Source organism: Clostridium sp. JS66 (genome assembly GCF_033561535.1).
Lineage (GTDB): Bacteria > Bacillota > Clostridia > Clostridiales > Clostridiaceae > Clostridium_AM > Clostridium_AM carboxidivorans.
In genome coordinates this window covers 5536467-5594137 of sequence record NZ_CP131467.1, presented here as the reverse complement: position 1 = coordinate 5594137, position 57671 = coordinate 5536467, and the positions used below count along the sequence as shown (strand labels likewise).

Sequence of the window (57671 nt, the reverse complement as noted above, 5' to 3'; positions counted from 1 at the left end):
CTTCAGTAGCAGCATTAAAAGGATATCCAGTTATATTGTCTGATGTATATGAATTGCCTTCAGAAGCACAAGAAACTTTAAAAAAGGTAAAGCCTTCTAAGGTTTATATAATAGGAGGAGATACAATAATATCAGATAACGTAAAGGATAAAGTGAAAAGAGTATGTGGATTGTCCGAAGATGATATTATTAGAATATGGGGACAGGATAGATATACTACATCTATAAACATAGCAAAATATTTTAACATCAATGGAGAGAATATTACTTTAGCTTCTGGAGAAAATTTTTCAGATGCACTTTCAGCAAGTGTTCTTGCAGCAAAGCTTAATGCACCACTGCTTCTTTTGGGTGATAATAATAATGAGCAAAAGAGATTTATAGATTCAAATAAGTATGTTAATGAAATATTAATTGGGGGAACTTCCTCAATATCTGATAAAACTAAAACTGATCTAGCAAGATAATATAAACATATTGCGGAGCATTATATTTGCTTCGCAATATGTCTAAATTGTGAAAAATTAGTTATAATTATATTGTAAATGCATGTTATATCTGATATATTATATACTTGTAGATGAATAATTGTAGGAGGTTATCATGCAGATTGAAAGTATAAAGATAGATTTAGAAAAAGATATAAAATCAAAGAAATTACATTTTTTCGTGAAGAGATTGAGCGATATAATATTATCTGCTATAGGAATACTTATATTATCACCAGTATTTATAATACTAGCTGTATGGATTAAAATGGATTCAAAAGGACCAGCTGTTTTTAAACAAGTTAGAGTAGGAAAAGATGGAAAAGATTTTACCATATATAAGTTTAGAACTATGGTTGTAAATGCAGAGAAGAAAAGAGAATTAGACATAGATCCAGGTAATCTAGAAAACTTTGTTTTTCAAAGTAAAACTGATAACAGAATTACGAAGTCAGGGGCTTTCTTAAGAAAAACAAGCTTAGATGAAATTCCGCAATTGTTTAATGTATTCATAGGTAATATGAGTTTAGTTGGACCTAGACCAGAAATACCAGATGTAGTTAAGCTTTATCCAGAAGAATACAGACAAAGATTGCTAGTACAACAAGGTATAACTGGTTTAGCACAAATAAGTGGAAGAGGAGAAATTGAATTAGGAAAAACAATTTTTTATGATCTAACTTATATAAAACGATTCTCAGTGTGGACGGATATAAAGATATTATTTGGAACTGTATTTTCAGTATTCAAAAAAGAAGGAGCTTTTTAAGGCATTGCAACTTAAATATTTTGTTTTATAATTTATAGAAACTCAAGGAATAATTTTATGTTAAATTTTCCTTGAGTTTCTGTGGATTTAGGTTATGAAGATAGATGATTTGGAGGAATAGTATGTTTACTAGAATATTAGAATATAATGTTTTTAATGGAAATCTAAAAGAACTTATGAATTACATAGAAAAATTTAATAAGGTAAATATAATATCAGGAAATCCAGAGGTTTTATATAATGGACTTAATAATCCTCTATTGTTCAATAATTTTACTGGGGATAATTCTATAATAATTCCAGATGGTGTTGGAACTGTAATGGCTTCTAAAGTTGTTAAAAATCCTGTAAAGGAAAAAATTGCAGGCATAGAGCTTATGGAGGAAATAGTAAAAAAATGTGAAAGAGAAGGTGAAAGTATATATTTAATTGGTGCTAAACAAGAAATATTGGATGCATGTGTGGAAAAACTTCAAAGTAAGTACACTAAACTAAATATAAGTGGTAGTCATAATGGATATTTTGATTTAAATAATTGTAGTGATTTAATAGATGATATTAAAACTAAAAAGCCATATGCATTATTTATAGCTATGGGATCACCAAGACAAGATGTATTCATTATAAAAAATATGAAGGAATTGCCTTGTAAGGTTTTTATGGGTGTTGGTGGAAGCTTTGATGTATTTGCAGGTAAAGTAAAAAGAGCACCTAACTGGATGATAAAGTTAGGATTAGAATGGTTATATAGGGTAGCTAAGGAACCTTTTAGAGTTAAAAGGCTTGGTTCAATACCTAAATTTTTATTGGAAGTTATTAAACATAAAAGCAAATAGTTAGCATACATTAGCAGATGAAGCAATCCACTAAATGTAAGTAATAACCTATGAATAATGTATATGTTATTTACACAAACTACATTTAAAGGAGTGTGGAGTTTATGCAATTTTATGATGTTATAAAAAATAGAACTAGTATAAAAGAATTTAAAAATACTAATATAGACAGAGATAAAATAGATAGAATGATTAATGCAGCAATGATGTCTCCTTCGTGGAAGAATTCTTCATGCTATAAATTTATTATTGTAGAAGATAAGGATAAAAAGGACATTATAGCTAATGCTGTAAGAAATGAAACTGATGAAGCTGGAAAAGCTATTAAAGAAGCACCAATAGCAGCAGTAGTAGTAGCTGATCCTGATAAGTCAGGTGAAGTGGATGGAAAGCAATATTATCTAGTAGATGGAGCCATTGCTATGGAACATTTTATTCTTGCAGCTACTGAGGAAGGCTATGGAACTTGCTGGATAGCAGCCTTAGATGAAGATATGGTAAGACGTGCACTAAGTATACCTGAAAAATATAGAATTGTTGGAATTACACCTGTAGGAGAAATAGAGCAAGAAAAAAGTCATTATGCTGCAAAAAGTGCTGGAGAGTATGTATTTCAGGATTCTTGGAATGAAGCTTATGTAGGAAATAGCAAAGTTTTGCATTAAATAAGATGAAAGTTACATGATTTATAATATAGTAATAGTTATAAAAAAATTAGAACAGCCTTTGCTGTTCTAATTTTTTGGATATCATATAAAACATTTTATTAAAATGAAGGATAACTATTATTGTGTACTTTAACAAGTTCTTTTAAATTTAATTGCTTTTCATAATTAGGGGATGTTACCTTTAAAAATTTCTTTAAATAAGCTTCAAAATTTTCAAGGATATCTTTAGCTTTTTGGCTATTAGTAAATTGATAATGCTCATTTATAAGATCCTTTAACTTATCTATATCTCTAGAGCCATTAAGTGGTGTTGCTTCTACGGTTTTTCCATTACATTTGTCTATAAAGTCGCCTTTCTCATCTAAAACGTAGGCTATTCCTCCACTCATTCCAGCTCCAAAGTTTCTTCCTGTAGGTCCTAGAATAACTACAGTTCCACCAGTCATATACTCACATCCATGATTACCAATACCTTCTACTACAGCTTCAGCTCCACTATTTCTCACACAAAATCTTTGACCTACTTTTCCATGAATAAATGCTTTACCAGAGGTTGCTCCATAAAGTATGGTATTACCTGCAATAGCATTTTCCTTAGGATCAAAAGAAGAATTTGCATGAGGAATTAATACAATTTTTCCACCAGAGAGACCTTTTCCAACGTAATCATTGGCATCTCCATTGAGAATTAAAGTGACACCTTTAACAAGAAAGGCACCAAAGCTTTGGCCTGCAGAACCTTGCAAATTAATTACAATGGTGTTATCAGGTAGGCCTTTATTGCCATATTTTCTTGCAATTTCTCCACTTAGCATAGCTCCAACAGTTCTATCTGTGTTTTTAATATTGAAAGCATGCACAATCTTAATACCATTTTCTAAAGCTGGTTTTGACATTTCAATTAACTTTTTGTCTAGTACCTGTTTTATTTTATGATCCTGAGCAATTACATGTTTTCCTATAATGCTTGATGGAAGTTCAGGTTTATATAATATTTGAGTTAAATCTAAATTTTTTAGTTTGCCTTCAAGTTGTTTTTCTACATCAAGAACATCTACTCTTCCAATCATTTCACTTAGTGATTTAAAGCCTAATTTAGCCATTAATTCTCTTGCCTCTTGTGCAATAAAAGTCAAATAGTTAATTAAATGTTCAGGAGTACCCTTAAATTTTTTACGAAGTTCAGGATCTTGAGTAGCAATTCCAGCAGGACATCTATTTAAATTACACTGTTTGCACATTATACATCCAAGAGATATAAGAGCAGTTGTAGCAAAACCATACTCTTCTGCTCCAAGTAAGGCAGCAATAACAACATCACGACCTGATTTTAATTTTCCATCTACTTGAACAGTAACTCTACTTCTTAAATTATTTAACAATAAAGTTTGTTGAACTTCTGCAAGACCTAATTCCCATGGAAGTCCTACATATTTCATAGAACTTATAGGAGAAGCACCTGTACCACCATCATGACCACTGACCATAATTACGTCAGCATGTCCTTTAGCTACTCCAGCAGCAACAGTTCCAATACCAATTTCAGATACCAATTTTACCCCAATTCGTGCAGTTGGATTTACATTTTTTAAATCAAATATTAATTGGGCTAAATCTTCTATAGAGTATATATCATGATGAGGTGGAGGAGATATTAAATCTATACCCGGAATAGAGTGACGAACTCTAGCAATTTCATCTGTTACTTTACTTCCAGGTAAATGGCCTCCTTCACCAGGTTTTGCACCTTGTGCCATTTTAATTTGAAGTTCACTGCAATTTACAAGGTAGTTGGTAGTCACTCCAAACCTTGCTGAAGCAACCTGTTTTACTGCACTCTTAGCATCATCACCATTAGATCTTAATTTGTATCTATCAGAATTTTCTCCACCTTCTCCTGAGTTGCTAGTAGCCCCAATTTTATTCATAGCAATAGCTATAGTTTCATGAGCCTCTTTGCTTAAAGAACCAAAAGACATACCAGAGACTGTAAAATGTTTTAGAATATTTTCTACAGATTCTACCTCTTCTAAAGGTATACTTTTTCTGTTTTTAAATTTTAGCAATCCTCTTATAGTCATTGCTTCATCTATTTTTTCATTTACATCTTCACAATAATCCTTATAGAGAGTATAATCTTTATTTTCAGATAATTTTCTGAGCTTTTTTACCACTATAGGATTTAAAATATGATGTGTCTTTTTCTCTAAATCGGAGTCATTTTCGTATGGAGAAGAGTGTCTTTGTATAACATCATTTGAAATATCCTCTAATTCAATGCCTGAAATTCTTGTAGGAGTATGAGGAAAATACTTATTTATTACATTTTCACTTAATCCTATGCATTGGAATATTTGAGCACCATTATAACTTTGCAATGTAGAAATACCTACTCTTGAAATAATTTTTAATAAACCTGAAGAAATTGCATTGCAGTAGTTTTTAAAACCTTCTTCTATGCTGCCTATATTTTTTATATATTTTTTGTTTTCTATCATGTTAGAAATAGTGTAATATACCATGTAAGGATTAATAGCTTTTGCTCCATAACCTATTAGAAGAGCCATATGCATTACATCTCGAGCATCTCCAGCTTCAACTATTAAGTCAGCTGAAGTTCTTAATTTCTTTTCTATAAGATAAGCATTAACAGCACTTAGAGCTAATAAACTTGGAATTGGAGCATAGTATAAATTAATATTTCTGTCACTTAATATTAAAATGTTATAGCCTTTTAAAATACTTTCTTCAGCACGCTTACATAGATAATTAAGAGCTTCTTCTAAGCCATCTTTACGGTCTGTTTCAAAGATAATTGGAAGTGTAATTGCTTTTAAGTCGTCATCATCAAGATGTTTAATATCTTCAAGTTGACTATTAGAAAGTATAGGATGTTTAAGTTCAATATACTTTTTATCTGTTTCTGTTTCAACTTCGTCAACAATTCTTCCGTGTGTTCCAATATATTGAGTTAAAGACATTACCATAGATTCTCTTATAGGATCTATAGGTGGATTAGTAACTTGAGCAAAGGCTTGTTTAAAGTAATTAAATATAAGCTGTGGTCTATTAGACAATACAGCAAGAGGAATGTCCATTCCCATGGATCCAATAGGCTCTTTGCCATTATCAATCATACAAGTGATTACTTTTCTTAACTCTTCTTCAGTATAGCCAAATACCTTTTGCTTTAATAATAGAGTTTCTGTTCTTATGGATTTAGCTTCACAATTTTGTTTTATATCATCAAGTGTTAGTTTGTTGCGTTTAATCCATTCAGTAAAAGGTTTTGATTTATATGCTGACTGTTTAATTTCTTCATCAGAAATAATTTTTTTCTTAGACGTATCAATTAAAAATATTTTACCTGGCTCTACGAGACCTTTTTCTTTTACAGAGCCATAATTAATATCTACTACACCAGTTTCAGATGACATAATAACTAAGTCATCCGTTGTTATTATATAACGAGCTGGTCTCAATCCATTTCTATCTAGTATTACACCTAATTTGATGCCATCAGTAAAAGCAATAGTTGCAGGACCATCCCAAGGTTCCATTAATCTAGCATGATATTCATAAAAAGATCTCTTATCTTCATCCATTGAAAAGTCTTTTTGCCATGCTTCAGGAATAAGCATCATAAGTGAATACTCTAAAGAATATCCATTTTCAATAAATAATTCTAAAGCATTGTCCAGAGATGCAGAATCACTTCCACCAGGTTCAATAACAGGTAAAGTTTTTTTGAAATTCTCACCAAAGCTTTTAGAGTACATAACTCCTTCTCTAGCATTCATCTTATTAATATTTCCACGTATAGTATTGATTTCACCATTATGAGCTATATACCTAAAAGGTTGTGCAAGTTGCCATGATGGAAAAGTATTAGTACTATATCTTTCATGTACTATGGCAATTGCAGTTTTTACATTGCTATTTTGTAAATCTAAATAAAAATCTTCTAATCTATAGCCTAAGATTAATCCTTTATATACTATTGTTCTATGTGATAAACTGCAAATATAAAAGCTTTCTACATTTGCTCTTTTAGAATTGTCAATTAAATTTTGTACTTGTTTCCTTATTATTAAAAGTTGTTGTCGAAACACTTTCTCAGGTTGATTATTTCTATCTATAAATACCTGCATAATGACAGGTCTAGTAGCTTTGGCAGATTCTCCACAAGCATCTTCATTTATAGGAACCTCTCTCCATCCTAATAATTTTTGATTTTCAGTTCTTAATACTTTTTCAAAAATTCCTTGACAAAAAAGCCTTACATTTGGTTCTCTAGGTAAGAAAATCATTCCAACAGCATAATCTTCTGATGTAGGAAGTTGAATTTTAGATTTTTTAACCTCTTCTTTAAAAAATTCGTGAGGTATTTGAATAGTAATACCTGAACCGTCCCCAGTATTGGCGTCGGCCCCAACGGCGCCTCTATGCTTTAGGTTCTTTAGTATTTGAAGACCTTGTTTAAGTATAGAATGTGATTTGATGCCTTTTATATGTGTTATAAAGCCAACACCGCAGCTATCTTTTTCCATAGCAGCATCATATAATCCTTGTTTTTCTGGAAAATTATTCTTATTCATAGTAAATAAATGCCCCCTTGTAATATTAGTGTATAGGTAGTACACACAATTGAATAATTTTGTTTTTCTAAATTCATTTTTCAGACTAAATGAGTGTTGGTAACTATTTTATCACAGATGAATATTCATTGCAATATATAGATTAAAAGTAAAAGCTGTGATTTTTATGAATTGTTAAAGTGAATAAATGTAAATGTATACATGCAAAAATAGTTAAATTATTATTCCATGTTTTCAGTTTTTACATTATTTGAAATAATGTAGAAATTAACGGTGATTAGTGAAAGAAAAGAATTTTCAAATGGCATATGTTTCAATATTCAACTTTGAAATTTAAATACATTGTGATATAACTTTTTAGGTGGAGTAACTATTGTAATTTTAATATGAAAAATTACTTGTAATACATTAGAATATAGATCTCAATAAAAAAGCATGGCTTTTATAATACTTATTATTTGCCTTAATTTTTAAGCGTTATAAGGTATTGATAAATATAATTTTCAATTACTAAAATAACTTATAACAATTTAATTATATGTGTACACTTGAAGTTACTAGTTTGAATTTTAACTTTTATGCAGTGATATGTGATAAGAGTGCCATCACATTAGCTAAATTGTTTTAGTATTATTCTTAGCTCGAAGTTTTTGAAAGTCTTAGAACTTTAGTTCTGTTTGAGGGAACCGAGTTTGACAAAGTTCTTAGACTTTCAAAAACTTCGAGCTTTAGAATAATTAAAACATTTAGCCGTGATAGCACTCTTATCATATATCACGGAGTAAAAGTTAAAATTCAAACTTTCACTGCATTCTTGTGTTGTATAATTATTTATTTTGTTAAGTCTTCAACGAATTTTGGTAATACAAAGCAAGCTTTGTGAAGTTTTTTAGTATAGTATTTTGTATCTATATCTATAGAATTTGATAAATCAACGGTTTCTGGGTCATGCTTTTTAGAACCTACAGTAAAGCTCCAAAATCCACTTGGATAAGTAGGTATACCTGCCATAAATAATTTAGTTATAGGAAATACGGCATTTGCATCGTTATAAACACGTTGTACTACTTCAGGTAAGTAAAAAGGTGTTTCAGTTTGAGCTATAAATATACCATCCTCAGTTAAGCAATCATATATTTCTTTGTAAAAGCTTCCCCCAAATAATCCTTCAGCAGCACCAAATGGATCAGTAGAATCCACTATTATTACATCAAATTCATTTTTATGCTCATGAACATATTTGATTCCATCACCTACAAAGATTTCACATCTTGCATCATCTAATGCACAACTTATTTCAGGAAGAAATCTTTTACATTCATTAATAACTTCTTTATCTATTTCACATAGAACAGCTTTTTCTACTGAAGGGTGTTTTAAAACTTCTCTTATAGCACCCCCATCTCCTCCACCAACTACAAGTACCTTTTTAGGATTTGGATGAGTAAATAGAGGAATGTGAGCAATCATTTCATGATATACATATTCATCTTTTATAGTAGTTTGAACTATACCATCTAGCAAAAGCATTCTTCCAAAACTATATGTATCAACTATAGCTAAATCCTGGTATTCAGTTTTTTTTCTAACAAGGGTTTCCTTTATTTTGTAGGTCATAGCTGCATTTTCTATTTGACCTTCTTTTAACCACATATCCATAATACATACCTCCAAATTTAAAATATCATTTGCAAATCCAGCAAATAATATTATAACAGTGATTCTGTAAAATGACAATTGATATGTATAAAAATGTATAATGTGGTAAAAATAAATAATAAAAATATAAGAAAACTAGGAGGAAAATAATTCCAAGTAGAGAATATTAATTAGGTGTGTGATATAATTTTTAAAGTTATTCCAAAGAAAATTAAGAAAGAGAAGGGGGGTAAGAATGTCTTGCTCAGACTATGCAAGTATGCATATACTGTAAATTTGTTCTAAAATACAATTTGCAGTCATACTGTAAATTGCCATAAAAGCAGTATGGTAAATTAAAGTTAAAGGAAAGCCTTTAACGCTAAGATTACTTTGGCAAGTAGATATTATTTAAATTAATCTTAGTAGAGCGAAGATAATATGTATTTGGAATTTGAAAGTAAGGATGATAAACTTATAGTTCATATGTCTGGAGAATTGGATCATCATAGTGCAGAGGAAGTAAGAAATAAAATAGACGATAGACTAGACAGAGATAATATTGGAAAGTTAGTAATGGATTTTTCAGATGTTAATTTTATGGACAGCTCAGGAATTGGTGTAGTTATAGGCAGATATAAAAAATTGATGGCTAAGAAAGGAAATATATGTATTACAAAAGCTGATGGATCAGTAAAAAGGGTATTTGAGTTATCTGGAATATTTAAAATAATTAAGTTTTACAAAAATATTGAAGAAGCAGTTGAAAATATATAACGGGGGGATTAAAAAATGTATGATAACATGATGAAAATAGAATTTGTAAGTAAATCAGAAAATGAAAGTTTTGCAAGAGTCGCAGTAGCAGCTTTTGCATCACAGCTTGATCCTACCATAGAAGAGATAGCAGATGTAAAAACTTCAATATCAGAAGCAGTAACTAATTCTATTATTCATGGTTATGAAAAAGGAGAAGGTATAGTAAAAATTGAGGCGTATATTAAGGACAAAGAATTTACAGTAATAGTTGAGGATGAAGGAGCAGGTATAGAAAATATAGAGCTTGCTATGCAGCCATTGTATACATCAAGACCGGATTTAGAGAGGTCTGGTATGGGTTTTACAGTAATGGAAACATTTATGGATAGCTTAGAAGTGCATTCTGAGAAAAATAAAGGGACAAGATTAATAATGAAGAAAGTTTTTAAATCTTTAAGTTAGGTGAATAATATGGGTGAAGAAGCATTAAAAAAAGCAAATTATAATTATGAGAACAATCTGGAACTCATAAAGTATGCTAAAAATGGAAATAAAGATGCATTAAATAAGTTAATAGAAGTTAACTTGCCTTTAGTTTCTGCTATTAGTAAAAAGTTTCTAAATAGGGGATATGAATATGAAGATATATTCCAAATAGGATGCATGGGTTTGGTTAAAGCTGTTAATAACTTTGATGAGAAATATAACGTAAAATTTTCTACTTATGCAGTACCTATGATTTTAGGAGAAATAAAAAGATTCTTAAGAGATGATGGTATGATAAAGGTAAGTAGAAGTGTGAAAAACACTGCGAAAAAACTTCATTATGCAAAGGAAGCTTTAACAAAACAGCTTAGTAGAGAGCCAACTATTGAAGAGTTATCTGAGTATTCAGGGATAGGTGTAGAAGACATTATATTTGCTATGGAATCCTCTAATAGTCTTCAATATTTATATGATACTATACATCAAGATGACGGTGCACCTGTTCTACTTATTGACAAATTAAGTGAAAGTAGTGATAGAGATAGTGAAATAGTGGACAGAATAGCACTGAAGGAAGCCTTGAAAAATTTAGATGTGAAATCAAGACAGATTATTATGCTTAGATATTTTAAGGATAAAACTCAAATACAAGTAGCAAAAATGCTTGGAATAAGTCAGGTACAAGTTTCAAGAATTGAAAAAAAAGTTCTGAAAGTAATGAGGGAAAATTTAAGCGGATAGGATACAATTTGTATCCTATTTTTTATTTAAATAGGCACTGAAAATTTGATATTTTGAAATGATTGCTTGCTCATAAGAAGAACGGAAGGAAGAAAGTTTCGTTTAAAAAAATTAAAAGCGAATTACTCGCTTTTAATTTATTATAGTAGGTTTTTTAGGATTTATAACATTATGTCCATTGTTATTGGTGTCTGTGTTGGTATTAGGTGTATTAGTATTTTCATTATTAGTTTGAGTACCATTATTAATGTTGTTAGTGTTAGTATTATCATTAGTATTACTGTTATTATTTTTATTGGTATCGGCAGACTTATTATTAGTATTGTTTTTATCTTTACTATCATCACGGTTGAAAAAAGGATTGTTTCTAAAACCAGAGTGTGAATAATTACAGTACTGTGAAGGCTCTGTACCTTGTATAAAGAACTCATTATAAGTTTTATTTCCTGTAGGATCACCATAACATGAAGATGTAGCTAATTTACCTGAATCTTCACAAATGTTTGCGGTAGTAACTCCAGATGGCATTTGTATATCAGTTGTAGATAGATTTTCATGTATTGGCTGCATTATAGCACTCCATATAGCAGCAGCTTTGTTACTTGAACCATTCTCACAAACAGAGGCATCATCATTGCCTATCCATACTGCAGCTGAATAGTAAGGAGTAAGGCCACAGAACCAAAAGTTTTTATTATCTCCAGAAGTACCAGTTTTACCCCTTACAGGCATGCTTCCGAAACTAGCACTTGTACCTGTTCCTCCAGGACTTACTGGTCCCTTTAATAAGTCATACATTACATATGCACTTTCGGGTGAAAGCACTTTTCTTGTTGAAGTTTTATTTTCTAAAATTGATTTACCATTCCTATCCAAAACCTTAGTATAAAGCTTTGGAGCGGTATAATTACCATTGTTTCCAAAAACGCCATAAGCTGCAGACATAGTTAATGGATTGGTACCATGATGTAATTCTCCTAAAGACAAAGCAGCTATACTTGACTTATCATGAGCATCTAATGTTAAACCAAATTTTTCAGCATATTCAATACCTGTTTTTAGACCAATTAAGTCCTCTAGCTTTACAGCTACCAAGTTTCTTGATTTAGCTATTGCAGTTCTTATAGTCATATTACCCATAAACGATTGATCCTCATCTTGTGGGTAGTAAGGAGTTCCATTAGAACCATACTTTTGAGCAAGATCATTTGATAATGCAGAGTCATCTATAACAGTAGCTGCTGTGCTCTGCTTTGAATCAATACTAGGAGAATATACTGTTAAAGGTTTTATACTGGATCCAGAAGGTCTTAAATAGTTATCAGAAGCAGCCCTATTAAAGGATCTAGGAGGTTGATCACCTCTTCCTCCAACAATTGCTTTTACTTCTCCAGAATGATAATCCATAACTACTGCTGCAGCTTGAGGTTGTGTTATACCATTTTTATCTGAAGAAGCACCAATTATGCTGTCTGAATTTATAGCACTTACAGTATTTGCTTGTATATCTCTATCCATTGAGGTATATATTTTTAATCCACCATACATAAGAAGATGTTGAACTTCAGTATCAGTATAATGATACTGCTTTTTTAAATCTTTTTTAATTTGATCTATGGCTGGAAGAGTGTACCACTCAAAATTAAGTTTATTGCTAATTTGAGTTTGAGGTTGGAAAGCAAGCTTTTTATTGTTTAAATCATTTATAGCAGCATTATATTGTTCTTCATTTATATATCCGTTTTCATACATTTTTTTTAATACAGTTCCAGTTCTATTTAAGTAAACTGAAGGGTTTTTTTTCGCAGAAGTAGAAAAAGGGTAATATACAGAAGGACTTTGCGGCATTCCTGCAATAAAAGCACATTCAACTAAACTTAAATCCTTTGACTTTTTATTAAAATATTGTTCGGAAGCTGCTTCTACGCCATATGCTCTTCCACCTAAATATATTGTGTTCATATAGGCTTCAAGTATTTGATCTTTACTTAATTCTTTTTCAAGTTGTACTGATAAATACATCTCTTGAACTTTCCTCTTAAAGGTTACTTCAGAGGATAAAAGAGTGTTTTTAAGTAATTGCTGAGTTATAGTAGAAGCTCCTTGTACTCCAGGTTGCCTTTTAATTTTATTTTTTACATCTATAAGTGCTACCCCTGCTATTCTTTTTAAATCTATACCACCATGTTTATAGAATCTTTCATCTTCTATACTTACAAAGGCATTTTTCAAATTTTGAGGTATGTCTTTATTTTTTATAACAGTTCTTTGTTCATTTGTTACAACTACATCCATGAACTGATTTTTGTTGTCATATAAAATAGATGGCTCATTTAAAGTTAAAATTTGCTTTACATCTAATGGAGGAGCATTTTGTATTATAGCTAAAACTACTCCAAAACAGGCAACAGATGCTAATATAAATAAACTTAATATAGTAATCAGCGTAGTCTTAAAAGCATTTTTCGAATGGGGTTTTTTCGAAACAGCTTTTTTCCGCCTTTTGCTCATAATTGTCCTCCTTAATTCTTAGTTTTGAAATTAATAATTTTAAATTATTATAACATAAATTAAAATATTAATGAAATATAACTTTAATTTAGAAAAAAAATCCAATAATCGCTTTAAAAATGATTATAGCAATATAAATTTTTAAAGCAAATAAATTTTTCATATAATGTAGAATATAATTTTAAAATATAGATATTAAAAAACGTTTAATTCTAAAAATAAAACTATGCAAGTTATATATTATACTTTTTTTAATAATTATACTAGATATTATATCAATATATTGTTAACAAATTGATAACACAAATATATTAATATGTGAAAGGATAACGTTGGTGATATTTTTATGATAAAAGCAGATGTGTTAAAAAAGAAGTACCTACCCCGGAGATAATAATAGTTTACGAGATTCTAGGTACTATTACAAATTTGTGATTAGATAGTGTAAGTTTTAAATCTATAAAAAGTGAATGGATATGATATAAACATAACTTTCTTAATTATTTAGTTAAGAGTTAAGAAAACTTTCATTTATGATAAAATAAAAATAAAATTCACGTTAGCGAATTTTTGTTCATTATCTTTAAAATTATTAAAAATAAATAATTTGATTTATTAATTCTTAACTCTTAATTAAAAAAGAAAATTGAAATCTTAAATTATGAAATCTTTATTCCCAATTGAATACATATGGAATATTTCTATAATAGTCTCCATAGTTTAGTCCATAACCAGCTACAAATACATCAGGAATTTCAAAACAGCAAAAGTCAGGCTTTAATTCTAATTTTCTTCTTTCAGGTTTATCTAAAAGAACACAGCATTTAACACTGGCAGCACCTAAAGCTTTTATATGACCTATTACGAAGTCCATTGTTATACCTGTATCTATTATATCATCTACAATAAGGACATCGCAGCCTTTAATATCATCTTGGATGTCATTTACAACTTTTACACATCCAGAAGAAACTTCAGAATGGCCATAACTTGAAGTTGTCATAAAGCCTATTTTTGTAGGAAGATCTATTTCTCTTACTATATCTGCAGCGAATATAAAACTTCCTCTTAAAAGTGATAAAACATAAAGATTTTTATCTTTATATTCTTTAGTTATATCTTTACCTAATTCATGTATCCTATCAGCTATCTTTTCTTTACTGATTAGTATTTTTTTTACTTTGTCTTCCATTATGATCCTCCAACTTTATACATATTTACAACGTTGATTTTATAGTATAAAATTATATAAAAGTTGTCAAGTATACACTTATATTGTTAGAAAATTACTTAAATTAAGTAAAAGGATTGTAATTATATATAAATGATAAGCAGGGATAAGTTTATAATTTATAGAAATAATAAGATTATGGAGTGATGAAGATGGTATATGGAAATATAGAAGGTATTAAAAGTTCTATATTAGCAAGATTAGAAAAAGTTTATGAAATGAAAATGCCTAAGGATAGCATTTGCACTGAAGAATTAATAGAGTTATTATGTGATGTTACAACATATCTTAATAGAGAAGTTAGTGTAGGGATAAACAGAAAAGGAACAGTTATAAGTGTAGCTATAGGTGATAGCAGTACTGTAGAAATTCCTGAAATAGATATAAAAGAAAGAAAGTTATCACAGGTTAGAATAATACACACCCATCCCAATGGTAATTCAAGACTTTCAGCCATAGATGTATCTGCTCTTATAAAGCTTAAATTGGATTGTATTGCTGCTATTGGAGTTGAAGATAGTAGATATACAGATATGACTTTAGGATTTTGTGGTATAGAAAATGATTTATTTGTAGCAGAATCAACAAAGCCTCTTAGCATAGATGCTGGGATTAAGTTTAATATATTAGATAGAATAAAATATATTGAAGATATAATAAAAGATGAAAATATAATTGATGATGATAGTGAAAGAGCCATTTTGGTTGGAGTGGAAAGTGAAGAAAGTATAGATGAACTTGAAGAACTTGCTAAAGCATGTAATGTAAAAGTTGTGCATAAAGTTCTACAAAAAAGAAGCATAATTGATAGTGCCTTTTATGTAGGTAAAGGAAAGGTTGATGAAATAGCACTTTTAAGGCAGGGATATTCTGCTAATGTTATCATTTTTGATGATGAACTTTCAGCTTCCCAAGTAAGAAATTTAGAAGAAAATATAGGAGCAAAGGTCATAGATAGAACAACATTGATACTTGAAATTTTTGCAACTAGAGCAAGAAGTAGGGAATCAAAAATACAAGTAGAACTTGCACAATTGAAGTATAGATTACCAAGGTTATCTGGTCTTGGAACAGTGCTTTCTAGAACAGGTGGCGGTATAGGAACTAAAGGTCCAGGAGAGAAAAAGCTTGAGACAGATAAAAGACATATAAGAGAAAAAATTTATGATTTGATTAAGGAATTAAAGAAAATAAAGCAAGTAAGGGAAACACAAAGAGAAAGAAGAAATGAACTACCAAAGGTTTCTTTGGTTGGATACACAAATGCAGGAAAATCTACTTTAAGAAACAAGCTGTGTGAGATTGCCATGCCTAAGGAGGCTATTCGTAAAGAAAAGGTTTTTGAAGCTGATATGCTTTTTGCAACATTAGATATAACTACAAGAGCTATAGAACTTTCAGATAGTAGAATAATTACTGTAACAGATACAGTTGGGTTTATCAGAAAGCTTCCTCATGATTTGGTAGAAGCTTTTAAATCTACACTTGAAGAGGTTATTTATTCTGACTTGCTTTTACATGTAGTAGACATATCTTCAGATTATGTAGAAGAACAAATAGATGCAGTAAATAACGTCCTTGAGCAACTAGGAGTAAATAACAAGCCTATGATGTTAGTGCTAAATAAGATTGATAAAGCACCTAAAGAGAAAATAGAAGAAATCAAAGAGAAATATGGCAAAATAGAAATTGTATGTATTTCTGCAAAGCAAGAGCATAATTTGGATTTATTGCTTCAGGAAGTAAGTAAGCTTTTGCCATATACTTTAAAAGAGACAGAATATCTTATACCTTACACAGACCAATCTATGGTAGCATTTTTGCATAGAAATTCAAAGGTAAAGAATGAAGAATATAGAGAAGATGGAACGTATATCTGTGCTTTAACAGATGATGAAGTTTATAATAGATGTGAAAAATATATGATTTAAATAAAAATATATTAAATGGAGAGTGAAAGCTATTGGAGAAGGTATGTCCTATATGTAATGGATTAAGTGTAATAAATTTACCATGTGAAAAATGTAAGGGTACTATGAAGGATATGGGAAGAGTACAAGATTATACAGATTCTTATGCATGCCAATTGGACATAAATGATGCAATTAATTATTGTGTGCATTTATTTAAATGTACAGAATGCAATAGTATAAAAAGAATAAAAATTTCTAAAATTAATCTATAAATACTGAAAGAAATTATTCAGAAACGTTTTCTGGTATTGTAATTATACTGAAATTTATTATATAATAAGAAAAAAATTAAATTTTTATTAAATTCTCATTTAATTAACTTTTTTGATTTTACTAATTTTTTGAAGGGGTGTCAGATAGCAAATGGAAAAGAGTATTTTACAATATCAGAAAGCGTTTAATAATATAATTGAGAGATTAAAATCAAATGATTCAGTACTTGCAGTTATGGTATTTGGAAGTATGGTTACTGGTGACTTATGGGATGAATCTGATATAGATCTTTTTGTTATATTAGACAAGAAACATCCGGATATAGAAAATATATATACAGAAGAAAAAGAAGTTCCGGTGCATATCAAATTAATGAGTAAGAGTAAGTTTCTGCAAATATATGAAGAGGATTTGAAGGGTGGATTTATACACAGAATACTTGCCTCATCCAGACTTGTATTTTCTAAAGATATACAAATTACTACTAAATACGACAATGGTAGATACTATCCTGATTTGGATAGAGAAATATGGAATATGGTGTATTTAGGAAACTTGTTAAAAAGCTTAGGTGTATGCAAAAAGTATTTGCACAATGATAGTATATATACATCATATATTGCCGCAGTGCGCTGCGTTGAGGAATATGCAAAACTTTATGTCAATTTTTCAGGATATATGATAAGCAAAGATGCAGTTACTATGGCTATTAACTTAAATGATGATTTTAAGAAATGCGTGGATCAGTTATTCTTTAATAAAGCTAATAAGGAAGAAACTATAAATCATATTTTAGACTATCTACAAAAAAATGTGGATGGATCTTTAAGAAACTTAAGCAATGTATTAATAAATTACATGCGAGAAAAAGACAGTTTCTTAAGTGCTGAAAACATAAAAAATGATAAACTGTTTTATAATTATGACATAAATATGGAAGAAATATTAGATAAGCTTTGGAGAAAAAATTTAATAAAAAGAGAAAATAGAGATTACAAAAGTGAAAAAGGAGAAATTTTATTTAAGGAGAATGTATACTTTATATAAAATTTTATTAGTAGGGAATGCATAAACGAACTTAAGTTTTAGGTAAAGAGAAATTTAAGTTCGTTTATTTTTAATTATATGAAATTATAAGGAAGTGCCATTATGGATAAGTATTTTGTAAGCATGCAGGGTGAAGTTCCCAAATACATAACTATTACAAGACATATAAAAAGATTAATTGATATAAATAAAGTTGAAGATGGAGAAAAACTGCCTTCAATAAGGTCCTTATCAGAATTTCTAAATGTTAATAATGTAACAATAGTAAATGCATACAAAAGGCTTCAAAATGAAGGATATGCTGTACAGAAAATGGGAAGTGGAACTTATGCTAAAAAGAAAGATATAACTAAAAATTTTAAAAAGGAATATTCAGAAGCTTTAAAAAAAATATCTGGAAAAATGGTAAAGGAATATGTAGATTTTACTGGTGAAACCCCAAGTAATGATTTTTTTCCAGTACAATCCTTTAAGGATGTATTAAATGAAGTATTGGATAGGGATGGTGCTGAAGCACTTATATATCAAGAAGCACTGGGATATGAAGGATTGAGAAAAAGTATAAGTGAAGTTTTCTGGAATAAAAAAATTAAAAGTGATGATATACTTATAGTATCAGGAGCTCAACAGGGCATAGATATAGTATCTAAGGCTCTTATAAACACCAATGATAATGTTATAGTTGAAAAGCCTACATATAGTGGAGCTTTATCTGTTTTTAAGTGGAGAAGAGCCAATATATATGAAGTTCCTATAGGAAAAGATGGCATAGATGTAGATAAATTTGAAAAAATATTGAAGAAGAATAATATAAAGTGTTTTTACACTATGAGTTATTTTCAAAATCCTACAGGAATGAGCTATAGTATAGAAAAAAAGCAACAAATTTTAAATTTAGCAGAGATTTATGACTTTTACATTATAGAAGATGATTACTTGGCAGAATTAATTTATGACCATAGTATAAAATATAAAAGCTTTAAAAGTTTGGATAAAAATGATAGGGTAATATATATAAAAAGTTTTTCAAAAATATTTTTACCGGGTATAAGAATAGGATATTTGATACCTCCTATGAAATTTAAAGAGAGTATTGAAAACTCAAAAATAAATACAGATATATCCACATCTAGTCTTATGCAAAGAGCTTTAGATTTATATATAAAAAAGGGATTGTGGAAAGATTATATGAATAATTTAAATCACATATATAAAAATAGATATTTATTGATGGAAGAGTGTATAAAATCACACTTGGAAAATAAAGTGGATTTTATAAGTCCAGGGGGAGGTCTTAACTTCTATTTGAAAATAAAAGATTCTATATATGTTGATTCTATTGAATTATTTAGAAAGACTAAAGATAGAAAGGTGTTAATTACCCCAGGTACTTTGTTTTATAAAAGTCCTTCAGAAGGTAAAAAATATTTTAGAATTAGTTTCTCACAAACAGATGAGGAAGCTATGAAAAAAGGTTTAAGCATAATAAATGAATTGCTGGAATAACAAAGGAGAGTATCATCATGAAAAGAGGTATGATTAATATAGAGTGGTCTAAAATTAACTCATATACAGAAGAGGATATAACTTACTTTTTGTTTTTAGAAGGTAAATCCATTGAATGTTTATGCAAAATAAGAAGCTTATCCAAAGAAACCGTTCAAAAACACATATTAGATGGTAAAATTAAATATGGAATACTAGCTAAAAGTGATAATGAGAAGGAGCTTTTTAAAACTATATCATCATCTGGAAAGTTGGATAAAATAGAAGTTTTAAAAGGATTAAGTGAAGAAAATAAAAGTAAAATTATAGATTATATAAGATGTGATTATGCAGATATGAAGACTAAGGATAAGGAAAATGCTGTTTGGATTCTTGGAGAAATAGGAGATAATAAAGTATTAGATATTTTAATTAAAGCTTCTGTTCATAATCATGTAAATGTAAGAAGAATGGCAGTTTCTGCTGTAGGTAAGATAGGTGATAAGGCGGGTGAAAATATACTAATACGAAAATTAGAAGATGAAAATCCACAAGTAGTTATGTATGCCATAAAATCATTAATTAAAATTAAAAGTGAAAAGGCATTAGGTAAAATTAAAGAAATTTATAAAAGTGCAGAAAAAGATTATATAAAAAGGGTGTCGGAAGAGTATCTTAAAACATTGGAAGAAGCGGATTTACAAGTTAAGGAGTGATTGGGATTGGGTTATTTTACTATAAAGGATGAAATAAGTACGCAGTTCGAGGAAAAAAAGTCTCTTTTTATAGGCCATATAAAAAGAGTATATGAAGAGGAAGAAGCAAAAAAATTTATAGATAAAATAAGAAGTGAACAGAAAGAAGCACGACATAATGTATATGCTTATGTTATTGGAGAAAACATGGGTATACAAAGATATAGTGATGATGGAGAACCTCAGGGAACAGGAGGAATTCCAGTTTTAGAAGTTATAAAGAAAAATGGAATAACAGATGTAGTTATAGTGGTTACTAGATATTTTGGTGGTATACTTTTAGGAAAGGGAGGACTTGTAAGAGCGTATTCAAAGGCTGCTGCTATGGCAGTAGATGAAGGTAGTATAGTTGAAAAGGTTAAAGGATCTGTATTGGAGATATTTATAGAATATGATATGCTTGGAAAAGTTCAATACTTATTTGAACAGAATTTATGGCATATAGAAAATGTAGAGTATACAGATAAGGTTAAAATTATAATGTATTGTGATGTTTCCAAATTAAAAATAGTGGAATCATCTGTAATAGAAGTTACTAATGGCAAGTGTGAAGTTGTAATAGGGGATGAAAGCTACTACTTTAAGAAAGAAAATAGATTATTTGAAGAACAAGATATTTAGTATAATTATTGTTGTAAAGTGAAGAAAAATGATATTTTAAGTTTGAATTTATAAGTCTTTGTATGATATAATGTTTTAGGTATTTTATAAATCAGACTTAAAATCTTTATTATGTGATTTTTAGTAATAATTTAAAATAATATATAACCAGTTAGGGGGAAATAAATATGTCAGGACATTCAAAATGGCATAATATACAGGCTAAAAAAGGTAAAGCAGATGCCAAAAGAGGTAAAATCTTTACTAAGTTAGGAAAAGAAATTGCTATTGCATCTAAAATGGGAGGATCAAATCTTGATGCTAACAGTAAGTTAAGAGATGTTGTAGCAAAAGCAAAAGCTGCTAATATGCCTATGGATACAATAACAAGGGCAATAAAAAAAGGTGCTGGAGAAATGGAAGGAGTAAATTACGAATCTGTAGTTTATGAAGGTTATGGTCCAGCAGGAACTGCTGTTATAGTAAATGCATTGACAGATAATAAGAATAGAACAGCTGCTAATGTAAGACATGCATTTACAAAAAATGGTGGAAACATGGGCTCAACAGGATGCGTTTCTTTTATGTTCCAAGAAAAGGGTCAGATTGTTATAGAAAAAACAGATGACAAAGACGAAGATGAATTAATGATGATGGCTTTAGATGCTGGTGCAGAAGATTTTGCAGCAGAAGATGAAGTTTTTGTAGTAACAACTACACCTGGAGATTTTGGAACAGTAAGAGAAGCTTTAGAAGCTAATGGACTTGAGTTCTTAGAAGCTGAAGTAAAAATGATTCCAGATACATATACTGCAATTGATGAAGAAACAGTAGTTAAGTTCGAAAAAATGATTGATGCTTTAGAAGATGACGAAGACGTTCAGGACGTTTACCACAATGCTGAATTTCCTGAAGGATGGGAAGAATAAACAGCTAAGAAGATTTTTGGTAAAGCTAAAATTGATGGATTACGATATATGTTTAAATTTTAGATCTTGCATTATAGATGTGCGATTCGAACACCTTTTTATATTGGTGTATGCCAATATAAAAAGGTGTTCTTGTGTTATTAATTTGATTAATGAAAAAAGTGTATTTAGTAGTGAATATATATGATTTATATAGTTTCTATTTGTCGAATGAAAATAATTAAAATATACTGAAAATTCTTTATAATATTAATAAGTAAAAGTATTTATTAACTAATAATGCTATATAGTAATTTACTTTTATATAGGTTTTAAATATATGATTCTAAGTAATACCCCCCTTTTGAGGTACAATTAATTTTGTACCTCCTTTTTGGATAATTTTAAATATATAATTAATTTTTTTGTAAGTAAAGTATTCACATATTTATTTTATTTGAGTAAAAAATATAGTATAAAATATATTTGGTATCTATAATTTTATAATCCAAGATATCTTATGTTTTTATAATCTTATTATGTAATTTTTTTAATTCCCAAATACTATAAATATAATATATTATGATATTTATGATTTTTTATTATATTTTAAGGGGGTAGTTTAGTGAAAAAAGTTATAACTCTATTTACTATGATATCTATATTTATAGTTGCAGGAAGCTTAGTGCATGCTAAAACTAACTACACGGTAAATAGAATAGATGGAGCAACTAGGTATGAAACTTCAATGAATATAACTAATAACTATAATAGCGATAAGCTAGAAAGTGTTATTATTGCAAGCGGAGATGATTTTCCAGATGCATTAGTTGGTTGTATGCTTTCGAAAAATGTAGATGCACCTATTTTACTAATAAGTAAAGACAATAGTTCCAATGAAGGTACTATTAACTTTATAAAAAGTAAGTTAAAAATTGATGGAAGTATCTATATATTAGGTGGAGAAGCATCAGTAAGTGCAAAATTTGAAAATTATCTCAATTCAATAGGTTATGACAATATTAAAAGATTAGGTGGGATTGATAGGTTTGATACAAATCGTATAATTGTGAATTTCTTAAATATAAAAAAGAATACACCAGTAGTTATTGTCAATGGCTTTGGATTTTCAGATGCTTTAAGTGTGTCTAGTATTGCTGCATCAAAAGGTTACCCAATTATAATGAGTGATTCATCAAAATTATCTGAGCAAGCAAGGGAAATGTTGAAAGATATAGAGCCATCTAAAGCATTTATTATTGGTGGCGAAGGTTCTATAAATAACAATGTGTTTAACCAATTAAAAGAAGTTGTTACATCCTTAAATGATAATAATATAATAAGAATAGCTGGAATGAATAGATATGAAACATCCTTAGATGTGTGTAGATATTTTAATTTATCTTCAGATACCGCAGTTATTGCCAGTGGAGAAAATTTTCCTGATGCTTTATCTGGCAGTGCTTTAGCAGCAAAGAAAAATGCTCCTATAATATTAACAGATGGGGTTAATATATCATCTCAAAAACAATACTTAGATCAATGTAATTATAGCAAATTAATTTTACTTGGTGGTACAGGAAGTATAAGTAACGATGTTGAATATACTTTGGAAAATAAGGTTGTTATTTCTGATGATTCCATCAAAAACTTGTTGTTTACTGGAGATGAAGCTTTTAAAAATATGTTAAAGATTAATGTGGATGGCAGTTCGTATATTAACATATCAGGAATAAGCTACGCTAAGATAACAGAGGATTTTAGCAAATACAGTTCTATATATGAATATTTGAATAAAAATTATGGATTAAACAATTATTATACAGATGATTTTATAAAGTATATGGTGAGTTTTGTATTCACTAATGTAAATGGTAAATGTTATATGAGATATGGCAATCTAGAACCTAGACTTATCGTACAAGATTCTCAAATCGCATATAAAAAGTATGATGGTAATAAAGTATATGTTTCTTTAAAAGGATATTATTTTGGCAAGCAGGATGTATCCTATTCAAATGCTATCTTAAGCTTTAAAGGTAATAAATGGCTAATAGATAAATTTGATAACTGGGGAGTAGAATAATAATATATAGAGAAGAAAAAAATCAGTTTTCTGAATAATACCTTTGCAATGTGTCCATAATATCTTGTAGGAGGGATATTATGGATTTTATTAATAATAATAGAAAAAAGATAAGGACTATTTTACTTGTAATTTTAACTATTTCAATTTTTAGTTTGAGCTATTATTTGTGTATAAATAAGTTGAAAAGTACAAACTTAAAGGAAGACAAATATAAAGTACAAAATGAAGGTAAGGATATAGATAAAACTATGACCGTAGACTCTAATATGAACACTTCACTTTCGCCAAATGCAAAGGTAATATTCGAGAAAAAGTATATTAAAAGTGGTGAAGTTATAACTGAAAAAGAAGAGAGTGCTGGTAATTTAGCAGGTAAGAAAAAAAGTGAATTAAATCAAGTGTACAAAGGACAAGGATATAGTTTAGAAAGTATGAAATCTTCAGAAGTAGTGTTTGTGAAAGAATTTGATAGATATGCTCCAAATAAGTATGTAGTTGGTATAAAAGATGGATTTATTGCTATATATAAAACTGATAAAGATGGAAATATGTTTATAGAAGATGAAAAAAGAGATGTAACAGACATAAAAACTGATAGATTAAAAAAAGCAGACATAGAACTTTTAACAAAAGGGGATAAGTATTTCCAGTGTAATACAAGGGAAGATGCAGAGGCACGCCTTGAAGACTATGAGTAATAGTCTTTAAGGCGTTTTCTAGTGGATAATATTCTTTGTTTCTTGAATTAAATTAAGTATAATGGTAAAGTAATATATGTTAAGTTTACACTAAAGTTTTGATTTAAAATTTAAGAAATTGGAGGACGTCTTTGATGTATGAGTATATACGGGGAACCTATGCAGGAATGAATAAAGATTACATAGTAGTTGAAAATAATGGCATTGGCTATAAAATATATACTTCAGGAAGTACTCTGGCTAAAATTCCTAAAATAAATGAAGAAACAATGCTTTATCTTCAGCAAATAGTTAGGGAAGATTTTATAGGTCTTTATGGTTTTTTGACAAAAGAAGAATTGAGTATGTTTAATTTGCTTTTGTCTATAAATGGTGTAGGTGCAAAGGCTGCATTATCACTTTTATCTATAAGCAGCGTTAATAATTTAAAGTATGCAATTTTATCTGGCGATGAAAAACTTATTACTAGAGCACCAGGTATAGGAAAGAAAATGTCGCAAAGAATTATACTTGAGCTTAAGGATAAAGTGAAACCAGAAGATGTTGATATGGCACAAGGAGATATTATTGAAATAGATGAAACTGCAGGGAATAGTTCAGAAGCATTGGAAGCACTTGTAGCATTAGGATATTCTGAAAAAGAAGCCAACAAAGCTATTAATACTATAGACAAAAAGGATTCTGTAGAGAATATAATAAGAAATGCATTAAAATTTTTAATGGGTTAGGAAGGTGATAATTTTATGAATGAAGAAGATAGAATTGTTACACCTTTAAATATAGTTGGAGACACAGAAAATGAATATAGTTTAAGGCCCAAAAGAATTAATGAATATATTGGACAAAAAAAAGTAAAAGAAAAATTAAAAATTTTTATAGAAGCGGCAAAGAAAAGAAAAGAAGCTTTAGACCATGTATTGTTATATGGTCCTCCAGGATTAGGTAAAACCACGTTGGCTAACATAATAGCAACGGAAATGGGAGGCAACTTAAAGGTCACATCGGGTCCTGCTATAGAAAGAGCTGGTGATTTAGCTGCAATACTTACAAGTCTCAATGATTATGATGTGTTATTTATAGATGAAATTCACAGATTAAGTAGAAATGTAGAAGAAATACTTTATCCAGCAATGGAAGACTATGCTTTGGATATAGTGATAGGAAAAGGTGCTGCTGCTAAGTCTATTAGATTGGATTTGCCTAAATTTACTTTGATAGGAGCTACTACTAGGGTTGGTCTTTTGACTTCTCCTCTAAGAGATAGATTTGGGGTAATGTGTCCAATGGAGTTTTATGAGAATGATGAATTAAAAGAAATTATAGTAAGATCTGCCCAAATACTTGGTGTGAAAATAGAAGAAAATGCAGCACTGGAAATAGGAAGTAGATCAAGAGGAACTCCTAGAATAGCTAACAGACTTTTAAAAAGAGTTAGGGACTACTCAGATGTTAAAGGAAATGGACTAGTAGATTTGGAAGTTACTAAAGCTGCCTTAGAACTTTTAGATGTAGATGAAGAAGGCTTTGATAGTATAGATAATAAAATATTAACAGCCATAATAGATAATTTTAAAGGTGGTCCAGTAGGTTTAGAAACTTTGGCGTATTTTATAGGAGAAGAGCTTGATACTATTCAAGATGTTTATGAGCCTTATCTTCTTCAAAAGGGATTTATAATAAGAACACCTAGGGGAAGAGTTGCATCAGATAGCGCATATAAGCATTTGAATAGAAGTAAAAAATGGAGTAAACCAGTACAACAGCAGTCAATATTTAAGGATAGAACATAAGAAATGGAGAGTAGATATTTTGAAGGTTACAGATTTTGATTTTTATTTACCAGAAGAGTTAATAGCACAATGCCCATTGGAAAAAAGAGATGAAGCAAGATTGATGTTATTAGATAAAAATACTGGTGAAATAGAACATAAAATATTTAAGGATATAATTGATTATTTGGAATCAGGAGATTGTTTAGTATTAAATGATACCAGAGTACTTCCTGCAAGACTTATTGGAAGTAAAGAGAATACAGGAGGAAAAATAGAGTTTTTGCTACTTAAGAGAATAGACAAGGATAAGTGGGAAACTCTTGTTAAGCCAGGAAAAAGAGCACAGGTTGGAACACGATTTGTATTTGGTGATGGAGAATTAAAGGCAGAAGTAGTTAGTGTTGAAGAAGATGGAAACAGAATTGTAAAATTTGAGTATGAAGGAATATTTGAAGAAGTATTAGACAAACTAGGACAGATGCCTCTTCCTCCTTATATAAAAGAAAAGCTTGAAGACAAGGAAATGTATCAGACTGTTTATTCAAAAGAACAAGGTTCAGCAGCTGCACCTACAGCAGGATTGCATTTTACAGAGGAGCTATTAAAGAAAATAGAAGAAAAAGGCGTAAATATAGCATTTTTAACCTTACATGTAGGACTGGGAACTTTTAGACCAGTTAAAGTTGAAAATATACAAGATCATAATATGCATTCAGAATATTACACTATGTCAAAGGAAACTGCGGATATAATAAATAAAACAAAGAAAAGCGGAAAAAAAGTAATTGCAGTAGGAACTACTTCTTGTAGAACTTTAGAAACTATAGGAAATGACAAAGGAGAAGTAAGGGAACAGTCAGGTTGGACAGATATATTTATATATCCAGGATATAAGTATAAAGTGGTAGATAAGCTTATAACTAATTTCCATCTTCCAGAATCCACATTAATAATGTTAGTAAGTGCTTTGGCTGGAAGAGAAAAAATAATGAATGCTTACAACACAGCAGTAAAAGAACGATATAGATTTTTTAGCTTCGGAGATGCAATGTTTATAAAATAAAGGAGTGTTTTAATGTACAAATTACTTAAAAAGAGTGGAAAGGCTAGAAGAGGTGAGTTTACAACTCCTCATGGTGTAATACAAACACCTGTATTTATGAATGTAGGTACTTTAGCTGCCATAAAGGGCGGCGTATCTAGTATGGATTTAAAGGAAATAGGATGTCAGGTAGAACTTTCAAATACATATCATCTTCATTTAAGACCTAGTGATGAAGTGGTAAAAAAAATGGGTGGATTACATAAATTCATGAATTGGGATAGACCTATTTTAACTGATTCAGGTGGATTCCAGGTTTTCTCTTTAGCAAAAATGAGAAAAATAAAAGAAGAAGGAGTTTATTTTAATTCTCATATAGATGGAAGAAAGATATTCATGGGACCAGAAGAAAGTATGAGAATTCAAAGTAATTTAGCATCTACTATAGCTATGGCTTTTGATGAATGTATACACAATCCTTCACCAAGAGATTATGTAGAGCAATCTGTAGCTAGAACCACAAGATGGTTGCAAAGGTGTAAGGATGAAATGGATAGATTAAATTCCATTCCTGATACAATAAATAATAAACAAATGCTCTTTGGTATAAATCAAGGAGGAATTTTTGAAGATATAAGAATTGAACATGCTAAAACTATAAGCAAAATGAATTTGGATGGTTATGCCATTGGAGGTTTAGCAGTAGGAGAATCTCATGAGGAAATGTACAGGGTAATAGATGCAGTAGTTCCACATTTGCCAGAAGATAAGCCTATTTACCTTATGGGAGTTGGAATACCAAGCAATATATTAGAAGCTGTAGATAGAGGAGTAGACTTTTTTGATTGTGTCCTTCCTGCTAGAAATGGAAGACACGGACATGTATTTACTAAAGAAGGAAAAATAAATTTATTTAATGCAAAATATGAGTTGGATTCTAAGCCAATAGATGAAGGTTGTCAATGTCCAGCTTGTAAGAACTATTCAAGAGCTTATATAAGACATTTGTTTAAAGCTAAGGAAATATTAGCAATGAGACTTTGTGTACTCCATAATCTTTATTTCTACAATAATATGATGCAAGAAATAAGGGACGCTATTGATGGTGATTATTTTGCAGAATACAAAAGTGAAAAACTTAAACAGTGGAATGGAAGAGCCTAAATTTAGTTAAGAATTAGTAATTAAGAATTAATAGTTGAAAATTGAATGAAAATATAACTATTAATTATTAATTTTTAACTTTTAATTAATAAAATTGAGGGAGGTGATTTTCATGAAAACTTTAATACAATATTCTCCACTTATATTTATGCTTGTAGTAGTTTATTTAGTTATATTACTACCTGAAACCAAAAGAAAAAAACAATATAGAGGTATGCTGGATAGCTTAAGAGTTAATGATGAAGTCATGACTAAAGGCGGTATAGTGGGCAAAATAATAAATATGCAGGATAGGTTTGTAATTATTCAAACAGGACCAGACAAAGTGAGAATAAAGCTTGATAAGACTGGAGTGCTAAATTTATTATCTTCAATTGAAGAGTACAAAAGTAAGGATGATAAAAAGGAAGAAAAAAGCACAGATAACCAATAAGGATGTTTAAATTTTAATCATAAAACACCTTCTTTCTACATAGATACTATTAGGTAGGAGGTGTTTTAAGTTGGAAAAAGAAAAGAATACAAGCTATATTGTAGCCGCAGAAGGCGTATTAAGAGGATTTATTATAACAGTGGTGCTGCTTCTTATATTTGCAGTTATAATGACCTTTACAGAAATAAGCGAAACAGTTAGTTCTACATTTTATTTACTTACTACACTTTTAAGTATAATTTATGGTACCATTTATGCAGTAAGAAAGACAAACAGTAGAGGATTTCTAGTAGGAATCATGGTAACTTTATTGTACTTAATGGTAATATATGTAGTTTCTGTTATATCAGGAAATTCTGCTGTAATAGGTTATAATAGAATCGCTAGATTTTTACTAGCTCTGGCAGTAGGAGCAGCATCTGGAATAGTTGCAAGAAATCTTTAATCCACTAATAACTTTATTTTATTTATTGTTTATGTTATAATCAAACGGAAAAGTTTATGAATGGAGGAATTTAAATGAAACATATAAGAACTGTAAACAAATCAAATATAAAAGACAGCTTAAAAAAGCCAGGATGCAAAGAATGCGCTAACTCATGCCAATCTGCATGTAAGACTTCTTGCACAGTTGCTAATTTAGCTTGTGAAAATTAACATAAATTTAGGCAGTAACGTTATGTTACTGCTTTAAATTTACATGGAGATTTTAATCAAGTATAACTTAATTTGGTTAGTGGTTTAAAACTATCTGTATTTTAGGTGAACTTATCTAATACATGATATTTATTGGTTATCCTCAGGAAGATCAGTACTGTGAATGTTATTTATTGGATAAAGTTTAATTTTTTGATATTTATTTTAGGAGGAATAGAAGTTGGCAGATATTCACAAGTTTGTCCAGGGGGGAGAACATTATGTAATAGATGTAAACTCTGGAACAGTACATATAGTAGACAAATTAGTTTATGACATTTTAGATGATAAAAAGTTAGAAGAAAAACAAATTGTTATAAATAGATTGAAGAATGATTATAAGCAAGAAGAAGTAGAAGAAGCTTATGATGAGATAAAAGAACTTATAGAACAAGAAGTATTATATTCTAAGGATTTATACGAAGACATAGCATTAAATTCTAATAAGGCTCCATCTTACATAAAAGCCTTATGTTTAAATGTAGCTCATGACTGCAATTTAAGATGTAAATATTGTTTTGCAGATGAAGGAGATTACAAAGGATGCAGAGAGTTGATGTCTGCTGAAATTGCTAAAAAAGCTATTGATTTTGTTATTAAGAAATCAGGTCCAAGAAAAAACATAGAAGTAGATTGGTTTGGTGGAGAACCACTTATGGCATTTAATGTTATAAAAGAAGTTATGGAATATACAAAAGAGCAGGAAAAGATTCATAATAAAAATATAAGATTTACCATGACTACTAATGCTACATTATTAAATGATGAAATAATGAACTACTTGGATAAGAACATGGGAAATATTATTTTGAGCATAGATGGAAGAAAAGAAGTAAATGATAAAGTCAGAGTAAGAGTGGATGGAACTGGCTCTTTTGACAGCATATTGCCCAAAATAAAAAAGATGGTTGAGATAAGAGACAAGTCAAAACAGTATTATGCAAGAGGAACATTTACAAGATGGAACACAGACTTTTTTGAAGATATAAAGTTTATGGCAGATCAGGGGTTTGATGAAATATCAATAGAACCTGTAGTACTTCCAGAAGATCATCCGCTTTCCCTTAGAGAAGAAGATTTACCTACAATATTTGAACAATACGATAAATTATATTTTGAAATGCTTAAACGCCATAAAGAAGGGAAAGACTTTAGATTTTATCATTTTAATATAGATTTACAAGGCGGTCCTTGTGTATACAAAAGGATATCAGGTTGTGGAGCAGGACATGAATATGTAGCTATAACTCCAGAAGGAGATATATATCCTTGTCATCAATTTATTGGAAATGAAGATTTCAAGTTAGGAAATTTATCAAGTGACGAAGAATTAAATACGGATATAGTAGACAAATTTAGAAATGCTCATATATACACTAAGCCTGAATGTAAAAAATGTTGGGCTAGATTTTATTGCAGTGGTGGATGTCAAGCTAATAATTACAATTTTAATGGGGATATGCATACACCATATTCATTAGGATGTCAGATGCAAAAAAAGAGAATTGAATGTGCTATAGCATTGAAAACAAAGATGATGGAATAGTTTTTTAAAAGTTTACATTTATAAATATTGACGGTATATTTTTTAAGTAATATAATGGCTAATGTAAATAGATGTAAATTATGAAAGTTAATTATTAACAAAGGAGGATAAAAATGAAAAATAAAGCAAAAAGCACTGTGCTGTTTGTTATATGTTTGCTTCTTATAGGTTTTTTTGCTTACTCAGGAGTATATGGAGTCACAGTTGGAGATTATAGGCTTAAATCATTTGGTGAAGTTATAAATAGAGGTCTTGACCTTCAAGGTGGAGTTTCAGTACTAGAAGAAATTCAAGCTAGCAAAGTTGATCAGGATACCTTTGATAAAACTGTAGAACTTTTATCTATGAGAGTTAACAAAATGGGAGTTAGTGAAACAACCGTTGCTAGAGAAGGACAGAAAAGAATAAGAATAGAAGTACCAGGAAAGTATGATGCCAAGTCCGTAATAGATGGTATAGCTAAAACTGGTGAACTTAAATTTGTAGGTCCAGACAAGCAAACTATACTTACAGGTAAGGATGTTAAGAATGCTGTGTCTACTATAAGTTCACAAAGTCAAAAACCAGTAGTTGATCTTGAACTTAATGCTTCAGGAACTAAAAAATTTGCAGATGCTACTCAAAAGTTTTTAGGTCAGAAAATAACAATTTATTTAGATGATCAGGTACTTACAGATCCAACTGTTAATTCTGTGATAACTAATGGTAAATCAGAAATTGAAGGAGCTAGAAGCTTGGATGAAGCTAAGAGACAGGCTAATTTAATTAACTCTGGTGCACTACCTGTTACTGTTAAAGCAGTTGAATCTAAGGTAGTAGGAGCATCTCTTGGAGCTAATTCTCTTCCTTTGAGTATATTAGCTGGTAAAGTTGGTATAGGATTAGTAATATTATTTATGATTTTATATTACAGAGTTCCAGGATTTATTGCCGGCCTAGCACTAGTGGTATATATATACTTATTACTTTTGGCTTTTGCTACTGTAGGTGTAACCTTGACGTTATCAGGTATAGCAGGTTTCTTGCTCACAGTAGGTATGGCGGTAGATGCCAATGTGCTCATATTTGAAAGAACCAAGGAAGAGTTAAAAGGTGGAAAATCAATAAAAGCAGCCATAGATGCTGGTTTTCATAGAGCTATGACTTCAGTAATAGACTCTCATGTAACTACTATTGTTGCAGGAATAGTTCTTTATGGGTTAGGATCTGGTACGGTAAAAGGATTTGCTTTAACACTAGTTATAGGTGTTGCCTTAAGTTTATTTACAGCAACTACTGTAACAAGAACCTTAATGAAACTTGCAACAGGCATGGGATGGTTTTATCATAAATGGACCATAGGAACCTTTGGAGTACATGACTTCAGAAGGGGGGCAAAACAGCATGCTTAAAATCATAGAAAAGACTAAAATATGGTTTGCCATATCTTCCATTATAATACTTATAGGACTTTTTACAGCTGCTACTAAAGGCTTAGAATTTGGATTGGATTTCAAAGGTGGTACTGTTCTTGAAATAAATATAGGAAAAACTTTTGATAAAGCTGATGTAGATAGCATAGTAAAAAAATATGATTCAGAGTTTCAATCTAATAAGGTTAACAATACTTCTGTTGAAATAAAAAGTGCTAAGTTAAATAATGAAAATATAGCTGAAATTGTTAAAGCTGTTAAAGCTAAATATAAGGACAGCAGTGTTACAAATCAAGAAAATATAGGTGCTTCAATAGGCACAGAAACTAGAATGAAGGCTTATCAGGCCATTGCTTTATCAGTAGTAGCAATGCTTGTATATGTAGGCTTTAGATTTGAATTTACATTTGGATTAGCGGCAATTCTTTCGCTGGTTCATGATGTTTTAATTATGTTTGCATTTTATGCTGTATTTAGAATACCTATAGATTCAATGTTTGTTGCTGCTATGTTAACAGTTATAGGTTATTCTATAAATGATACTATAGTTGTTTTTGATAGAATAAGAGAAAACCATAAATACATGAGAGGGTCAAGTGTTGTAGAACTTAGTAATGCTAGTATAACACAAACATTAGCAAGATCTATAAATACAGTACTTACAGTTTTAATAACATTAACAGCTATTTATGTATTTGTACCTGGTATAAGAAACTTCTCAAAACCACTTTTAGTAGGTATTACATCAGGATGTTATTCATCAATATTTATAGCTACTCCATTCTGGGTAATATTAAAAAAGCATGTGGGTAAAAATAGAAATTCAGCTGCCAAAAAATTAAACACAGCAAAATAAAGAAATTTCTTTAAAATATTAGTTTGTTATGATAAAATAAAAAATCTAGAGTATATGTAACTCTAGATTTTTTTATTGTTAATAATCTCTTTATAAAGTATTTGTAAAATACGACAATATCAATTATAATATATATGCTTTCGATAAATTTGGAGGATTTTATTATGGAGATACAAGAAAGAAATATGCAGCATTCTAGAGTTTCAGATGCTCAAGATCCTTTTTTATTAAAGGGTATGAAAGAAGCATTAAAAAGAATTATAAAGGCAGTAAATGAAAGAGAAAAAATAGTTATTTATGGCTACTATGACTTAGATGGTATAACAGCTGTTTCTTTGTTGTTGCTAGTTTTAAAGTATTTAAATGCAGATGTGGAATATGTTGTTCCTGAGGATATGGATGAAGATTTTGGCATAGATTCTGATATTATAAAAAATCATGTAAAATTTTTAGGAGCAAAGCTTATTATTACAGTAGGATGTGGAGTGAATTCTGTTTCACAGGTTGAACTTTGTAAGAGCTTGGGAATAGATGTAATAATAACTGATTATCATAAATGTTCCAAAGTACTTCCTGAAACTCTTATTATAAATCCAAATCAAGAAGGTTGTAAATATACTTTCAAAGATTTAACAGCAGTAGGAATAGCATTTAAATTAGCACAATCTATATCCATGTATTATCAAATGAAGTGTATAAGCAAATATTTAGATTTAGTTATGATAGGTATAATTTCGAGAAATATAAGTTTAACTGGTGAAAATAAAATCATGGTTAGTCAAGGAATGTATCATTTAAATTATACCAATAATTATGGGCTTAAAGCTTTAATTAAAATCCATAATATTGTAAATATAAATAAAGAAAGCATATGTAAGTTAGCGTATAATATTGTACCAGTATCAAAGAGTAGAAGAAATGTAGATAATGCAAGAATAGCAGTAGAATTGTTTACTACTTCTAGTATGGATAGAGCTGAACAGATAGCAAAGTATTTAAAAAATGAAACTAAAGGAAATGAGTTGTGCATTTCTTGAAATGTATTTAAAATTTTTGATATATGTCAATAATTAATAAATAATATGAAAATTACAAATTAAGGTATATAATATAATTGTATTTATTATTAAGGGGGAGAATATAGGTGGACTTAAAGGAAAAGGTAAGAGTAATAGATGGTTTCCCAAAGGAAGGAATAAGTTTTAAAGATGTAACTACTTTATTGCAGGATAAAGATGCATTTAAATACACTGTGGATAAAATTGTAGAGTATTTAAAGGACAAGAAAATTGATATTGTAGTTGGTCCTGAAGCTAGAGGTTTTCTATTTGGAGCACCAGTAGCATACGCCTTAGGAGCGGGATTTGTACCTGTTAGAAAAAAAGGAAAGCTTCCATATGAAACTATTAGTGTAAATTATGATTTAGAATATGGCAGTGACGAATTAGAAATACATAAAGATAGTATAAAGAAAAATCAAAGAATTGCCATAGTAGATGACTTATTAGCTACAGGAGGAACTATTGGTTCTGTTGCTAGATTGGTAGAACAACTGGGTGGAGAAGTTGTAACTGTAGATTTTGTCATGGAATTAACTGATTTAAATGGAAGAGAAAAGTTGAAAAAATACGATATAATGTCTTTAATTAAATACAATGTTTAAATAAATTGCAACTTTCTACAGTATATAATATAATATTAATAAAAAATAATGGCTGGTTTTTGACCAGCCATTGATTTTAGAGGAGTAGGAGTAGTAGCATGCTAAAAAAATTAATAGAAAAAATAGATAAGAATTGCATTAACGTAGATAAAAAGATGGTGGAAAAAGCGTATAATTTAGCTTATGAGGCACATAAGGAACAAAAAAGAGAATCCGGAGAACCGTATATAATGCACCCTGTAGAAGTAGCATGCATATTAGCTGAAATGGGTATGGATACTAGTACTATAACGGCAGGACTACTCCACGATGTAATAGAAGATACGGAATATACTTATGAAGACATTTGTAGTGAATTTAGTGTGGAAGTTGCAAATTTAGTTGATGGTGTAACTAAACTTGGAAAAATACAATATAAAACGAAAGAAGAACAGCAAGCAGATAATGTTAGAAAGATGCTTCTTGCCATGGCAAAGGATATAAGGGTTATACTTATAAAATTAGCAGATAGAATGCATAATATGAGAACTTTAAAGTATATGCCTGTAGAGAAGCAAAAGGAAAAAGCTAAGGAAACTTTTGATATATATGCTCCACTTGCTCATAGATTAGGTATGTCAAAAATAAAATGGGAGCTGGAAGACTTAGCATTTAGATATATAAATCCAAATGAATATTATTTCATAGTTAGGAAAATTTCAGAAAAAAGAGAAGAAAGAGAAGAATATATAGGTGAGGTAATACAGCAGCTTGAAAACAATTTAGATAGAGCTGGAATATCATCAGATATAGATGGAAGGCCAAAGCATTTCTATAGTATATATAGAAAAATGGTTAATAAAAATAAGACTATAGATCAAATTTTTGATTTAACAGCAGTTAGAATACTTGTAGAAACTGTAAAGGACTGTTATGCCGCTTTAGGAATAGTACATACTATATATAAGCCTATACCAGGCAGATTTAAGGATTATATTGCTATGCCTAAGCCCAATATGTATCAATCCCTTCATTCTACAGTCATAGGACCTCAGGGAAAACCATTTGAAATACAAATTAGAACCTTTGCAATGCATAAAACTGCTGAATATGGTATAGCTGCTCATTGGAAGTATAAAGAAGGAGTAGAAACAGCAGATGATATAGATAAAAAACTTACATGGCTTAGAGAAATATTGGAATGGCAGAGAGAAACCTCAGATGCAGAGGAATTTATGGAAGGCTTTAAAATAGACTTGTTTTCTGATGAGGTATTTGTATTTACTCCAAAAGGTACTGTAATAAATTTACCTTATGAAGCTACTCCTATAGATTTTGCATATAAAATTCATACAGACATAGGAAACAGATGTACAGGTGCAAAGGTAAGTGGAAAAATGGTTCCTCTTGATTATCATTTGAAAACGGGAGAAATTGTTGAAATATTAGCATCAACTACACCTAAAGGCCCAAGTATAGATTGGCTCAGCATTGTTAAAAGTAATCAAGCTAAGAGTAAAATAAGAGCTTGGTTCAAAAAGGCAAAGAGAGAAGAGAATATAGTAAAAGGTAAAGAGTTACTTGAAAAGGAAACTAAGAAACAAGGGTATAACTTTGGAGAATTTGCCAAAGGTGAAATATTAGAAACTACACTTAAAAGATATAATATGAATTCCATAGATGATTTGTATGCAGCAGTAGGAGTTGGAGCTGTTACTCAATCTAATGTGGTTTTAAAATTAAAAGAACTCTACTTAAAAAATGCTAAACATGAAGTGGATGATTGGAAGGCTGTAGAGGAACAATTAAATAAAAATAATAAGCAGAATAGACCAAAGAAGGATCAGCCAGGTATAATAGTAAAAGGTGAAAGTAACTTACTTGTAAGGTTTGCAAAATGCTGTAATCCAGTTCCGGGTGATGAGATAGTGGGATATATAACTAAGGGAAGAGGCGTTTCAATTCACAGAAAAGACTGTAAAAATGTAGACTTTTTATTAAAAAATGAAGATAATAAGTTAGTAGAAGTAAGCTGGGGAAGGCCTAAGGGGGCTGAGTATATAGCTGAAATTGAAATTAGTGCAGAGGATAGAGAAGGAATATTAGCAGAAGCTATGGAAATTATAAGTAACAGTAACACTTATTTATATGCTGTAAATGCAAAACCGCCTAAAAATGGAATTGCCACTATAAATATAAAATTAAAAATATCCAGCGTAGATGATTTAAAGCTTGTTATGAAAAAGATAAAGAGAATAAGAAACATTATTGATGTTTATAGAACTAAAAATTAATTTTATAACGCTTAAGGAGTGATTTTAATGCGTGCTGTAGTACAGAGGGTTAAGTATTCCAGAGTAGAAATAAATGGGGAAGTAGTTGGAGAAATAAATAAAGGTTTAAATGTTTTACTTGGAATATCAAGGGAAGATACAGAAGAACATATAACTTATCTAAAAGACAAAATTTTAAATTTGAGAATATTTGAAGATGAAAATGGGAAATTGAATAAGTCTCTTATAGATGTAGGAGGAGAATTATTAATAGTATCACAATTTACTTTATATGGGGATTGCAGAAAAGGCCGAAGACCAAGCTTTATAGAAGCATTAGGTGGAGATGAGGCAGAAAAAATGTATGAAGAATTTGTGAGACAGTGTAGAGAAACTATACCTAAGGTAGAGACAGGAAGATTTGGTGCGGATATGTTAGTAACCATAGAAAATGATGGGCCGGTTACACTAATGATAGATAGTAATAAAACTTTTTAATTGTAAAGAAGGAGGTTATATCAATGTCAATAAAAATAAAAAGGATTCCTGCAGGAATATATGCTGCTAACTGTTATATAGTAATAGATCAAGAAACTAAAGATTGTATTGTAATGGATCCAGGTGGGGATGAAGAAGATTTAATAAAAATAATAAAAGGAGAAAATGTTCAGGTCAAATATATATTACTTACTCATGGACATTTAGATCATACAGGGGCTGCAGTTAGTTTGAAGAAGGAATTTAAGGCACCTATATGTATCAACAATGAAGACTATAAAATGATAAGTAAGGGTGCATCAATGTATGGCGATATTGATAATAATGTAGATCAATTCATAAAGGAAGGGGATATTTTCAAAGTAGGAAGTATGGAGATAAAATGTATTCATACCCCAGGACATACACCAGGATCCCTTTGCTTTCTGATGGGAGACTCAATATTTACGGGAGATACATTATTTGCAGGTTCTATAGGAAGAACAGACTTAGAGGCAGGAGATTTTAATGCAATAGTAAAAAATATTAAAGAAAAACTTATGATATTGGATGATGAAATTGAAGTGTTGCCGGGACATGGACCAGAAAGCACCATAGGAAGAGAAAAAGTGCACAATCCATTTTTATAGAGGTCACTTAATGGAGAATTTTTAATTCTCCATTTTTAAAGAGGAGAATATGTAATAATGAAAGTTAAAGTAAAGTTGAATAATATGGATTACAGATATGATGTATATCATATGATCAGTATGTTTTATAAATTTTCAGATATAGATTTTGTAGAAGATGAGTGGGATATTTCCATAGAAGTTCAACAAAATAGTATTAATATTTTACAGGAAGATGAACTAGAAACATTTAAATTTTCAAATGGAGAAACTGTAAAATCAGAAATTAAAAAGGCAATTTTTAAATATTTACATAAAAAAACTGGAAAAGAACTGCCTTGGGGAACTTTAATAGGTATAAGACCAAGTAAAATAGCTTTAGAACTCATAAACCAAGGAAAAGATGATGAATATATAATTAATTATTTTAGTGAACATTCTCTTGTAAAGAGGAATAAAGCAGAACTTTGTATCAATATATCAAGATCAGAAAAAAGTTTGGTTAACAAGGATAAAAGCACAATTAGTGTATATGTTGGTATGCCATTTTGTCCGACAAGGTGTCTTTATTGTTCATTTACTTCCAATCCTATCAAAGGATGTAATAAAGTAGTAGAACCATATTTGCAAAGCTTATATTATGAAATAGAAAAGACAGCTGAATATATAAGAGCAAAAGGACTTAAAATTCAATGTGTATATTTTGGAGGAGGAACTCCTACTTCAATTAACGATGAACAATTTGAAAAAATTATGGAACATATATATAATAGTTTTGTACGTGAAAATAATATAGAGGAATTTACAGTAGAATGTGGGAGACCGGATAGTATAACTTCAAGTAAATTAAATACTATGAAAAAGTACAATGTGCACAGAATCAGTATAAATCCTCAAACTATGAATGATGATACTTTAAAGCTTATAGGCAGGAAACATACTGTTCAAGATGTAATAGATAAGTTTAAAATGGCAAGAGAGTTTGGTTTCAATCATATAAATATGGATATTATAGTAGGGCTTCCTGGTGAAGAGTTAAAGCATGTGAAGAAAACTTGTAAAGAAATATTAAAACTTTCACCTGATAGTGTAACTGTACATGGTATGTCTGTAAAAAGAGCTTCTAAGCTCCATGAAAATATAGTTAATAATAAAGAATTTTCTCTGCCAGGGCAGGGGGAGTTAAATTTAATGTATGAGGAAACAGTAAATTTAGCTAAAGATCTGAATATTAAACCATATTATATGTATAGGCAGAAGAACATGGTTGGTAATATGGAGAATGTAGGATATGCCAAGCCTTCGAAAGAAGGATTATATAACATTCAAATTATTGAAGAGGTTCAAACTATTATTGCTTGCGGAGCAGATGCAGCCACTAAGGTTGTATTTTTGGATGAAAATAGAATAGAAAGACATGCAAATGTTAAGGATGTAAGAGAATACATAAATAGAACAGAGGAAATGGTTGAAAAGAAAACTAAACTTTTAAATACACGATATAAATAAGTTTAAATAAAGGGAGGTATTAGAATGAATATACAAGCACCAAAGGGTACTAAGGATATGTTACCAAAGGATGCTTATAAATGGCATTACGTTGAAAATAAATTTAGAGAGCTTTCAGAGCAGTATGGAATAAAAGAAATAAGAACTCCTATGTTTGAGCATACAGAGCTATTTACAAGAGGAGTAGGTGAAACTACTGATGTTGTTCAAAAAGAAATGTATACATTTGAAGATAAAGGTGGAAGAAGTGTTACTTTAAAGCCTGAAGGAACAGCACCATCAGTAAGAGCATTTATTGAAAGTAGCCTTTACAATGAAGCACAGCCAACAAAGCTTTATTACTTTGTTCCTGCTTTTAGATATGAAAATGTCCAAAAGGGTAGATTAAGACAATTCCATCAATATGGAATAGAGATATTTGGTTCACAGGAAGCTTCAATAGATGCTGAAGGTATAAGTGTAGCAATGAGAGCATTAGACGAGTTAGGACTTAAAAATTTAAGCTTAAATATAAATAGTTTAGGATGTCCAGATTGCAGAAAGAAATTTAATGATGCATTAAAAAGCTTTTTAAAAGAAAATTATGATGATCTATGCCCTACTTGTAAATCAAGATTTGAAAGAAATCCAATGAGAATACTTGACTGTAAGGAAGAAAAGTGCAAAAAGATAACTAAAAATGCACCAACTATATTAGATTACATATGTGATGATTGTAAAAATCATTTTGAAGAATTGCAAAAATATCTAGATGCCATTGGAATTAAGTATATAATAGATCCTTACATAGTAAGAGGATTGGATTATTATACAAAGACTGTTTTTGAAATAATATATAAGGATTTAACAGTATGTGGTGGTGGAAGATATGATAAGCTCATTGAAGAGTTAGGTGGACCAGATATGCCTGCCTTTGGATTTGCTATGGGCTTAGAAAGACTTATTATGACCTTGGAATCAGAAGAAATAGAAATACCTAGATCTGACTATATAGATTTATATGTAGGTGCCATGGGCGATGATGCCAAAATAGAAGCTTTTAAAATAGTAAATGATTTAAGAGCAAAAGGATTAAAATGTGATTCTGATCATATGAACAGAAGTGTAAAAGCTTCTATGAAGTATGCAAATAAAACAGGTGCTAGATTTACAGTTGTGATAGGAGAAAATGAATTACAAGCTGGTACAGCAAAATTGAAGAGAATGGAAGATGGTCAGCAGTTTGAAGTCGATTTAAAAAATTTAGATAGTATTGTTAAAGTAGTAAAATAACTTAATTTTTAAATAACCAAATACAAGAAATACTGGAGGAGAAGAAATGGGAGAAGCATTAAGAGGACTTAAAAGAACCATTATGTGTGGTGAATTAAGAGAAACTCATGTAGGTAACAAATATACTGTTATGGGATGGGTTCAAAGAAGAAGAAATTTAGGTGGACTTGAATTTGTTGATTTAAGAGATAGATCAGGAATACTTCAAGTGGTTTTTGGAGAAGAAATAAATAAGGAAGCTTTTGAAAAGGCAAATACTGTTAGATCAGAGTATTGTATAGCTGTAACAGGAACTTTAGTTAAAAGAGAAGCTGCTAACAAAGATCTTCCTACAGGTATGGTGGAACTAAAGGGAGAAAGCATTAAGATTTTATCAGAATCAGAAACACCACCTATATATATAAAAGAAAACTTAGATGCAGCTGAAAATATAAGATTAAAATACAGATATCTTGACCTTAGAAGACCTGATATGCAGAAAATATTTATGATAAGACATAAAGCAGCTAAAGTAGTTAGAGACTTCTTAGATCAAAATGGATTCCTTGAAATGGAAACACCAATACTAGGAAAAAGTACACCAGAAGGAGCTAGAGATTATCTTGTTCCAAGTAGAAATTTTCCAGGAAAGTTTTATGCATTACCTCAATCCCCACAACTTTTTAAACAACTTTTAATGGTTTCAGGTTATGATAGATACTTCCAAATAGCAAAATGTTTCAGAGATGAAGATTTAAGAGCAAACAGACAGCCAGAATTCACTCAAATAGATATGGAACTATCTTTTGTAGAAGAAGATGATGTTATGGAACTAAATGAAAGATTAGTTCAAAAGGTATTTAAAGAAATTGCAGGAGTTGACGTTAAACTTCCAATAGAAAGAATGCCTTATAAAATAGCTATGGAAAAATACGGAAGTGACAAGCCAGACTTAAGATTTGGTATGGAAATAAATGATATAAGTGAAACTGTAAAAGATATAGACTTTAAAGTATTCCAGGATGCACTAGCAAATGGTGGATCAGTAAGAGCTATAAAAGCCCCAAATTGTGCTGCTATGGGAAGAAAACAAATTGATAAGTTGGTTGACTTTGTAAAAACTTATGGAGCTAAGGGATTAGTTTGGGTAGCATATAAAGAAGATGGAATAAAGTCTTCTATAGCTAAGTTTATGAATGAAGAACAGACTAAGGCTGTACTTGATAAAATACAAGCTAAAGTTGGTGATTTAGTACTTGTAGTAGCAGATAAAAATAGCGTTGTATTCCAGAGCTTAGGAGCTTTAAGACTTCATATGGCAAAGGAAACAGGAATACTAGAAAATAACAATGAGTATAGATTTGTTTGGGTAACTGAGTTCCCATTATTCTCATACAATGAAGAAGAACAAAGATTCCAGGCAGAGCATCATCCATTTACAGCACCTATGGATGAGGACATTCAGTACTTGGAAAGTGATCCAGGAAGAGTTAGAGCTAAGGCTTATGACATTGTACTAAATGGAGAAGAATTAGGTGGAGGAAGCATAAGAATACATGATATAAAATTACAGGAAAAGATGCTTAAGGTTTTAGGATTTACAGAAGAACGTGCTTGGAATAGTTTTGGATTCTTACTTGAAGCATTTAAATTTGGTGCACCACCACATGGAGGACTTGCATATGGCTTTGACAGAATGATTATGTTCCTTGCAGGTACAGAAAATATAAAAGATGTAATTGCATTCCCTAAAAATCAAAATGCATTTTGTCCTTTAACAGAAGCTCCAAATGTAGTAGAGGAAACTCAAATAAAGGAACTTGGCATAAATATAAATAATTAAAAAATAATCAAAGTTTGAAGAAACATGGCAATATTTTCAAGATATTGCAGCATAAATTTTATAAAAATGGATAATTATTTTAAGATAATAGTATTTCAAAATAATTTTCATAAATTATTTTTCATAAAATTCATTGTAAAACAGGAAATTAAAATATATATGGCTATAAAATTAGGGTATTAGACCTATATTTTATAGCTTTTTTTAATATTAAAAATGAAATTTATGCTTTATTAAATTTCACAAATATGAGATTTTAGATAGATTGTTTTCTTATTTTGACTTAACTAAGAGGTTGAATGACAAAGTATGAAAAATATAACTTTATTGGTTAAAAAACTATGAATTTTCAGTTAATTTTATAGTTGCAAAAAAGAGTAAGTTATAATATTATATAATATAGGACAACTTACATATAAGTGAACTTAATAACATTTTTGGATATTATTCGCTATATATGTTAAAAATTTAATTTAAATATCTATTGGAGGGGTTTATTATGTTTTAGTAATATTAATAATATTAAAAAAATAAAAAAAAATGCTTTAGTAAAAATATTTTATTGAAAGCGTTTTCGGGAGGCAAAAACATGAGTGAAACGACTTTACAAGAGCAGAGACAGATTCAAGACGGTAATTTAGGATATAAACAGGAATTAAAAAGGGTATTGACATTTAAAGACATTCTTATATTTGGAATAGTATTTCTTAATCCAATAGCACCTTTTGCACTTTATGGAGTAATAAACCATAAAACTGGTGGCCACATGGCACTGGCGTATTTAATAGGAATGATTGCTATGATATTTACTGCGTACAGCTATGGTAAAATGGCTGGGGCTTTTCCCGTGGCGGGATCAAGTTATACGTATGTTGAAAGAGTTATAAATCCGAAGATAGGATCTATAACTGGATGGATGATGTTTTTAGATTATGTATTGTTACCACTTCAGATAAATATAGTTGCTGCTATTTATGCTAATGCATTAATACCTAGCATTCCTAATTGGATTTGGGTTATTGTATTTTCAGTGTTTATAGCTGTAGTTAATTATTTAGGGATTCAAGCAACTGCTAAAGTTGATACAATTGTTGCAATCTTCAGTTTTGCATGTCTTATAACTTTTGTGGCTTTTGCTGTGCATGCTGTAAATGGTGGGGCTGGAACAGGAACTCTATTTTATAGCAAGGCCATATACAATTCTAGTACGGCTACTTTTAGCTGCATAGTTTCAGGTGTAGGTACAGCTGCATTATCATTTTTAGGATTTGATGCTGTAACTACTTTAGCGGAAGAATCAGTAAACCCTTCTAAGGATATAGGAAGAGCGGCTATAATGACTTGTCTAATAGGCGGAGCTTTATTTATACTACAAGCTTATATAGGAGCTTTAGTATGGCCTGATTATACTACTTATCCTAATGTGGATTCAGCGTTTATTTTTATTATAGGAAAGGTTGGAGGACAGTTACTTGTTGTATTTTGCTCAGTGGCATTTATAGTAGCATTAATAGCTGGTGGAGTAGCCGCACAAGCAGGAGCAGCAAGATTACTTTATGGTATGGGAAGGGATAATGTTATACCTAAAAAGATATTTGCTCATCTTGATCCTAAACATAAAACACCAATTTATAATATTATAATAATGAGTATTATAAGTATAGTAGGAGCTTGGATTTTAAGCTTGGAAACAGCTTCTGATTTAGTATGTTTCGGAGCATTTATAGGATTCATGCTTGTAAACTTATCTGTATTGATTCATTTCTATATTAAAAAAAGAGAGAGAACAGGTATAAAATTTATATCTAATTTAGTATTTCCTATGCTAGGATTTGCAATCTGCTTTTATATATGGATAAATATGTCTAAAGTTTCCAAGATAGTAGGTTTTACTTGGATGGCTATTGGTATAATTTATGTCATGGTTAAAAGCAGTTCATCCAAAAATGAATTACAAGATACTTAATGTAAAAAAAAGTTTGAAAATTAGCTTATTTATAAAGTTCATGATGTATTAAAGATGAATTTATAAATAAGCTATTTAAATATGTATCATGTAATTTTACAATTTGGTATTAGCTAATCTAAGAATTAGCAGATAGTTTATTTTTTAAAAACTTTATAGATTCATTTATTTCTTCACGAGGAAGATTATTTTCATTTAAATCTTTATCACCCTTAAGAAGAAGAGCTTCATAAAAATTAAGACCTTTCTCTATTATGTTCTTATCAAAATTATTGTTTTCTAAAATATCATAAAACACATCTTCAGCTTTATCATAGCTGTTTATTTTAAGGTAATAATCCATAATCTTATTTTGTATGGAAATAGGTATTTTATATGAAGATACTTTTTCTATAATAGGTTCTATATCAGAAAAATAATTTTGCAAATCGCAATCATCGTTTTTATTTACATAAGCTTCTAAAAATAGATTCAAGGATTTTAAATTCATATAAAAGGCTTCATCAAGGTTATTTTCATCCTCAAAAATGAGAGCTTCTTCTTCTAAAAGCTTTGCCATCATGATACATTTATCTGCATTAATAGTACCATCTGTTTTTATCATATCCAACAAATTTTCATCAGAAAATGAATTGAAAAATTTTGAGCTAAGCCTGAATATTTCTTTAAAAGTATCATCAATTGTAGTTAAGGCTTCCTGGTTTTTGCCTTCTTTTCTTAATTCTAATATTTTATCCATAAATTCTTTAAATTTTGCTACTAATTCTGATGTTAAATTTCTTTTTAGCATTTTTATACCCCCATTAAGTGAATGGCATTGCGTTATAATAGATTATTAGCAATGTTTACAACAAAATCTTGAACATTTGTAACTATTGAAGTAACTTCCAAACTTCCTCTATCTCTTAGTTTATTTACTCCAAATTCTGATATATCTACAGTATATATATATACTGGTCGTATGGTATCACCTTCTACTTTATACATAGGAGTCATGTTTCCAGTAGCAATGGTGTGAAGTTGAGTAGCCATACATATTACTGTAGTAGCTTTTTTACAATGCTCCCTCATGGCATCTTGTGCTTTATATACATCTGAAAAAACAGGAGGAAGAGGACCATCATCTCTTATGGAACCTGCTAGCACAAAAGGAACTTTATTTTTTATGCAAGAATGAATCACTCCATCATTTATACCTTGTTCATGAACAAACTTTTCCAAAGAACCAGCACGCCTTGCACCATTAATAATGTCTATATGATTATAGTGTCCATTAGGAGTTGAAAATTGTGTATATATATCTTGACCAAGAGCTGTTTTCAAAATGGAGCCTTCTAAATCATGAGTTGCAAGAGCATTTCCAGCAAAAAGTGCATGAATAAAACCAGCATCTATAAGTGATGCCATAGCATTTTTTGAATCATGATCAAAGACTACAGCAGGTCCTAAAACCCATAATATATATCCATGTTCTCTTTCGTGCCTAAGTAATTCATATAGACTATCATAATCTTTTGAATATGAACTTTCTCTTGTTCTTCCGGATCTGAAAGAAAAGGTTTGATCGTTATCTATAGTGGCTTTAAAACCATTTACATGAATATAAATACCATCTTCTGAACATTCAGTTCTTCCTAATATAACATTATCACCAATATGTAAATTTCTAAATTCCTTAACTTCTAATGTTTCATCATCATTTAAAACAACTACACAATCCATACGACTTTCTGAAGCTAAAATCCATTTTCCATTAATTTTAAAATATTCAGGATAAATAGAAGTTGCATGATAATTAAAAGGAGCAACGCCTTCAAGAGTTACTTTTTCGGAAGTTACATTTGGTGCTGAAATGAAAGGCTCCTTTTCAAAGTCAGGTGCTTGATATTTAGGTAGTTTAAAACTCATAAAAATACCTCCTCTTATATTATAACTATATTAAAATAATTAAATTGAAGTTGTCAAGAGGAAAAAGAATTTTTAAGGCTTTTTTATTTAGCATAAAAAGTATTTACAAGGAAAAACTAAGGACAGAAAGGAGAGAGTATAATGGAAAATAAAATGAAAAATACTAATAATAATAAAAAAGAAGATGGCAAGTTTAAGAAAAAAAATATAAAACATGATCCTCAAGCTGAAGGTGCAAGAGCCAAGTTTGGATTGAATAAGGAAGATTAGAAAATAAAAAATGTAAGGAGAATACATATGGAAAATAGAAATAAACAACCTAAAAAATGGTCTAAGGACCCTAATAGTGCTAAATATCATTCAAGAAGTGCTGAATTTAAAGCAAATGAAAAACCTGGTAAGAATAGTAAGGATAAATTTAATGAATCTTAGGAGGCATGTAAGCTATGAAATTAGATACTAAAGATATTATAAAAAAAAGACTTTTAGATGCCCAGGAAAGTGTAAGGGATTATCAAATGTTTTCTCATAGATTAGATGATCCTGAGGTAGTATCCACTTTTAAAGAGTTTGCAGAAGAATCAGCTATGCAGGCTAGAAAGCTTCAACAGCTTTTATCCAAGTACGAAGATATAAAGTAGAATAGTATTTTTCTCACCTTCCGCATAAACTCTTATTGAGAAACAATTGATATTTTTTTACTTATGTCATATTATATATATAAGGGTTACTATAATTTTGAGGTAGGTACGAAATTATGAAATTTACTATTGTTTGTTATGTAAATGATTACGCCATATGCAAGGATGATAATGGAGAAATTTTCAATTTGGAAAAAGAAAAAGTTGATGGCTTTAAAGAGGGCGACGTAATTAACATGAGCGAAGATGGAGAAATAGTTAAGAATGAAGAAACAGTTGAAAATGAAGAAAAATACTATATATGTGATGATGTAGTTATATTCTATAATGATTAATCCATATGGTTAGGTAAAAGCAGCTGAAATATATCAGCTGCTTATTTTTTTGTATAAATTTTTATAAGATACTCAAACTATATATAAACATATACAATTCTATAAAAAATGGAGGTAAGTATGGAAATTGAGAAAGTAAAAGAAATAATGGATTCACCAGCAAATATAGAAGTATTATATAGAAGTCATCCTGTATGGATAGATGCAATAGATGCAGGAGCACAAATGGTTAAAATAAAAATATTAGAATCTAAGGAAAAAAAGTATGTTCCTGTAGAAGATTTAGTAGATACAGGAAAGGTAATAAATATAAAAAGGTAGGGGTGGCTTAATTATGGTAAGATCTAAAAATAAAGGAACACACGAAAAAGCTATGGAACAGGCAAAAGATTTATTAGATAAAGGTGTAGGAATGGGAGAAATAAAAAGCAGAACAGAACTTAATGAACATGATGTTATAAAGGCAAAGGGAAAAATGCAAGGTAAGAGATAGAAGGGAGACAAAAGTATGAGAGGTGAATTACAGCACGCTAAGGAAAGAGCAAAACAAATGATGATAAATGGTGTGGATTGGGATGAAATAAGGCTTGAAACCAGGCTAAGACAAAAGGATTTAAAGAGAATACAGAAGGATATAACAAAAAGATTTTAAATAATCTTTACTGCATAAAAATAAAAGGATAAGGTGAATTTTAATGAGTGTAAAAGGTAAATTAACAAATAAACAAAAATCAGCTCAAGGTATACATGTAGAGGACAATGGTAAAAATTCCTATAAGGAAAATGAAAGAAAAAAGCAAAATAAAAATGATAATGTAAATCCGAATTAGGAGAGTATATTTAAGAAAAGGCGGTAGAATAAACCGCCTATATTTTATTTATTGATAATTTAATGAATTTCTATTATTATATAAAATAGGAAATAGAATTGAAATTTTCGTAAATAAAATTGAAAAAAATGTTATATTATCAAAAATATAGGAATTTTTGGACTTTTATACTATGTTAGGGATTTAGTGTAGATAAAGTAGGGGGATAGTATGGAGAAGTTAGTATTAAAAAACTTGAGTTTGTTTGAACAAATGCAGTTTATTATTAAGAAAGAATTTTATGATGGAACAATTTTAAAGAAATATGATGAATGTTTAGCCATAAGAGTATGTACCTCACAGGATAACTATGTTCCCTTTGAAGTAAATGAACAGGTAAATTATATTTTAGCTAGTGAAAATGAGGCTTTGCGATGTACTTCGAAAGTCATTGGCAGTAAACTTGATAGCAATTATAATATAATACTATTAGAAACACCAACACTGATAAATAAAATAGAGAGAAGACAGTATCCAAGACTTAAAGTAATTAAAGATATAGAATACTATTTTCTGCCAAGTAAAGCTGAAATTAATAGTCTTAATGAAATTTCAGCAAGTTATTACGCAAAATTAAAAAAATCTTTTACTATAGATTTAAGTGCAGGAGGAGTTTGCTTAGTTACTTATGAAAATAATTTTGATTCAAAGGAAGCTATTATAACCTTAGATTTAGATGAACAAATAAATGCTTTATGTACTGTTGTTAGAGTTGAAGAAAATGATAATGGTTCTAATTATAAAACAGCTTTAAAGTTTAAATTAATTGATCAAAGTAAGTTGAAGATAATTAATGATTATGTTAATAAAAATCTTAAATTGAAAAAATAGAGGTGTAGTTTAAAAATGGCATTAAGACAAATTAGACTTTTTGGAGATGAAATACTAAGAAAAAAGAGCAGAGAAGTTGAAGTGGTAGATGATAAAATAAGGCAGATATTAAATGATATGGCAGAGACTATGTATAATACAGAAAATGGCGGAGGATTAGCAGGTCCACAAGTTGGTATATTAAAGAGGTTAGTTGTAATAGACATGGGTGGAGGACTTATAAAATTAGTTAATCCAAAGATAATTGAACAAGAAGGAACTCAGGAAGTTATAGAAGGCTGCTTAAGTAGTCCAAATACTTGGGGAAAGTTAAAAAGGCCAGCCAAGGTAAAAGTACAAGCATTAAATGAAAATGGTGAAGAAATTATTCTAACAGGAACAGGAAGTTTGGCAAAATGTTTCTGTCATGAAATAGATCATTTAGATGGTATACTTTTTACTGATTTAGTAACTGAGTATATAGAGTAGAATAAATATAGTTAAACAAATTTAGAAAAATAGAATTGTCTTGTTAAGTAGGAGGATAGTAGTATTTTTGGCTATAGGTACTTAACAGGGCTTTTTTTAATTTGATTTTGGACAAACTAAAGCACAAAAAGACAGATATGAAATTCTATCTTCTGATATACTCTAGGGTGGTAATAAATTATAAAATAATTAAGATTATCATAGGGAGGAAATATTAGATGGGACAATACTATAAAATTAGAGAAAAAAATATTTATACTGAGGTTTTAGGAGAAGATTCATCTCCAGTGCTTTTATTCATTCATGGTGGTCCTGGCGGAATCGGTACTGCAGATTTTATTAAATATCAGGGACATCGATTATCAAAAAAATTTAAAATTGTAGCTCCAGATCAAAGGGGAGTATGGAGATCTGAGGAGATTTTAGAGGAAGAGCATATTTCATTAGAAGATATTATTGAAGACTTTGAAGAACTAAGAAAAAAGTTACATATAAATAAATGGTCACTTCTGAGTCATTCATTTGGCGGGTATCTTGCTGTTCTTTATGCTAATCTATACCCTGATTCTATTGAATGTATGATATATGAATGTCCATCCTTTGATTTTTCACTTTCAGAGCGTTCTATGTTAAATTCAGCAGCTAAGGAGTTGATTAAATTAGGAAATGAGGTGTTGGGAAAAGGATATTTTAAAGCTTTAAAAGAAATTACAGATTATAAAGAGGTTCATAAGCTTCTTATGAAGGCATTAAATGAACTTGGAGAAAACTGTAATAATATTATGTGGTTTGGAGAAGATAAGCAAATAATTGAGAAAATAGCTATATCCACTAAAGATGCTGGAAACTTGTGGGGTAAATCTACTAATATAAGAATCAAATTGCTAAAAGATGGGAGAGTATATAATCATGTATTTAATGAACTATCAAATGTAAATAAGCCTTCTTTATTAATTAAAGGTAAACATGACCCAATAACTTGTGATATACAAATAGAGGAATTTAGAAATAGGGTAAGAGATAAGCAAGTAGTTACATTTGATTTTTCAGGTCATTATGTTAGAATTGAAGAACCTGATAAGTATTGCCAGGTTATAACAAATTATATACATAATAATATGTAAGAATCTATCTAATAATGATTTTGAAATGAGATGGTAAGTATGGAAACAATCATATTGATTAATAATGCAATTGAATATATTGAAAAAAACTTTTGGAATGATAAAAAACATAATGAGTACAAATGTGAAGTGTGGATTCCAGTAAAAAGAAAAACAACTAATTAATAACTTTCTTATTTTAGGAATAAAGGTTAATATATTTAGTGTATAAATTTTTAATGTTATAAAAATTTGGAGGGAAAGTTATGGCAAATATAAAATATGAAGTAAAAGAAACTATGGGAATTCTTTCAGAATCACCAAAAGGATGGAAAAAAGAATTAAATCTTGTAAGTTGGAATGACAATACTCCTAAATTTGATATTAGAGATTGGTCTCCTGAGCATGAAAAAATGGGTAAGGGGATAACTTTAACAAATGAAGAGCTGAAAAAGTTGAGAGATATTTTAAATGATATGAATTTGTAGAAAGTTATTTAAAAGAATATTAAATTAGTAAAGATAGTTATGATGAATATGAGGTATGATACTTTGAAATATAGAAAGTTTCACACCTCATAATCTATGTTTTATGCTACATTTTTTTTAGTCTGCGCCATAGAGTTGTATAGCTCATCCCAAGTTCTTTTGCTACTTTAGTTTTATTACCATTATACTTTTTCAGAGCATCCTTTATTAACTGATTTTCAATTTTTATAATTTCTGGTGTAGTATCATTTTTTTCTTCGGAAAGTGGTTGAAGAAAAATTTTTTCTGAATTTGTTGATTTTAAATTTAAAACTTGAGAAACTAGATATTCATCAATAATGTTGTCATCACACATTGCAATGAGTCTTTCAATAATGTTGTTAAGATGTCTTATATTTCCCTGATAGGATACCCCTTGAAGAAGTCTATAGGCTTCAGATGTAATTTTAATATTAGGAGCATTTTTTAAAATAAAATGTTTCACAAGAAGAGGAATATCTTCTTTTCTTTCCTCTAAAGTTGGAAGTTCCAATTCTAAAACGCATAGTCTATAATATAAGTCTTCTCGAAATTTATTTTCTTCAATTCTTTGTAACAAATTTTTATTGGTAGCGCTAATTATTCTTACATCAATAGGAATAACCTTATCGTCGCCAATTCTGATAATTTCCTTTTCTTGAATAACTCTTAGAAGTTTTATTTGTATATCTTCTGACATTTCTCCAAGTTCGTCTAAAAATACAGTACCATTATGTGCTAATTCAAATATACCTGCTTTTCCCTCTGGCCTTGCACCAGTAAATGCACCCTTAACATATCCGAAAAGCTCACTTTCCAATATACTTTTTGGTAGAGCAGCACAGTTTATGGCAACAAAAGGTTCATTACGTCTTTCACTGTAGTTGTGAATACTTTGCGCAAAAATTTCCTTACCTGTTCCAGATTTCCCTGTTATCAATATAGTGCTGTCTGATTTTGCAAACTTTTTAGCTTTTTTTATTGCAATAGCTAGTATATGACTTTTTCCAATTATATCATCAAATGTTTTTTTAGCAATATGTCCCTTTGCATTTAACTTTTTACGTATTTCTTTTTCAGCTGTTTGAATGTAATCAGATTTTTGAATAGTTGTAACAGCTCCAAAAATGTTGTCATCAATTTTTATGGGACGACTGCTTAAAACTAGTGAATTATTTCCTATTTCTAATAACTCATTATAAGCAGCACGCCCATATTTCACAGTATCTTTAAGCTTTGAAAGATTAAGTATTTGGTCTATTAAAAGATTATTATTTTCATCAGTTAGTAGTTTTTTAGCTCTGTTATTTATGTAAGTTATTTCAGAATATTGATCTATACCTATTATACCCTCCCCTGTAGAGTTTAAAATTTGTTTAATTGTCTCGTAATTTTTTCTTCGTTCCAGTTCAAAATTAAGGACAGATATTGCGTCATTTAGGGCTATTTCAAGAGATGCATTATCAACCTGTATCATTACGTTTTTAGCGCCATATTTTTTTGCAGCTTTTGCTACTGTAATGCCCCCTATAAATATATCAATACCTTGCTTGGAAAGTTTTTTTACCATTTCATCAATGTTCTCTACAGAACCTGGATTTACAAGCAAAAAATCTTCCCCTGAAATATTTTTAAACTTTAATGCTGCTTCATAGGCTAAATCAAATCCGAAATAGGCTATTTTGTTTGAATACTGCTTTGCTTTTTTTAATGAGAAATGAACATCCTCATAGGTGTAACGTACATCTATTAAAGCAGCATTTGTATTTTTTCTTAAAATATTTAAGTTTTTTCCTCGTGTAATAATAACCTTAGTTCCTTGTGCAATACATTCAGTTCCTATTTCCAATGTTTTATCTCCTGTGGCTTCAAAAATAGGATAATCTAGATTTTTCTTTTTTAATAGATTGCGATATTTTTTGGTGAAATCTGTAGAGGAAGATAAAATTATAATATCATTATTCATTTAAATGTCACCTCAATTATTTTATTGTTTCAATATGAAATACTATGAAATATAAATTGTTTCATTTTATTTCATATTGAAAAGGTATATAAAAATTATTTTAATGCAAATCTTTGATAAAGTAAAGTTACAGTTATATAAATGTAAAATTTTGTGGTTTTAAGTTAAACGAATACATAAATTATACGAGTTTTATCTACAAAATAGCTGTAAAAAAAGTTTTTTTATACATTTTAAGCTTTTATAAGCAGTTTGGCATTAAATTTGCTAATAATATTAAATGTAAATTTCATTAATGAAAATTCTAGGCGCCAAAGGAAAAAGTAAATTATTTAAGGGTTTTATTATAAAAACATCCTGTAACTACTTAAATTTTCAACATCTTTAAAAATATTAAATTTATTAATAATTTAAAGTATGAGTTAGAATCCTATAACTAAGAAATTTAAACATAGGAGTGGTGTGAAGCATAATTAGTTGCATTAAAACAAGGAAAAATGTAAAAAACAAATATGTTAGGGGGAAAAAAATTGGATAAGAAAACTCTATTAAAATTGTTACCGGTTGTTTTAATACCTTTATTATTTTGGTTTATACCGACACCAAAAGGATTGAAGACAGAAACATGGCATATTGTAGCTTTGTATATAGCATTACTTTTAGGTTTAGTAGTTAAGCCATTTTCAGAACCAGTTATTACGTTGATTATTATAGGTATTTTATCAATGTTTATAGATGTTAAAATAACTTACTCTGGTTATGGATCAGATATGGCATGGTTTATTGTAACTGTAACTATTGTATGTGCTGCATTTGTTAAGACAGGTCTTGGCAAAAGAATGGCATACAATTTACTTATAAGATTTGGAAAAACCTCATTAGGGTTAGGATATATGATGGCAGCAGTAGATTTAATATTAAGTCCTGCCACAGGTTCAAATATGTCACGTACATCAATTGATTATCCAGTATTTAGAAATATTGCAGAAAGTGTAGGATCTACACCTGAAAAAGATCCTCGTAAGCTAGGTGCATATTTGACAATGCTTATGTATGTAGTATCTATGTCAACAGCGGTATTGTTTTTGACAGGTATGGCAACAAATGCAATTACTGTATCTCTTGCACATAAAATGTTGGGAGTCAATATAGATTGGATGACATGGTTTAAGGCAGCAGTTGTTCCTGCTGGAATCGTTTTAGCACTTGGGCCTATTGTAGTATATAAAGTTTATAAACCAGATTTAAAAGAACTTGGAGATATTAAACCAATAATGAAAAAAGGTCTTGAAGAAATGGGACCTATGAAAAAAGAAGAAAAAATATTGGCTGTTCTATTTGTATTAGCTATTTTAGGATGGATGTTTGGAACAAAGATTACAGCAGTAAATTTGAGCATGCAGGTTGTAGCATTTGTATTTTTAGCACTTACTCTTTTGTTTGGAATTTTAAACTGGAATGATGTTATATCTCAAAAGGGTGCATGGAATACCTTTATTTGGTACGGTGCATTTTATGGTGTTGCTGGTGCATTAGCATCAAAGGGATTTTATACTTGGCTTGCAAAAGTACTAGAAGGATACTTAAAATTGTCACAGTTAAACGGAATGGTAGTTATAGTTGTTTTACTTTTAATCAGCTTAGTTGTTAGGTATTTCTTTGTGTCAAACAGTGCATTTGTTGCATCATTCTATCCTGTATTATTTGCTTTAGTGTTAACTACAAAAGCACCAATCATGGTAGTCGCATTATTACTTGCATTCTTTGCAGGTTATGGATCATTATTGACTCACTATGGAAATGGTGCAGGAATTTATACTTTTGCAACAGGATATTGTACTCAAAAGGATTTCTGGAGAGTAGGAACAATAATGGTTGGAGTGGCATTAATTGTATTCTTGTGTATAGGTTTACCTTATTGGAAGGTACTTGGAATTTGGTAAATGTAATTTAATTTTAAATATAAAGGAGAAAAGAAATGTTAGATTTATTGATTATAAATGGGCATGTGATTGATCCTAAAAATAACGTGGATGAAGTGAAGCCAGTAGCAATATATGGAGGAAGAATAACCAAATATGAAAAGGGAGAAGAAGCAAAACATGTAATCGATGCAAAAGGAAAATATGTATTTCCTGGGCTTATTGATTCTCATGCTCATATGTTTCAAGATGGTACAGAAATAGGAATGTATCCAGATACTGCCTATATTCCAACAGGAGTGACAAGTGCTATTGATTTTTCAGCTGGTGTTGCCAATTATCCAATTTTCAGACAGGCAGTTATTGCTCGCAGCAAAGTCAGAATAAAGAGCTTTTTACAAGTGTGTTCTGCTGGTCTTGTTACTACCAGCTATCATGAATGTATTAATCCAAAATATTTTAATGCTGAAAAAATGGATAGAATGTACAAAGAGAATAGAGACAACATTTTAGGACTGAAAATTAGACAAAGCGAAGAATTAGCAGAAGGGCTTGGAATTCAGCCATTAATTGCTACAGTTGACATCGCAAATAAAATTGGATGTCCAGTAGAAGTACATTGTACAAATATACCTGTTCCAACTTCTGAAGTATTAGAAGTACTTAGACCAGGTGACATATTTCAACATGTCTATCAAGGAGTAAAAAACACAATTATAGACAAGAATGGAAAACTATATGATTGTGTACTGGAAGCTAGAAAAAGAGGAATTATATTTGATACTGCTGAAGGCAGAAAACATGGTGACTTTGAAGTAATGACAAAGGCTATGGAGCAAGGATTTATAGCTGATATGTGCAGCACAGATTTAGTTTTAGGCAGTATGTATAGAAGACCTATCTTTTCACTTCCAAACCTAATGTCTAGATATTTATGCATGGGCATCAGCTTAAATGAAGTTATTAGAATGACAACAGAAAGACCAGCAAAGCTTATGGGTATGGAAAACGAAATTGGATCACTATCAGAGGGAGCATATGCAGATGTTGCTATTTTTGACATTATGGAGAAAGAACAATTATATAAGGACTGGAAAGGTTCCAAATTCTTAGCTAATAAATTGCTTAAACCAGAAATGACTATTAAAGATGGTTATATTATGTATTGTGCACCAGATTATATTTATGAAAACTAAAATAATAAAAGGCTAAATTTTAGAATTGCAGGAGGATATTAAAATGGGATATAAAATATTATTACCACAAGAAATTATGCAAGAAGGTAGAGATTACCTAGAAAGCAGAGGCCATGAGCTTATTACAGGAAGTGGTATGGAAACTGAAGATATTATTAGAGATATAAAAGGCATAGATGCCATGGTAGTTCGTCTTTCAAAGATAACTAGAGAAGTATTTGAAGCAGCTGATAAATTGAAAGTTATTGTAAGACATGGAGCTGGATTTGATACTGTTGATCTACAAGCAGCAAAAGACCATAATGTACAAGTTCTTTACTGTCCAACAGCAAATAGTATGTCTGTTGCAGAAGTTACAATGATGTACATGCTTTATTGCTCAAGAAATTATACAGTAGTAAGAAGAGATTTTATTAATGACTATTATAAGGCTAAATTAAGAACACCTAAATGTGAGTTAGCTGGTAAGACTGTTGGTATTATTGGATGTGGTAATATAGGTTCAATTGTAGCTAATAAATGTATGCATGGTTTTAATATGAAAGTTCTTGCTTATGATCCATATAAGAAGAGAGCTGATTTCCCAGAAGGTGTAGAAGTAGTAAGAGATATTGAAAGAATTTACAAGGAAAGTGATTTTGTTTCTATTCATTGTCCAACTACTAAAGTAACTAGAGAGTTTGTTGGAAAGAAGCAGTTTGAAATGATGAAGCCAACAGCATTCCTTATTAATGCTGCTAGAGGTGCCATTGTAAATGAAGTTGAGCTTTATGAAGCATGTAAAAACAAAGTTATTGCTGGTGCAGGATTGGATGTTCTTCAGCAAGAACCAGTTGATCCTAAAAACCCAATTTTATATTTAGAAAATGTTGTTGTATCACCACACATTGGTGCTGCTACTAAGGAAGCAACTGACAGAGCT

58 protein-coding genes (2 of these 58 cut by a window edge) are annotated in these 57671 nt (G+C 29.9%); 51 read left to right on the top strand and 7 right to left on the bottom strand.

Features of this window, described 5'->3' with window-relative positions:
* From Q6H37_RS25990 to Q6H37_RS25975, 4 genes are all read left to right on the top strand, one after another.
* Positions 1-467, top strand: the final stretch of a protein-coding gene (locus Q6H37_RS25990) for a cell wall-binding repeat-containing protein (RefSeq protein WP_318737777.1). The gene continues 1621 nt to the left of window position 1, outside the view; 467 of the gene's 2088 nt are visible here — the last part of the coding sequence; the start codon falls outside the window, past its left edge; the stop codon is at positions 465-467.
* A gap of 136 nt (positions 468-603) precedes the next feature.
* Complete coding sequence (locus Q6H37_RS25985; protein WP_318737775.1) at positions 604-1257, top strand: sugar transferase; 654 nt, start codon at positions 604-606, stop codon at positions 1255-1257.
* Between the two features lie 122 nt (positions 1258-1379).
* Entirely contained in the window at positions 1380-2093 is a 714-nt protein-coding gene (locus tag Q6H37_RS25980; protein WP_318737773.1) for a WecB/TagA/CpsF family glycosyltransferase, read from the top strand.
* 104 nt (positions 2094-2197) lie between these two features.
* Positions 2198-2758 carry a nitroreductase family protein gene (locus Q6H37_RS25975; protein WP_318737771.1) on the top strand — a complete coding sequence of 187 codons (561 nt, stop codon included), beginning with the start codon at positions 2198-2200 and terminating at the stop codon, positions 2756-2758.
* Positions 2759-2859: 101 nt separating this feature from the next.
* Here Q6H37_RS25975 and gltB read toward each other — a convergent pair whose 3' ends face one another.
* Together gltB and speE are read right to left on the bottom strand one after the other, a co-directional pair.
* On the bottom strand, positions 2860-7359 hold the full coding sequence (gltB, locus tag Q6H37_RS25970) for a glutamate synthase large subunit (RefSeq protein WP_318737769.1): 4500 nt from the start codon (positions 7357-7359) through the stop codon (positions 2860-2862).
* Between the two features lie 831 nt (positions 7360-8190).
* On the bottom strand, positions 8191-9018 hold the full coding sequence (gene speE, locus Q6H37_RS25965; protein ID WP_318737766.1) for a polyamine aminopropyltransferase: 828 nt from the start codon (positions 9016-9018) through the stop codon (positions 8191-8193).
* Between the two features lie 420 nt (positions 9019-9438).
* On the opposite strand from speE, the gene spoIIAA reads away from it, so the two are divergent.
* Genes spoIIAA through sigF form a run of 3 tightly spaced genes read left to right on the top strand, consistent with a single transcriptional unit; the run spans position 9439 to position 10983 of the window.
* Positions 9439-9774, top strand: coding sequence for an anti-sigma F factor antagonist (gene spoIIAA / locus Q6H37_RS25960; RefSeq protein ID WP_318737764.1), 336 nt, complete (start codon positions 9439-9441; stop codon positions 9772-9774).
* A 15-nt stretch (positions 9775-9789) separates the two neighbouring features.
* Complete coding sequence (gene spoIIAB / locus Q6H37_RS25955; protein WP_318737763.1) at positions 9790-10218, top strand: anti-sigma F factor; 429 nt, start codon at positions 9790-9792, stop codon at positions 10216-10218.
* Between the two features lie 9 nt (positions 10219-10227).
* Positions 10228-10983 (top strand): RNA polymerase sporulation sigma factor SigF, encoded by a 756-nt coding sequence (gene sigF, locus Q6H37_RS25950; protein WP_318737762.1) that lies wholly within the window; start codon positions 10228-10230, stop codon positions 10981-10983.
* A 132-nt stretch (positions 10984-11115) separates the two neighbouring features.
* Here sigF and Q6H37_RS25945 read toward each other — a convergent pair whose 3' ends face one another.
* Both Q6H37_RS25945 and hpt read right to left on the bottom strand, forming a co-directional pair.
* Complete coding sequence (locus Q6H37_RS25945; RefSeq protein ID WP_318737759.1) at positions 11116-13494, bottom strand: PBP1A family penicillin-binding protein; 2379 nt, start codon at positions 13492-13494, stop codon at positions 11116-11118.
* A 670-nt stretch (positions 13495-14164) separates the two neighbouring features.
* Complete coding sequence (hpt, locus tag Q6H37_RS25940; protein WP_007061948.1) at positions 14165-14686, bottom strand: hypoxanthine phosphoribosyltransferase; 522 nt, start codon at positions 14684-14686, stop codon at positions 14165-14167.
* A 191-nt stretch (positions 14687-14877) separates the two neighbouring features.
* Between hpt and hflX the strand changes: the two genes are divergently transcribed.
* The 28 genes from hflX to Q6H37_RS25800 all read left to right on the top strand — a co-directional run bounded on the left by hflX (position 14878) and on the right by Q6H37_RS25800 (position 45004).
* A complete protein-coding gene (gene hflX, locus Q6H37_RS25935) occupies positions 14878-16656 on the top strand; it encodes a GTPase HflX (protein ID WP_318737756.1) in 1779 nt (592 codons plus the stop codon).
* 32 nt (positions 16657-16688) lie between these two features.
* The gene (locus Q6H37_RS25930) at positions 16689-16910 is read left to right on the top strand and encodes a hypothetical protein (RefSeq protein WP_318737755.1); all 222 of its coding nucleotides are present in this window, start codon (positions 16689-16691) and stop codon (positions 16908-16910) included.
* Between the two features lie 151 nt (positions 16911-17061).
* Entirely contained in the window at positions 17062-17958 is an 897-nt protein-coding gene (locus Q6H37_RS25925) for a nucleotidyltransferase domain-containing protein (protein WP_318737754.1), read from the top strand.
* 102 nt (positions 17959-18060) lie between these two features.
* Complete coding sequence (locus tag Q6H37_RS25920; RefSeq protein WP_318737752.1) at positions 18061-19464, top strand: PLP-dependent aminotransferase family protein; 1404 nt, start codon at positions 18061-18063, stop codon at positions 19462-19464.
* A 17-nt stretch (positions 19465-19481) separates the two neighbouring features.
* A complete protein-coding gene (locus tag Q6H37_RS25915; protein ID WP_318737750.1) occupies positions 19482-20159 on the top strand; it encodes a HEAT repeat domain-containing protein in 678 nt (225 codons plus the stop codon).
* 6 nt (positions 20160-20165) lie between these two features.
* Positions 20166-20819, top strand: coding sequence for a YigZ family protein (locus Q6H37_RS25910; RefSeq protein WP_318737748.1), 654 nt, complete (start codon positions 20166-20168; stop codon positions 20817-20819).
* Between the two features lie 167 nt (positions 20820-20986).
* Positions 20987-21727: a YebC/PmpR family DNA-binding transcriptional regulator gene (locus tag Q6H37_RS25905; RefSeq protein ID WP_318737746.1), complete on the top strand. Its 741-nt coding sequence runs from the start codon at positions 20987-20989 to the stop codon at positions 21725-21727.
* A gap of 604 nt (positions 21728-22331) precedes the next feature.
* Positions 22332-23792, top strand: a complete 1461-nt coding sequence (locus Q6H37_RS25900; protein ID WP_412523889.1) for a cell wall-binding repeat-containing protein — start codon at positions 22332-22334, stop codon at positions 23790-23792.
* Positions 23793-23872: 80 nt separating this feature from the next.
* The gene (locus Q6H37_RS25895; protein WP_318737745.1) at positions 23873-24493 is read left to right on the top strand and encodes a hypothetical protein; all 621 of its coding nucleotides are present in this window, start codon (positions 23873-23875) and stop codon (positions 24491-24493) included.
* Positions 24494-24627: 134 nt separating this feature from the next.
* Positions 24628-25221 carry a Holliday junction branch migration protein RuvA gene (ruvA, locus tag Q6H37_RS25890; protein ID WP_318737743.1) on the top strand — a complete coding sequence of 198 codons (594 nt, stop codon included), beginning with the start codon at positions 24628-24630 and terminating at the stop codon, positions 25219-25221.
* 15 nt (positions 25222-25236) lie between these two features.
* Complete coding sequence (gene ruvB / locus Q6H37_RS25885; RefSeq protein ID WP_318737741.1) at positions 25237-26283, top strand: Holliday junction branch migration DNA helicase RuvB; 1047 nt, start codon at positions 25237-25239, stop codon at positions 26281-26283.
* A gap of 19 nt (positions 26284-26302) precedes the next feature.
* Positions 26303-27328 (top strand): tRNA preQ1(34) S-adenosylmethionine ribosyltransferase-isomerase QueA, encoded by a 1026-nt coding sequence (queA, locus tag Q6H37_RS25880; RefSeq protein WP_318737739.1) that lies wholly within the window; start codon positions 26303-26305, stop codon positions 27326-27328.
* Positions 27329-27340: 12 nt separating this feature from the next.
* Positions 27341-28471 carry a tRNA guanosine(34) transglycosylase Tgt gene (gene tgt, locus Q6H37_RS25875; protein ID WP_318737738.1) on the top strand — a complete coding sequence of 377 codons (1131 nt, stop codon included), beginning with the start codon at positions 27341-27343 and terminating at the stop codon, positions 28469-28471.
* 112 nt (positions 28472-28583) lie between these two features.
* The gene (yajC, locus tag Q6H37_RS25870) at positions 28584-28904 is read left to right on the top strand and encodes a preprotein translocase subunit YajC (RefSeq protein WP_318737736.1); all 321 of its coding nucleotides are present in this window, start codon (positions 28584-28586) and stop codon (positions 28902-28904) included.
* Between the two features lie 70 nt (positions 28905-28974).
* Positions 28975-29349, top strand: coding sequence for a TIGR04086 family membrane protein (locus Q6H37_RS25865; RefSeq protein ID WP_318737734.1), 375 nt, complete (start codon positions 28975-28977; stop codon positions 29347-29349).
* A 74-nt stretch (positions 29350-29423) separates the two neighbouring features.
* A complete protein-coding gene (scfA, locus tag Q6H37_RS25860) occupies positions 29424-29561 on the top strand; it encodes a six-cysteine ranthipeptide SCIFF (protein WP_007062455.1) in 138 nt (45 codons plus the stop codon).
* Positions 29562-29781: 220 nt separating this feature from the next.
* The gene (gene scfB / locus Q6H37_RS25855; RefSeq protein WP_318737730.1) at positions 29782-31146 is read left to right on the top strand and encodes a thioether cross-link-forming SCIFF peptide maturase; all 1365 of its coding nucleotides are present in this window, start codon (positions 29782-29784) and stop codon (positions 31144-31146) included.
* Between the two features lie 113 nt (positions 31147-31259).
* Positions 31260-32537, top strand: coding sequence for a protein translocase subunit SecD (gene secD, locus Q6H37_RS25850; protein WP_318737729.1), 1278 nt, complete (start codon positions 31260-31262; stop codon positions 32535-32537).
* Positions 32530-33414 carry a protein translocase subunit SecF gene (gene secF, locus Q6H37_RS25845; protein ID WP_318737727.1) on the top strand — a complete coding sequence of 295 codons (885 nt, stop codon included), beginning with the start codon at positions 32530-32532 and terminating at the stop codon, positions 33412-33414. Before secD ends, secF begins: the two co-directional genes overlap by 8 nt.
* A gap of 164 nt (positions 33415-33578) precedes the next feature.
* Positions 33579-34451 (top strand): DHH family phosphoesterase, encoded by an 873-nt coding sequence (locus Q6H37_RS25840; RefSeq protein WP_318737725.1) that lies wholly within the window; start codon positions 33579-33581, stop codon positions 34449-34451.
* Positions 34452-34558: 107 nt separating this feature from the next.
* The gene (locus tag Q6H37_RS25835; RefSeq protein WP_318737723.1) at positions 34559-35077 is read left to right on the top strand and encodes an adenine phosphoribosyltransferase; all 519 of its coding nucleotides are present in this window, start codon (positions 34559-34561) and stop codon (positions 35075-35077) included.
* Between the two features lie 98 nt (positions 35078-35175).
* Positions 35176-37350: a bifunctional (p)ppGpp synthetase/guanosine-3',5'-bis(diphosphate) 3'-pyrophosphohydrolase gene (locus Q6H37_RS25830; RefSeq protein WP_318737721.1), complete on the top strand. Its 2175-nt coding sequence runs from the start codon at positions 35176-35178 to the stop codon at positions 37348-37350.
* Positions 37351-37377: 27 nt separating this feature from the next.
* Positions 37378-37827, top strand: a complete 450-nt coding sequence (gene dtd / locus Q6H37_RS25825) for a D-aminoacyl-tRNA deacylase (RefSeq protein WP_318737719.1) — start codon at positions 37378-37380, stop codon at positions 37825-37827.
* 23 nt (positions 37828-37850) lie between these two features.
* Positions 37851-38456: an MBL fold metallo-hydrolase gene (locus Q6H37_RS25820; RefSeq protein ID WP_318737717.1), complete on the top strand. Its 606-nt coding sequence runs from the start codon at positions 37851-37853 to the stop codon at positions 38454-38456.
* A gap of 57 nt (positions 38457-38513) precedes the next feature.
* Positions 38514-39944, top strand: a complete 1431-nt coding sequence (locus Q6H37_RS25815) for a coproporphyrinogen III oxidase (RefSeq protein ID WP_318737715.1) — start codon at positions 38514-38516, stop codon at positions 39942-39944.
* A gap of 24 nt (positions 39945-39968) precedes the next feature.
* The gene (hisS, locus tag Q6H37_RS25810; protein WP_318737713.1) at positions 39969-41216 is read left to right on the top strand and encodes a histidine--tRNA ligase; all 1248 of its coding nucleotides are present in this window, start codon (positions 39969-39971) and stop codon (positions 41214-41216) included.
* Positions 41217-41262: 46 nt separating this feature from the next.
* Entirely contained in the window at positions 41263-43038 is a 1776-nt protein-coding gene (gene aspS, locus Q6H37_RS25805) for an aspartate--tRNA ligase (RefSeq protein ID WP_318737711.1), read from the top strand.
* Between the two features lie 589 nt (positions 43039-43627).
* Positions 43628-45004, top strand: a complete 1377-nt coding sequence (locus tag Q6H37_RS25800; RefSeq protein WP_318737709.1) for an APC family permease — start codon at positions 43628-43630, stop codon at positions 45002-45004.
* A 118-nt stretch (positions 45005-45122) separates the two neighbouring features.
* On the opposite strand, the gene Q6H37_RS25795 is transcribed toward Q6H37_RS25800, so the two are convergent.
* Both Q6H37_RS25795 and Q6H37_RS25790 read right to left on the bottom strand, forming a co-directional pair.
* Positions 45123-45794: a DUF6483 family protein gene (locus Q6H37_RS25795; protein WP_318737707.1), complete on the bottom strand. Its 672-nt coding sequence runs from the start codon at positions 45792-45794 to the stop codon at positions 45123-45125.
* Between the two features lie 32 nt (positions 45795-45826).
* Entirely contained in the window at positions 45827-46912 is a 1086-nt protein-coding gene (locus Q6H37_RS25790; RefSeq protein WP_318737705.1) for a hypothetical protein, read from the bottom strand.
* A 141-nt stretch (positions 46913-47053) separates the two neighbouring features.
* Here Q6H37_RS25790 and Q6H37_RS25785 point away from each other — a divergent pair, with 141 nt between their 5' ends.
* The 13 genes from Q6H37_RS25785 (at position 47054) to Q6H37_RS25725 (ending at position 51647) form a co-directional block, all read left to right on the top strand.
* The gene (locus tag Q6H37_RS25785) at positions 47054-47182 is read left to right on the top strand and encodes a CPC_1213 family protein (RefSeq protein ID WP_318737702.1); all 129 of its coding nucleotides are present in this window, start codon (positions 47054-47056) and stop codon (positions 47180-47182) included.
* A 27-nt stretch (positions 47183-47209) separates the two neighbouring features.
* The gene (locus tag Q6H37_RS25780) at positions 47210-47344 is read left to right on the top strand and encodes a hypothetical protein (RefSeq protein WP_007063452.1); all 135 of its coding nucleotides are present in this window, start codon (positions 47210-47212) and stop codon (positions 47342-47344) included.
* Between the two features lie 14 nt (positions 47345-47358).
* Positions 47359-47553: a hypothetical protein gene (locus Q6H37_RS25775; RefSeq protein ID WP_007063453.1), complete on the top strand. Its 195-nt coding sequence runs from the start codon at positions 47359-47361 to the stop codon at positions 47551-47553.
* A 116-nt stretch (positions 47554-47669) separates the two neighbouring features.
* Positions 47670-47888, top strand: coding sequence for a hypothetical protein (locus tag Q6H37_RS25770; protein ID WP_318737700.1), 219 nt, complete (start codon positions 47670-47672; stop codon positions 47886-47888).
* 120 nt (positions 47889-48008) lie between these two features.
* Positions 48009-48209, top strand: a complete 201-nt coding sequence (locus tag Q6H37_RS25765; RefSeq protein ID WP_318737698.1) for a small, acid-soluble spore protein, H family — start codon at positions 48009-48011, stop codon at positions 48207-48209.
* Positions 48210-48222: 13 nt separating this feature from the next.
* Positions 48223-48381, top strand: coding sequence for a hypothetical protein (locus Q6H37_RS25760; protein ID WP_318737696.1), 159 nt, complete (start codon positions 48223-48225; stop codon positions 48379-48381).
* Positions 48382-48396: 15 nt separating this feature from the next.
* Positions 48397-48540 carry a hypothetical protein gene (locus tag Q6H37_RS25755; protein ID WP_318737694.1) on the top strand — a complete coding sequence of 48 codons (144 nt, stop codon included), beginning with the start codon at positions 48397-48399 and terminating at the stop codon, positions 48538-48540.
* 43 nt (positions 48541-48583) lie between these two features.
* Positions 48584-48718, top strand: a complete 135-nt coding sequence (locus tag Q6H37_RS25750; RefSeq protein ID WP_318737693.1) for a hypothetical protein — start codon at positions 48584-48586, stop codon at positions 48716-48718.
* 210 nt (positions 48719-48928) lie between these two features.
* Positions 48929-49588, top strand: a complete 660-nt coding sequence (locus tag Q6H37_RS25745) for a PilZ domain-containing protein (RefSeq protein ID WP_318737691.1) — start codon at positions 48929-48931, stop codon at positions 49586-49588.
* 15 nt (positions 49589-49603) lie between these two features.
* Entirely contained in the window at positions 49604-50056 is a 453-nt protein-coding gene (gene def, locus Q6H37_RS25740) for a peptide deformylase (RefSeq protein ID WP_318737690.1), read from the top strand.
* 218 nt (positions 50057-50274) lie between these two features.
* Positions 50275-51180, top strand: coding sequence for an alpha/beta hydrolase (locus tag Q6H37_RS25735; protein WP_318737688.1), 906 nt, complete (start codon positions 50275-50277; stop codon positions 51178-51180).
* A 39-nt stretch (positions 51181-51219) separates the two neighbouring features.
* Positions 51220-51345, top strand: a complete 126-nt coding sequence (locus Q6H37_RS25730; RefSeq protein WP_318737686.1) for a hypothetical protein — start codon at positions 51220-51222, stop codon at positions 51343-51345.
* Between the two features lie 80 nt (positions 51346-51425).
* On the top strand, positions 51426-51647 hold the full coding sequence (locus Q6H37_RS25725; protein ID WP_318737685.1) for a YdbC family protein: 222 nt from the start codon (positions 51426-51428) through the stop codon (positions 51645-51647).
* Between the two features lie 106 nt (positions 51648-51753).
* Here Q6H37_RS25725 and Q6H37_RS25720 read toward each other — a convergent pair whose 3' ends face one another.
* Positions 51754-53631 carry a sigma 54-interacting transcriptional regulator gene (locus Q6H37_RS25720; protein ID WP_318737683.1) on the bottom strand — a complete coding sequence of 626 codons (1878 nt, stop codon included), beginning with the start codon at positions 53629-53631 and terminating at the stop codon, positions 51754-51756.
* A gap of 530 nt (positions 53632-54161) precedes the next feature.
* On the opposite strand from Q6H37_RS25720, the gene Q6H37_RS25715 reads away from it, so the two are divergent.
* The 3 genes in view from Q6H37_RS25715 to Q6H37_RS25705 are tightly spaced (at most 43 nt apart) and all read left to right on the top strand, a layout consistent with a single transcriptional unit that may run on beyond the window.
* Positions 54162-55574, top strand: a complete 1413-nt coding sequence (locus Q6H37_RS25715; RefSeq protein ID WP_318737681.1) for a DASS family sodium-coupled anion symporter — start codon at positions 54162-54164, stop codon at positions 55572-55574.
* 35 nt (positions 55575-55609) lie between these two features.
* On the top strand, positions 55610-56749 hold the full coding sequence (locus Q6H37_RS25710; RefSeq protein WP_318737679.1) for an amidohydrolase family protein: 1140 nt from the start codon (positions 55610-55612) through the stop codon (positions 56747-56749).
* Positions 56750-56792: 43 nt separating this feature from the next.
* Positions 56793-57671 carry the 5' portion of a hydroxyacid dehydrogenase gene (locus Q6H37_RS25705; RefSeq protein ID WP_318737677.1) on the top strand. 105 nt of this gene lie beyond the right edge of the window, so only the first 879 of its 984 coding nucleotides appear in the window; the start codon lies at positions 56793-56795; its stop codon lies off the right edge, out of view.

Excerpts from the sequence above, each read along its gene's own strand:
- dtd (WP_318737719.1), top strand. The coding sequence starts at position 37,378 with ATGCGTGCTGTAGTACAGAGGGTTAAGTATTCCAGAGTAGAAATAAAT.
- Q6H37_RS25925 (WP_318737754.1), top strand. The coding sequence starts at position 17,062 with ATGGAAAAGAGTATTTTACAATATCAGAAAGCGTTTAATAATATAATT.
- spoIIAB (WP_318737763.1), top strand. The coding sequence starts at position 9,790 with ATGTATGATAACATGATGAAAATAGAATTTGTAAGTAAATCAGAAAAT.
- Q6H37_RS25945 (WP_318737759.1), bottom strand. The coding sequence starts at position 13,494 with ATGAGCAAAAGGCGGAAAAAAGCTGTTTCGAAAAAACCCCATTCGAAA.
- gltB (WP_318737769.1), bottom strand. The coding sequence starts at position 7,359 with ATGAATAAGAATAATTTTCCAGAAAAACAAGGATTATATGATGCTGCT.
- spoIIAA (WP_318737764.1), top strand. The coding sequence starts at position 9,439 with ATGTATTTGGAATTTGAAAGTAAGGATGATAAACTTATAGTTCATATG.
- ruvA (WP_318737743.1), top strand. The coding sequence starts at position 24,628 with ATGTATGAGTATATACGGGGAACCTATGCAGGAATGAATAAAGATTAC.
- speE (WP_318737766.1), bottom strand. The coding sequence starts at position 9,018 with ATGGATATGTGGTTAAAAGAAGGTCAAATAGAAAATGCAGCTATGACC.
- Q6H37_RS25800 (WP_318737709.1), top strand. The coding sequence starts at position 43,628 with ATGAGTGAAACGACTTTACAAGAGCAGAGACAGATTCAAGACGGTAAT.
- ruvB (WP_318737741.1), top strand. The coding sequence starts at position 25,237 with ATGAATGAAGAAGATAGAATTGTTACACCTTTAAATATAGTTGGAGAC.
- Q6H37_RS25790 (WP_318737705.1), bottom strand. The coding sequence starts at position 46,912 with ATGAGTTTTAAACTACCTAAATATCAAGCACCTGACTTTGAAAAGGAG.
- Q6H37_RS25770 (WP_318737700.1), top strand. The coding sequence starts at position 47,670 with ATGAAATTTACTATTGTTTGTTATGTAAATGATTACGCCATATGCAAG.
- Q6H37_RS25815 (WP_318737715.1), top strand. The coding sequence starts at position 38,514 with ATGAAAGTTAAAGTAAAGTTGAATAATATGGATTACAGATATGATGTA.
- Q6H37_RS25980 (WP_318737773.1), top strand. The coding sequence starts at position 1,380 with ATGTTTACTAGAATATTAGAATATAATGTTTTTAATGGAAATCTAAAA.
- hpt (WP_007061948.1), bottom strand. The coding sequence starts at position 14,686 with ATGGAAGACAAAGTAAAAAAAATACTAATCAGTAAAGAAAAGATAGCT.
- Q6H37_RS25720 (WP_318737683.1), bottom strand. The coding sequence starts at position 53,631 with ATGAATAATGATATTATAATTTTATCTTCCTCTACAGATTTCACCAAA.
- Q6H37_RS25820 (WP_318737717.1), top strand. The coding sequence starts at position 37,851 with ATGTCAATAAAAATAAAAAGGATTCCTGCAGGAATATATGCTGCTAAC.
- Q6H37_RS25895 (WP_318737745.1), top strand. The coding sequence starts at position 23,873 with ATGGATTTTATTAATAATAATAGAAAAAAGATAAGGACTATTTTACTT.
- secF (WP_318737727.1), top strand. The coding sequence starts at position 32,530 with ATGCTTAAAATCATAGAAAAGACTAAAATATGGTTTGCCATATCTTCC.
- Q6H37_RS25725 (WP_318737685.1), top strand. The coding sequence starts at position 51,426 with ATGGCAAATATAAAATATGAAGTAAAAGAAACTATGGGAATTCTTTCA.
- Q6H37_RS25780 (WP_007063452.1), top strand. The coding sequence starts at position 47,210 with ATGGAAAATAGAAATAAACAACCTAAAAAATGGTCTAAGGACCCTAAT.
- Q6H37_RS25785 (WP_318737702.1), top strand. The coding sequence starts at position 47,054 with ATGGAAAATAAAATGAAAAATACTAATAATAATAAAAAAGAAGATGGC.
- Q6H37_RS25905 (WP_318737746.1), top strand. The coding sequence starts at position 20,987 with ATGTCAGGACATTCAAAATGGCATAATATACAGGCTAAAAAAGGTAAA.
- Q6H37_RS25745 (WP_318737691.1), top strand. The coding sequence starts at position 48,929 with ATGGAGAAGTTAGTATTAAAAAACTTGAGTTTGTTTGAACAAATGCAG.
- Q6H37_RS25710 (WP_318737679.1), top strand. The coding sequence starts at position 55,610 with ATGTTAGATTTATTGATTATAAATGGGCATGTGATTGATCCTAAAAAT.
- Q6H37_RS25795 (WP_318737707.1), bottom strand. The coding sequence starts at position 45,794 with ATGCTAAAAAGAAATTTAACATCAGAATTAGTAGCAAAATTTAAAGAA.
- Q6H37_RS25765 (WP_318737698.1), top strand. The coding sequence starts at position 48,009 with ATGGAAATTGAGAAAGTAAAAGAAATAATGGATTCACCAGCAAATATA.
- hflX (WP_318737756.1), top strand. The coding sequence starts at position 14,878 with ATGGTATATGGAAATATAGAAGGTATTAAAAGTTCTATATTAGCAAGA.
- tgt (WP_318737738.1), top strand. The coding sequence starts at position 27,341 with ATGTACAAATTACTTAAAAAGAGTGGAAAGGCTAGAAGAGGTGAGTTT.
- Q6H37_RS25775 (WP_007063453.1), top strand. The coding sequence starts at position 47,359 with ATGAAATTAGATACTAAAGATATTATAAAAAAAAGACTTTTAGATGCC.
- def (WP_318737690.1), top strand. The coding sequence starts at position 49,604 with ATGGCATTAAGACAAATTAGACTTTTTGGAGATGAAATACTAAGAAAA.
- Q6H37_RS25760 (WP_318737696.1), top strand. The coding sequence starts at position 48,223 with ATGGTAAGATCTAAAAATAAAGGAACACACGAAAAAGCTATGGAACAG.
- secD (WP_318737729.1), top strand. The coding sequence starts at position 31,260 with ATGAAAAATAAAGCAAAAAGCACTGTGCTGTTTGTTATATGTTTGCTT.
- Q6H37_RS25975 (WP_318737771.1), top strand. The coding sequence starts at position 2,198 with ATGCAATTTTATGATGTTATAAAAAATAGAACTAGTATAAAAGAATTT.
- Q6H37_RS25920 (WP_318737752.1), top strand. The coding sequence starts at position 18,061 with ATGGATAAGTATTTTGTAAGCATGCAGGGTGAAGTTCCCAAATACATA.
- yajC (WP_318737736.1), top strand. The coding sequence starts at position 28,584 with ATGAAAACTTTAATACAATATTCTCCACTTATATTTATGCTTGTAGTA.
- Q6H37_RS25840 (WP_318737725.1), top strand. The coding sequence starts at position 33,579 with ATGGAGATACAAGAAAGAAATATGCAGCATTCTAGAGTTTCAGATGCT.
- hisS (WP_318737713.1), top strand. The coding sequence starts at position 39,969 with ATGAATATACAAGCACCAAAGGGTACTAAGGATATGTTACCAAAGGAT.
- Q6H37_RS25985 (WP_318737775.1), top strand. The coding sequence starts at position 604 with ATGCAGATTGAAAGTATAAAGATAGATTTAGAAAAAGATATAAAATCA.
- Q6H37_RS25730 (WP_318737686.1), top strand. The coding sequence starts at position 51,220 with ATGGAAACAATCATATTGATTAATAATGCAATTGAATATATTGAAAAA.
- Q6H37_RS25915 (WP_318737750.1), top strand. The coding sequence starts at position 19,482 with ATGAAAAGAGGTATGATTAATATAGAGTGGTCTAAAATTAACTCATAT.
- Q6H37_RS25830 (WP_318737721.1), top strand. The coding sequence starts at position 35,176 with ATGCTAAAAAAATTAATAGAAAAAATAGATAAGAATTGCATTAACGTA.
- Q6H37_RS25755 (WP_318737694.1), top strand. The coding sequence starts at position 48,397 with ATGAGAGGTGAATTACAGCACGCTAAGGAAAGAGCAAAACAAATGATG.
- sigF (WP_318737762.1), top strand. The coding sequence starts at position 10,228 with ATGGGTGAAGAAGCATTAAAAAAAGCAAATTATAATTATGAGAACAAT.
- scfA (WP_007062455.1), top strand. The coding sequence starts at position 29,424 with ATGAAACATATAAGAACTGTAAACAAATCAAATATAAAAGACAGCTTA.
- Q6H37_RS25750 (WP_318737693.1), top strand. The coding sequence starts at position 48,584 with ATGAGTGTAAAAGGTAAATTAACAAATAAACAAAAATCAGCTCAAGGT.
- Q6H37_RS25735 (WP_318737688.1), top strand. The coding sequence starts at position 50,275 with ATGGGACAATACTATAAAATTAGAGAAAAAAATATTTATACTGAGGTT.
- aspS (WP_318737711.1), top strand. The coding sequence starts at position 41,263 with ATGGGAGAAGCATTAAGAGGACTTAAAAGAACCATTATGTGTGGTGAA.